The sequence below is a fragment of the Actinoplanes campanulatus genome, assembly GCF_014647795.1.
Classification (GTDB): Bacteria; Actinomycetota; Actinomycetes; order Mycobacteriales; family Micromonosporaceae; genus Actinoplanes; species Actinoplanes campanulatus.
Genome location: NZ_BMPW01000014.1, coordinates 55978 through 113648, shown reverse-complemented (window position 1 = coordinate 113648; position 57671 = coordinate 55978). Strand labels below are relative to the sequence as shown.

At 71.4% G+C, this 57671-nt stretch carries 51 protein-coding genes (2 of these 51 only partly in view); 25 read left to right on the top strand and 26 right to left on the bottom strand.

Going from position 1 to position 57671, the window contains the following annotated elements; all coding sequences use genetic code 11:
- Positions 1-188 carry the 5' portion of a galactose oxidase-like domain-containing protein gene (locus IEZ13_RS26110; protein ID WP_183223723.1) on the bottom strand. The gene continues 1885 nt to the left of window position 1, outside the view, so only the first 188 of its 2073 coding nucleotides appear in the window; it begins with the start codon at positions 186-188; the stop codon falls past the left edge of the window.
- Positions 189-451: 263 nt separating this feature from the next.
- Between IEZ13_RS26110 and IEZ13_RS26105 the strand changes: the two genes are divergently transcribed.
- Positions 452-1810 (top strand): hypothetical protein, encoded by a 1359-nt coding sequence (locus IEZ13_RS26105; protein WP_183223721.1) that lies wholly within the window; start codon positions 452-454, stop codon positions 1808-1810.
- A gap of 14 nt (positions 1811-1824) precedes the next feature.
- On the opposite strand, the gene IEZ13_RS26100 is transcribed toward IEZ13_RS26105, so the two are convergent.
- From IEZ13_RS26100 to IEZ13_RS26090, 3 genes are read right to left on the bottom strand one after another with little or no spacing between them, the layout of a single operon-like run.
- Positions 1825-3129, bottom strand: coding sequence for a dihydrolipoamide acetyltransferase family protein (locus IEZ13_RS26100; RefSeq protein ID WP_183223719.1), 1305 nt, complete (start codon positions 3127-3129; stop codon positions 1825-1827).
- Positions 3126-4112, bottom strand: coding sequence for an alpha-ketoacid dehydrogenase subunit beta (locus IEZ13_RS26095; protein ID WP_183223717.1), 987 nt, complete (start codon positions 4110-4112; stop codon positions 3126-3128). Before IEZ13_RS26095 ends, IEZ13_RS26100 begins: the two co-directional genes overlap by 4 nt.
- Positions 4112-5200, bottom strand: a complete 1089-nt coding sequence (locus tag IEZ13_RS26090) for a thiamine pyrophosphate-dependent dehydrogenase E1 component subunit alpha (RefSeq protein WP_183223715.1) — start codon at positions 5198-5200, stop codon at positions 4112-4114. The genes IEZ13_RS26095 and IEZ13_RS26090 overlap by 1 nt, the downstream gene beginning before the upstream one ends.
- A gap of 139 nt (positions 5201-5339) precedes the next feature.
- Here IEZ13_RS26090 and IEZ13_RS26085 point away from each other — a divergent pair, with 139 nt between their 5' ends.
- Together IEZ13_RS26085 and IEZ13_RS26080 are read left to right on the top strand one after the other, a co-directional pair.
- Complete coding sequence (locus tag IEZ13_RS26085; RefSeq protein WP_183223713.1) at positions 5340-5768, top strand: Lrp/AsnC family transcriptional regulator; 429 nt, start codon at positions 5340-5342, stop codon at positions 5766-5768.
- 10 nt (positions 5769-5778) lie between these two features.
- Entirely contained in the window at positions 5779-6984 is a 1206-nt protein-coding gene (locus tag IEZ13_RS26080) for a cysteine desulfurase-like protein (protein ID WP_183223711.1), read from the top strand.
- On the opposite strand, the gene IEZ13_RS26075 is transcribed toward IEZ13_RS26080, so the two are convergent.
- The 5 genes from IEZ13_RS26075 to IEZ13_RS26055 form a co-directional block, all read right to left on the bottom strand.
- Positions 6974-7450 carry a GNAT family N-acetyltransferase gene (locus IEZ13_RS26075; RefSeq protein ID WP_183223709.1) on the bottom strand — a complete coding sequence of 159 codons (477 nt, stop codon included), beginning with the start codon at positions 7448-7450 and terminating at the stop codon, positions 6974-6976. The genes IEZ13_RS26080 and IEZ13_RS26075 overlap by 11 nt on opposite strands.
- 106 nt (positions 7451-7556) lie before the next feature.
- Entirely contained in the window at positions 7557-8534 is a 978-nt protein-coding gene (locus tag IEZ13_RS46800; RefSeq protein ID WP_203834007.1) for an AraC family transcriptional regulator, read from the bottom strand.
- Between the two features lie 130 nt (positions 8535-8664).
- Positions 8665-8934, bottom strand: a complete 270-nt coding sequence (locus IEZ13_RS26065; RefSeq protein WP_183223707.1) for a DUF2277 domain-containing protein — start codon at positions 8932-8934, stop codon at positions 8665-8667.
- A gap of 48 nt (positions 8935-8982) precedes the next feature.
- Positions 8983-10368, bottom strand: coding sequence for a DUF6114 domain-containing protein (locus IEZ13_RS26060; protein ID WP_183223705.1), 1386 nt, complete (start codon positions 10366-10368; stop codon positions 8983-8985).
- 74 nt (positions 10369-10442) lie between these two features.
- Positions 10443-11072, bottom strand: coding sequence for a DUF6230 family protein (locus IEZ13_RS26055; RefSeq protein WP_183223703.1), 630 nt, complete (start codon positions 11070-11072; stop codon positions 10443-10445).
- A 362-nt stretch (positions 11073-11434) separates the two neighbouring features.
- Here IEZ13_RS26055 and IEZ13_RS26050 point away from each other — a divergent pair, with 362 nt between their 5' ends.
- The 7 genes from IEZ13_RS26050 to IEZ13_RS26020 all read left to right on the top strand — a co-directional run bounded on the left by IEZ13_RS26050 (position 11435) and on the right by IEZ13_RS26020 (position 22388).
- Positions 11435-12223, top strand: a complete 789-nt coding sequence (locus IEZ13_RS26050; RefSeq protein WP_183223701.1) for an FAD binding domain-containing protein — start codon at positions 11435-11437, stop codon at positions 12221-12223.
- Positions 12220-14847 (top strand): molybdopterin-dependent oxidoreductase, encoded by a 2628-nt coding sequence (locus tag IEZ13_RS26045; RefSeq protein ID WP_183223699.1) that lies wholly within the window; start codon positions 12220-12222, stop codon positions 14845-14847. Before IEZ13_RS26050 ends, IEZ13_RS26045 begins: the two co-directional genes overlap by 4 nt.
- A gap of 1025 nt (positions 14848-15872) precedes the next feature.
- Entirely contained in the window at positions 15873-18107 is a 2235-nt protein-coding gene (gene secA2, locus IEZ13_RS26040) for an accessory Sec system translocase SecA2 (RefSeq protein ID WP_183223697.1), read from the top strand.
- Between the two features lie 17 nt (positions 18108-18124).
- Positions 18125-18652 carry a flavoprotein gene (locus IEZ13_RS26035; protein ID WP_372441930.1) on the top strand — a complete coding sequence of 176 codons (528 nt, stop codon included), beginning with the start codon at positions 18125-18127 and terminating at the stop codon, positions 18650-18652.
- Between the two features lie 37 nt (positions 18653-18689).
- Positions 18690-19997: a tetratricopeptide repeat protein gene (locus IEZ13_RS26030; protein ID WP_183223693.1), complete on the top strand. Its 1308-nt coding sequence runs from the start codon at positions 18690-18692 to the stop codon at positions 19995-19997.
- A gap of 172 nt (positions 19998-20169) precedes the next feature.
- A complete protein-coding gene (locus IEZ13_RS26025; RefSeq protein ID WP_183223691.1) occupies positions 20170-22131 on the top strand; it encodes an L-lactate permease in 1962 nt (653 codons plus the stop codon).
- The gene (locus IEZ13_RS26020; RefSeq protein WP_183223689.1) at positions 22113-22388 is read left to right on the top strand and encodes a hypothetical protein; all 276 of its coding nucleotides are present in this window, start codon (positions 22113-22115) and stop codon (positions 22386-22388) included. The genes IEZ13_RS26025 and IEZ13_RS26020 overlap by 19 nt, the downstream gene beginning before the upstream one ends.
- A 1356-nt stretch (positions 22389-23744) precedes the next feature.
- Here IEZ13_RS26020 and IEZ13_RS26015 read toward each other — a convergent pair.
- Positions 23745-24599 carry an AraC family transcriptional regulator gene (locus IEZ13_RS26015; RefSeq protein ID WP_229795033.1) on the bottom strand — a complete coding sequence of 285 codons (855 nt, stop codon included), beginning with the start codon at positions 24597-24599 and terminating at the stop codon, positions 23745-23747.
- A 50-nt stretch (positions 24600-24649) separates the two neighbouring features.
- Between IEZ13_RS26015 and IEZ13_RS26010 the strand changes: the two genes are divergently transcribed.
- Positions 24650-25063: a DUF2000 domain-containing protein gene (locus IEZ13_RS26010; protein WP_183223684.1), complete on the top strand. Its 414-nt coding sequence runs from the start codon at positions 24650-24652 to the stop codon at positions 25061-25063.
- Here IEZ13_RS26010 and IEZ13_RS26005 read toward each other — a convergent pair.
- Complete coding sequence (locus IEZ13_RS26005; protein ID WP_183223683.1) at positions 25038-26060, bottom strand: Acg family FMN-binding oxidoreductase; 1023 nt, start codon at positions 26058-26060, stop codon at positions 25038-25040. The genes IEZ13_RS26010 and IEZ13_RS26005 overlap by 26 nt on opposite strands.
- Before the next feature lie 162 nt (positions 26061-26222).
- Here IEZ13_RS26005 and IEZ13_RS26000 point away from each other — a divergent pair, with 162 nt between their 5' ends.
- Positions 26223-26801, top strand: coding sequence for a VanZ family protein (locus IEZ13_RS26000; protein WP_183223681.1), 579 nt, complete (start codon positions 26223-26225; stop codon positions 26799-26801).
- On the opposite strand, the gene IEZ13_RS25995 is transcribed toward IEZ13_RS26000, so the two are convergent.
- The 3 genes from IEZ13_RS25995 to IEZ13_RS25985 all read right to left on the bottom strand — a co-directional run bounded on the left by IEZ13_RS25995 (position 26758) and on the right by IEZ13_RS25985 (position 29727).
- Complete coding sequence (locus IEZ13_RS25995) at positions 26758-27438, bottom strand: nucleotidyltransferase domain-containing protein (RefSeq protein ID WP_221245859.1); 681 nt, start codon at positions 27436-27438, stop codon at positions 26758-26760. The genes IEZ13_RS26000 and IEZ13_RS25995 overlap by 44 nt on opposite strands.
- Positions 27439-27459: 21 nt before the next feature.
- Positions 27460-28338 (bottom strand): metallophosphoesterase family protein, encoded by an 879-nt coding sequence (locus IEZ13_RS25990; protein ID WP_183223679.1) that lies wholly within the window; start codon positions 28336-28338, stop codon positions 27460-27462.
- 174 nt (positions 28339-28512) lie between these two features.
- Positions 28513-29727, bottom strand: a complete 1215-nt coding sequence (locus IEZ13_RS25985; RefSeq protein ID WP_229795031.1) for an ROK family transcriptional regulator — start codon at positions 29725-29727, stop codon at positions 28513-28515.
- Positions 29728-29997: 270 nt separating this feature from the next.
- Between IEZ13_RS25985 and chvE the strand changes: the two genes are divergently transcribed.
- The 3 genes from chvE to mmsB all read left to right on the top strand — a co-directional run bounded on the left by chvE (position 29998) and on the right by mmsB (position 33949).
- Positions 29998-31107, top strand: a complete 1110-nt coding sequence (gene chvE, locus IEZ13_RS25980; RefSeq protein WP_183223675.1) for a multiple monosaccharide ABC transporter substrate-binding protein — start codon at positions 29998-30000, stop codon at positions 31105-31107.
- 65 nt (positions 31108-31172) lie between these two features.
- Entirely contained in the window at positions 31173-32726 is a 1554-nt protein-coding gene (mmsA, locus tag IEZ13_RS25975; protein WP_183223673.1) for a multiple monosaccharide ABC transporter ATP-binding protein, read from the top strand.
- Positions 32723-33949 carry a multiple monosaccharide ABC transporter permease gene (gene mmsB, locus IEZ13_RS25970; protein ID WP_183223671.1) on the top strand — a complete coding sequence of 409 codons (1227 nt, stop codon included), beginning with the start codon at positions 32723-32725 and terminating at the stop codon, positions 33947-33949. The genes mmsA and mmsB overlap by 4 nt, the downstream gene beginning before the upstream one ends.
- A gap of 117 nt (positions 33950-34066) precedes the next feature.
- On the opposite strand, the gene IEZ13_RS46795 is transcribed toward mmsB, so the two are convergent.
- The 3 genes from IEZ13_RS46795 to IEZ13_RS25955 form a co-directional block, all read right to left on the bottom strand.
- On the bottom strand, positions 34067-34243 hold the full coding sequence (locus tag IEZ13_RS46795) for a cupin domain-containing protein (protein WP_203834099.1): 177 nt from the start codon (positions 34241-34243) through the stop codon (positions 34067-34069).
- Between the two features lie 162 nt (positions 34244-34405).
- Positions 34406-35335 carry an MBL fold metallo-hydrolase gene (locus tag IEZ13_RS25960; RefSeq protein ID WP_203834098.1) on the bottom strand — a complete coding sequence of 310 codons (930 nt, stop codon included), beginning with the start codon at positions 35333-35335 and terminating at the stop codon, positions 34406-34408.
- A 107-nt stretch (positions 35336-35442) separates the two neighbouring features.
- Positions 35443-36390, bottom strand: a complete 948-nt coding sequence (locus IEZ13_RS25955) for a LysR family transcriptional regulator (RefSeq protein WP_183223669.1) — start codon at positions 36388-36390, stop codon at positions 35443-35445.
- A gap of 142 nt (positions 36391-36532) precedes the next feature.
- On the opposite strand from IEZ13_RS25955, the gene IEZ13_RS25950 reads away from it, so the two are divergent.
- Complete coding sequence (locus IEZ13_RS25950; RefSeq protein WP_183223667.1) at positions 36533-37498, top strand: Acg family FMN-binding oxidoreductase; 966 nt, start codon at positions 36533-36535, stop codon at positions 37496-37498.
- A 9-nt stretch (positions 37499-37507) separates the two neighbouring features.
- Positions 37508-38437: a LysR family transcriptional regulator gene (locus tag IEZ13_RS25945; protein WP_183223665.1), complete on the top strand. Its 930-nt coding sequence runs from the start codon at positions 37508-37510 to the stop codon at positions 38435-38437.
- On the opposite strand, the gene IEZ13_RS25940 is transcribed toward IEZ13_RS25945, so the two are convergent.
- Complete coding sequence (locus IEZ13_RS25940; RefSeq protein WP_203834097.1) at positions 38418-39746, bottom strand: FAD-binding oxidoreductase; 1329 nt, start codon at positions 39744-39746, stop codon at positions 38418-38420. The two genes, IEZ13_RS25945 and IEZ13_RS25940, sit on opposite strands and share 20 nt — an antisense overlap.
- Positions 39731-40735, bottom strand: coding sequence for an FAD-dependent monooxygenase (locus IEZ13_RS25935; protein WP_203834096.1), 1005 nt, complete (start codon positions 40733-40735; stop codon positions 39731-39733). Before IEZ13_RS25935 ends, IEZ13_RS25940 begins: the two co-directional genes overlap by 16 nt.
- Here IEZ13_RS25935 and IEZ13_RS46790 point away from each other — a divergent pair.
- Complete coding sequence (locus IEZ13_RS46790; RefSeq protein ID WP_203834095.1) at positions 40725-40919, top strand: hypothetical protein; 195 nt, start codon at positions 40725-40727, stop codon at positions 40917-40919. The genes IEZ13_RS25935 and IEZ13_RS46790 overlap by 11 nt on opposite strands.
- On the opposite strand, the gene IEZ13_RS25930 is transcribed toward IEZ13_RS46790, so the two are convergent.
- Positions 40871-41644 (bottom strand): ATP-binding cassette domain-containing protein, encoded by a 774-nt coding sequence (locus IEZ13_RS25930; protein WP_183223663.1) that lies wholly within the window; start codon positions 41642-41644, stop codon positions 40871-40873. The two genes, IEZ13_RS46790 and IEZ13_RS25930, sit on opposite strands and share 49 nt — an antisense overlap.
- Here IEZ13_RS25930 and IEZ13_RS25925 point away from each other — a divergent pair.
- Both IEZ13_RS25925 and IEZ13_RS25920 read left to right on the top strand, forming a co-directional pair.
- Positions 41607-42824, top strand: a complete 1218-nt coding sequence (locus tag IEZ13_RS25925; RefSeq protein WP_306421543.1) for a family 1 glycosylhydrolase — start codon at positions 41607-41609, stop codon at positions 42822-42824. The two genes, IEZ13_RS25930 and IEZ13_RS25925, sit on opposite strands and share 38 nt — an antisense overlap.
- A gap of 29 nt (positions 42825-42853) precedes the next feature.
- Positions 42854-43474, top strand: coding sequence for a TetR/AcrR family transcriptional regulator (locus IEZ13_RS25920; RefSeq protein WP_183223661.1), 621 nt, complete (start codon positions 42854-42856; stop codon positions 43472-43474).
- On the opposite strand, the gene IEZ13_RS25915 is transcribed toward IEZ13_RS25920, so the two are convergent.
- Entirely contained in the window at positions 43455-45083 is a 1629-nt protein-coding gene (locus IEZ13_RS25915) for an ABC transporter ATP-binding protein (RefSeq protein ID WP_183223659.1), read from the bottom strand. The genes IEZ13_RS25920 and IEZ13_RS25915 overlap by 20 nt on opposite strands.
- On the bottom strand, positions 45080-46711 hold the full coding sequence (locus IEZ13_RS25910) for an ABC transporter ATP-binding protein (protein ID WP_183223657.1): 1632 nt from the start codon (positions 46709-46711) through the stop codon (positions 45080-45082). Before IEZ13_RS25910 ends, IEZ13_RS25915 begins: the two co-directional genes overlap by 4 nt.
- 48 nt (positions 46712-46759) lie before the next feature.
- Here IEZ13_RS25910 and IEZ13_RS25905 point away from each other — a divergent pair, with 48 nt between their 5' ends.
- The 3 genes from IEZ13_RS25905 to IEZ13_RS25895 all read left to right on the top strand — a co-directional run bounded on the left by IEZ13_RS25905 (position 46760) and on the right by IEZ13_RS25895 (position 48526).
- Positions 46760-47038, top strand: a complete 279-nt coding sequence (locus IEZ13_RS25905) for a M48 family metalloprotease (protein WP_183223655.1) — start codon at positions 46760-46762, stop codon at positions 47036-47038.
- Positions 47039-47048: 10 nt separating this feature from the next.
- Complete coding sequence (locus IEZ13_RS25900) at positions 47049-47417, top strand: DUF4259 domain-containing protein (protein WP_183223653.1); 369 nt, start codon at positions 47049-47051, stop codon at positions 47415-47417.
- A gap of 161 nt (positions 47418-47578) precedes the next feature.
- Positions 47579-48526, top strand: a complete 948-nt coding sequence (locus tag IEZ13_RS25895; RefSeq protein ID WP_183223651.1) for a hypothetical protein — start codon at positions 47579-47581, stop codon at positions 48524-48526.
- 1445 nt (positions 48527-49971) lie between these two features.
- On the opposite strand, the gene IEZ13_RS25890 is transcribed toward IEZ13_RS25895, so the two are convergent.
- A complete protein-coding gene (locus IEZ13_RS25890; protein ID WP_183223649.1) occupies positions 49972-50568 on the bottom strand; it encodes a hypothetical protein in 597 nt (198 codons plus the stop codon).
- A gap of 174 nt (positions 50569-50742) precedes the next feature.
- Here IEZ13_RS25890 and IEZ13_RS25885 point away from each other — a divergent pair, with 174 nt between their 5' ends.
- A complete protein-coding gene (locus IEZ13_RS25885; RefSeq protein WP_183223647.1) occupies positions 50743-51021 on the top strand; it encodes a hypothetical protein in 279 nt (92 codons plus the stop codon).
- Between the two features lie 257 nt (positions 51022-51278).
- Here the strand turns inward: IEZ13_RS25885 and IEZ13_RS25880 are convergent, their stop codons facing one another.
- Together IEZ13_RS25880 and IEZ13_RS25875 are read right to left on the bottom strand one after the other, a co-directional pair.
- Positions 51279-53075, bottom strand: coding sequence for a flavin-containing monooxygenase (locus IEZ13_RS25880; protein WP_183223645.1), 1797 nt, complete (start codon positions 53073-53075; stop codon positions 51279-51281).
- A 101-nt stretch (positions 53076-53176) separates the two neighbouring features.
- Positions 53177-53836, bottom strand: coding sequence for a TetR/AcrR family transcriptional regulator (locus IEZ13_RS25875; RefSeq protein ID WP_183223643.1), 660 nt, complete (start codon positions 53834-53836; stop codon positions 53177-53179).
- Positions 53837-53937: 101 nt separating this feature from the next.
- On the opposite strand from IEZ13_RS25875, the gene IEZ13_RS25870 reads away from it, so the two are divergent.
- Entirely contained in the window at positions 53938-56964 is a 3027-nt protein-coding gene (locus IEZ13_RS25870; protein WP_183223641.1) for an ATP-binding protein, read from the top strand.
- Here the strand turns inward: IEZ13_RS25870 and IEZ13_RS25865 are convergent.
- Positions 56940-57671 carry the 3' portion of an ABC transporter permease gene (locus tag IEZ13_RS25865; protein WP_183223639.1) on the bottom strand. The gene runs 36 nt beyond the window's last position, so 732 of the gene's 768 nt are visible here — the last part of the coding sequence; its start codon lies beyond the right edge, outside the window; its stop codon occupies positions 56940-56942. The two genes, IEZ13_RS25870 and IEZ13_RS25865, sit on opposite strands and share 25 nt — an antisense overlap.

The following is a 57671-nucleotide window of genomic DNA, read 5'->3' as shown; positions in this document are numbered from 1 at the left end:
GTCCGCTGCTCGATGACCCGCATCGGGGTGCCGACCAGGTCCTGCTCCCGGTGCTGCTGATCGTCCTCGGCGTGCCCGTGCGCCTGATGATCGTGCGCGGTCGCGCCGGACGCGGATGGGGATTCCAGGCTGACGGCGAATGTCGCGGCTAAAAGACAGAAGACGGTGACGACGCGGCGCGGATCCATGAGAACTGTCCTTTCGGCAGGTCTTCTCGACAGCGCGCCGGGAATCGTTATCGGTCGGCCACCGGTCCATTTAGATCATGCCGGTGCCGTGGTGTTTCCATGGGAACGGCAATTCCCCCGTGATCATTTCTATCGCGCCGTCCAGTTCGGTCACCATAACGCTGACTAAGGCGACCTTCAATATTTGTTACCGTCTCTCCATCGTCTGATCGTGGACGCCGTACCCTGTCCCGCGACGTCCGGAGCGGGAGGGGCCGAGGGAAATGAGCTGGGACGACGGCCTCGACGACGTGCCGTGGCGGGAACTGTTCGGCCCGGAGGGCGGGGCCGAGGTGGTCGCCGCGCTCCGGGAACTGGCCGAGGAGGGCGCCAACGGCGACCGGGTCTTCGAGGCCCTGGAGGATCACGACAACGACTACTGGTACGCGGAGTCCTACCACCACCCCATCGGTTTCCGGCCGGAGTCCCTGCACGCGATGCGGTTCCTGGCCGGGATCGCGGCCGACCCGGACGGGATCGGCTGCACCGCCGCGCTGGAGGTGATCGAGTCCATCATCGACCAGGCGATCGACCGGCCCACCATGACCGACGGCGAACTCGACGCGCTGGTCGACGCGCTGCGCGCCGAGGTGGAGGTGATCCGCCCTCGGCTCCTGGAGGCGCACCGGCTCGGCCGTCAGGGGCTCCTCCCGATACCCGCGCTGCTGGACGGCATCGACGACGGCACCTATTCGGGCGGCGCCTACGAGCCCCGCTGGCGCGGCGTCGCCCGGCCGCTCGCGCACAGCCCCACCGGCCGGCTCACCGTGGCCGGTGGCCTGCTGATCACCCGAGAGAAGACGGGACTCTGCTTCCGCGACCCGCGCGACGGCACGCCGGTCCACACGTTCACCTATTCCGGTCCGGCGGAGACCCGTCCGTACCCCACCAGCACCCACGACCCGAACTGGGACTTCCCGTCGAGGGTGTCGTCGGCGACGCCGTTCGTGGACGGTGACGGCCCGGGCGTGCTCACCATAGACGTGCGCGGCCGCAACCCACGCCTGTGGCGCTTGAACGGCGACGGCTGGCGTGGATTCGCCCTGCGCCGGCCCGGCCTGCGGCTGCGCCCGTCGGCGTGGCGGCCCCGGCAGGCCGCCGCGCGCGACGGCGAGGTCCTCATCGGATACGCCGACGGTGTGGTCGCGCGTTTCGATGCCCGCACCGGCGCGCCGTCCGGCGTCCCGGCCCTCGAACCGTTCCCCACCTCACCGGTCCGTTACGAGGTCGGCGGCCGGGTTCATGTCGTGCGGACCGCGGACCACGAACTGCACCGGCTGGACGAGCAGACCGGCGAAGCGGTCGGCCCGCCGATCAGCGCCGGTTACGCGTTCGGACACTGCGCCTACCGGGTCGGCGAACACCCCTACCTGGCCGTGACCGGCTTCCGCCAGCTGCACCGCTTCGACGCGGTGACCGGCGAAGAGGCCGGCCCGCCGCTCTCCGGCCACCGCCGCATGCTGTTCGACGTCACCTCCCTGATCATCGACGGCCGCCCCCAGCTCTACTCCGCGGACGGTGTGACCATCCGCCGCTGGGACGCCGAAACCGGCACCCCCTGGCCGGCGCTCCCACCCTCCTGAGCGGGAGCGCCGGGTCACAGACGGGCCAGCGCGGACGGCGGATCCTCGATGGCGTCGGCCACCGACCGGATGAAACCGGCGGCCGCGCCCCCGTCACACACCCGATGATCGAAGACGAAGGACAACTGCGCGATCTTTCGTACGGCCAGAGCGCCCGAAACCACCCACGGGCGATCGATGACGCGGCCCAGACCGAGCATGGCCACCTGCGGATGGTTGATGATCGCCGCGCTGCCGTCGACCCGGAAGGCGCCGTAGTTGTTCAGCGTGAAGGTGCCCGCCGTCAGCTCGGCCGGGGTGGACTCGCCGCGGCGGGCCCGGGCCGTCACGTCCCGGATCGCCGCGTCCAGCCCGGTGGTCGTCATCGTCTGCGCGCCCATCACGGCCGGGACCACCAGGCCACGGTCGGTCTGCACGGCCAGGCCCAGGTTGACGTCCGGCAGCTCGACGATCTCCTGGCGTTCGGTGTCGAGCCGGGCGTTGAACACCGGGTACTCGCGCAGCCCGGCCACCACGAACCGGGCCACGTAGGACATCAGCCCGGGGGAGCCGGCGTCGCCGCGGGTGCGTTCGCGCAGCTCCCAGAGGGCGGTGGCGTCGACGTCCACCCACACGGTCGCCTCGGGGATCTCGGCGCGGCTGCGGGTGAGGACCGCCGACACCGCCTTGCGGAATCCGCTCAGCGGAACCCGGCGCTCCCCGGCCGCCGGTGTCGCCGGTTCGGGCGTCCGGGTGGCCGATTCCACGTCCCGGCGGGTGATCACGCCACCCGGTCCGGTGCCGTGCAGCACGGACAGGTCGACGCCGTTCTCCCGGGCGAGGCGCCGGACCAGCGGTGACAGCACCAGAGGCGCGGCCGCCGGACGCTTCGGCGGTGCCGGCTGAACCGGCACGGCGGCCGGACGGCTCGGCGGCGCGGGAACGGTGGCCGGGCGGCTGGTCGGCGCGGGGGCGACAGCGGTGTCGCGGCCGCGGGGGCGACGCCGTCTGCCCGAGGCCGCGCTCGGTGAGGTTCCGTAGCCGATGAGGACGTTGCCGGAGCCGGCGCGCTCCTCCTCGCGGTAGGTGTCGGCGGCGTCCGGGGCGGCCACCGTGATCAGCGGCGCGCCCACGTCGAGGGTGGTCCCCTCGGCCGCGTGCCTGGTGGTCACCTTCCCGGCGTGCGGCGACGGCACCTCGATCACCGCCTTGGCGGTCTCCACCTCGGCCACCGGCTGGTCCACGGTGATCACGTCACCCTCGTCGACCAGCCAGCGCACGATCTCCGCCTCGGTGAGGCCCTCGCCGAGGTCGGGCAGAAGGAACGTCCGGGCGCTCACGCGTCCTCCCACTGGAGGTCGTCGACGGTGTCGAGGATGCGGTCGACCGACGGCAGGTGGACGTGTTCCAGCTTCGGCGGGGGATAGGGGATGTCGAAGCCGGTGACCCGCCGGATCGGGGCGTGCAGCGAGTGGAAGCAGCGTTCGGTCACCCGCGCCACCACCTCGGACGACACGCTGGCGAATCCGGCCGCCTCGGCGACCACGACGGCCCGGCCGGTGGACCGGACGGCCGCGCACACGGTCTCGTCGTCGAACGGCACGATCGAGCGCAGGTCGACGACCTGGAGGCTGCGGCCCTCCTGGGCGGCCGCCTCGGCGGCTTCGAGGGCGACCGGGACGGCCGGCCCGTACGCGATCAGGGTGGCGTCGGTGCCGGGCCGGCGCACCACGGCCTTACCGATCGGCGGCACCGGGAGCGTGAGGTCGGCCTCGGAGCGGGAGAAGTACAGCTTCTTCGGCTCCAGGAAGATCACCGGGTCGGGCGACTCGATGGCCCTGCGGAGCAGCCCGTAGGCGTCCGCCGGGTCGGAGGGGGCGACCACGTGCAGCCCCGGCGTGTGCGCGTAGTACGCCTCGGAGGAGTCACAGTGGTGTTCCACACCGCCGATGCCACCGGCATACGGCACCCGGATGACCAGCGGCACCCCGACCCGCCCCCGGGTCCGGTTGCGCATCTTCGCGGCGTGGCTCACGAGCTGCTCGAACGCCGGGTAGGCGAACGCGTCGAACTGCATCTCGACGACCGGCCGCATCCCGTTCATGGCCATCCCGATCGCCATGCCGAGGATCCCGGACTCGGCGAGCGGGGTGTCGAAGCAGCGCTGTTCCCCGAACTCGGCGGTCAGCCCGTCGGTGATCCGGAAGACGCCGCCGAGCGGGCCGACGTCCTCGCCGAACATGAGCACCGTGTCGTCGGCGCGCATGGCGTCGCGCAGCGCCCGGTTGAGCGCGTTCGCCATGGTGAGCTTCTCGGCGGCCATCAGCGGGCCTCCTCACGGGACAGTTCGTCGGCGACGAGGGCCTGCTGTTCGCGCAGCTGCGGGGTGGGTTCGGCGTAGACGTGGGCGAACAGGTCCCGGTAGTCGGCGACGGTGTCCTCACCGAGCCCGGCACGCATGTTCTCGGCCAGTTTCTCGGCGCTCACCCCGTACCCCGCGATCTTCTCGTCGTCGAGAAGGCCGCGGCCCCGCAGATAGGTCTCCACCCGGGTGATCGGGTCGCGGGCCAGCCAGGGGGTGACCTCGTCGGCGGAGCGGTAGCGGCCCGGGTCGTCGGCGTTGGTGTGCGGCTGCACCCGGTAGGTGTGCGCCTCCACCAGCTGCGGGCCCTCGCCGGCACGGGCCCGGTCCACGGCCGCGCCGAGCACGCTGAGCAGCGCGGCCACGTCGTTGCCGTCGACGCGGGCGCCGGGCACGCCGTACCCGATGCCCTTGTGCGCGAGGGAGGGCGCCGCGGTCTGCCGGGCCAGTGGCACGGAGATCGCGTATTCGTTGTTCTGGATGAAGAACACCACGGGGGTACGGAAGACGGCGGCGAAGTTGAGCGCCTCGTGGAAGTCGCCCTCGCTGGTGGCGCCGTCGCCGCAGACCGCCATCACGACGGTCGGCTCGCCGCGCAGCCGGGCCGCGTGCGCCACCCCGACCGCGTGCAGCAGATGGGTGGCCAGCGGTGTGGCCTGCGGCGCGACCCTCGTCGTGAGCGGGTCGTAGCCGCTGTGCCAGTCGCCGCGCAGCAGGGTGAGCGCCTGCACCGGGTCGACGCCGCGGGCCACGATGGCCGCCGAGTCGCGGTAGGTGGGAAACAGCCAGTCGCCCGGGTCGAGGACCTGTACGCAGGCGACCTGGCAGGCCTCCTGCCCGTGCGACGAGGGGTAGACCGCCAAGCGGCCCTGCCGGACCAGGGCGTTCGCCTGATCGTTGAAGCGCCGCGCGGAGATCAGTGCGGCGTACGCGTGGACCAGTGCCTGCGGGTCGGGCATGTCCTGGCCGACGTGAACGGGGTTGCCGTCCGGGTCGATGAGCGTCACCGGCTCCGTGGACGGCAGCAGGAGAGCTGCGTCACGTGTCATGGACGGATTCTGTGCAGGTTGCCAATCGAACACCATTGGTGGCGCGAATGCGAGATATTGTTTCGTCCGAGGCCGTCATCGGGGGCCGAACGTCCAGTGGTGAGGGCCGTCAGGCCCGTCCGGCGAGACAGGTGGCCAGATGCTCGACGACACCGACCGGCGGATCCTCACCGAGCTGGCGAAGGATGGCCGGATGTCGATGCGGACACTCGCCGAGGCACTGCACATCTCCCGGGCGAACGCGTACGCCCGGGTGGCCCGCCTGCGGCAGGACGGGGTGATCCGCGGCTTCCACGCCGACGTCGACCCGGTCGCGGCCGGGCTCACCACGGCCGCCTACGTGACGCTCAACCTGCGGCAGGCCAACTGGCGGGAGATCCTGGCCCGGCTGCGGGTGCTGCCCGGGGTGGTGCACATCGGGCTGGTCGGCGGCGACTTCGACGTGATCCTGCTGGTCCGGGTCGCCGACAACACCGAGCTGCGGCATCTGGTGCTCGACGAGATCCAGGGCATGCCCGGTGTCGTCAGTACCCGTACGCTGCTGCTCTTCGAGGAGACCACCCCGTGAGGACCCGCTGATGAGCATCGACGTGACCGCCCTGCGTGCCCATTTCCCGTCGCTGGCGGGCGGGCTCGCCTTCTTCGACGGGCCGGGCGGGACGCAGACGCCCCGGCCGGTCGCCGACGCTATCACCGCCACGCTGACCGGGCCGCTGTCCAACCGGGGCACGGTCAGCGTGTCCGAGCTGAACGCCGAGCGGGCGGTCGCCGAGTTCCGGGCCGCCTACGCCGACCTGCTCGGCGTGCCCGCGACCGGCGTGGTGCACGGGCGCAGCGCCACGCAGCTCACCTACGACTTCTCCCGGCACCTGGCCAAGACGTGGCGGCCGGGTGACGAGATCGTGGTCAGCCGCCTGGATCACGACAGCAACGTGCGCCCGTGGATCCAGGCGGCCGAGCGGTCCGGGGTGACGGTCCGCTGGATCGGCATCGACCCGGAGACCACCGAGCTGGATCTCGGTTCCTACGAGCGGGCGCTGTCCTCGCGGACCCGGCTGGTGGCGGTGACCGCCGCGTCGAACGTGCTGGGCACCGTGCCGCCACTGCGCCGGATCGCCGACCTCGCCCACGACGCGGGCGCGCTGGTCTACGCGGACGGGGTGCACTACGCGGCCCATCACCTGGTGGACGTGGCGGCGCTCGGGGCGGACATGTTCGTGTGCTCGCCGTACAAGTTCCTCGGCCCGCACTGCGGGGTGCTCGCCGCCGATCCGGCGCTGTTGGCGACGCTGCGGCCGGACAAGCTGGTGCCGTCGCCGGACACGGTGCCGGAGCGGTTCGAGTTCGGCACCCTGCCCTACGAGATGCTCGCCGGCGCCACCGCGGCCGTCGACTTCCTGGCCGCGATCGACCCGGGTCCGGCGGCCGGTCGCCGGGAGCGGCTCGCGCACTCGCTGCGCTCGGTGCACGAGCACGAGACGGCCCTGCGGGGGCGCGTGGAGGCGGGTCTGCGCGGGCTCGGCGACCTGGTCACCCTCCATTCCCGAGCCGGTGATCGTACGCCGACGCTGTTGATGGATTTCGGCGGGCGCGACGCCCGGGAGGCGCAGACCTTCCTCGCCGGGCGGGACGTGCTGGCGCCCGCCGGGTCGTTCTACGCGCACGAGCCGTTCGCGGCGCTGAAACTGACGGCGCCCGCGCTGCGGGTGGGGCTGGCGGCCTACAACACCGCCGGCGAGGTGGACCGGCTCCTCGACGGGCTGACCGCCTGGCTCAGTCGCTGACCGGCAGCGACAGCCAGTAGGCGGTGAACTCGTCCGGCACGAAGCCCTCGGCCCGGTAGAGCGCCTGCGCGGTGTGGTTGTCCGGCGCCGTCTGGAGCTGCACACCGATCGCCCCGGCCTTCCCGGCCTCGGCCACGCAGGCCCGCACCAGCGCCCGCCCGGCGCCGGTGCGCCGGGCGGTGGGGGCCACGAACAGGTCGTTGAGCGTCCACACCGGAGCCATCGACAGCGAGGAGAACGTCGGGTAGAGGTGCGTGAACCCGGCCGGCTCGCCGTTCCCGTCGCGGGCCAGCAGCAGCACCGACTCGCCGCGCTCGTGCCGCTCCCGCAGGAACGCCAGCACCTTCTCCGGGCCGGCGGGCCTGCCGTAGAACTCGAGGTAGTCGCCGAACAGGACCGCCGCCTCCGGAAGATCCTCCACCGTGGCCCGGCGCACCGTGATGCGGGCAGCGGCATTCGTGGTCATGTCGTGGTCCTCTCGTCCGCGCGAAACCTCGCCCGGATCATGCCGAGCGGCGCACCCGCCGCCGGCGGACGGCCCACCTCCGTACCGCTCACCGGGACGCGCCCGGTCAGGTGCGCAGCGTGTGGCTGGGGGAGCGGCCGAACAGCTTGCGGTACTCGACGGCGAACCGGCCCTGCGCGGCGAACCCCCACCGGCGGGCGATCGCGCCGACCGTGTCGCCGCGGGCCGGGTCGCCGTCGCGCAGGTCGCGGTGCGCGCCGTGCAGGCGGGCCAGGCGCAGATAGCCGGTCGGGGTGGTGTCGCCGTGCCGGGCGAAGGCGGCCTGGAGACCCCGTACGCCGAGGTTGGCGACCCCGGCGATGTCCTCGATGGTGATCGGCTCGCCGGCGTGCGCGTCGATGTACGCCATCGCCCGGCGGACCGCGGCCGGCGGCACCCGCCCCGGACCGGGGGTGTAGTCCGTCGTCATCGTGGTGTTCGGGAACACCGCCACCGCGGTGGCGCCCACCAGGTCGAGGAGCGCCGCGTGCACCAGCGGATGCGCCGCGGCGGGTTCCGGGCCGGCGAAGGTCCCGGTCACGTACTTGACCGTGGCGATCCAGTGCTGCCGCATCCGTGGCGACACCGGCGCCGGGGCGTCGAATCGAAAGTCCACCGTGTCCACTCCGAGTCGGCTCGCCGCCCGGGCCGCGGTCTCCAGGGGGAATCGGACGTTCTGCAGGTCGATGCCCTGCCAGGCGACCTGGAACGGTGTCCCGAGCGGTACCAGGAAGGCGTCCCCGGCCGCGAACGGGACGGCTCCGCCGCCGGTGTCGACGCGGTACCGGCCGTCGCAGACGACGACCGTGATGACCGAGTCGAACGGGTCGGAGGCCGACTCCACCGCGCCCCGGTAGCGCAACCGGTCGAGGGTGAGATCCCCGGCCGCCGCGGTCCGCGAGTGGAACAGGAAGTCGGCGCCGGGACGGCTCATGTGCGGGCGGTGGTCGACATACGTACGGCGGAGGATCTCATGGGTCTCGGCGATGTCGGTCGTCCGGAACTCCGCCCGCCGGATCGGCATGGTCGCCAGTGCCTCGCCCACGATTGCCCCCTGTCTGTCCTGGTCACGCACCGGATCACGTGTCCGCTGACGAGGCTATTCAGGGTGTTCGTCGGTTTTGCCCGAAATGGCCATTAATGAGCCGAACGGGCATGATCATCCGTACGGACGGTCAGGAGGCGTAGCGCTTCTCCGCCCGGGCCCGTGCCTTCACCGCCTCCTCCTCCCGGTTGCGCGGCGGCGCGTTCGTCACCAGGTTCGCCAGCAGTTCCGCGGTGGCCGCCGCCACCGCTGCCACGGCCTCGTCGAACACCGCCTGGTTGGCCTGCGAGGGCCGGGCCGTCCCGGCGATCTTCCGGACGTACTGGAGGGCGGCCGCCTGGATCTCGTCCGGCGTCGCGGGCGGCTCGAAATTGTGCAGCTGATGGATGCTCCGGCACACGATGCGATCTCCAATCGTGGGACAGTCGTGCACCGAATCTATGCCATGTCAGCCGATCTTCTCGTTGATGTCGAGCGGCTCCGCGGTGAGGGCGTTCGACTTCACGTACGCCAGGTCCAGCGTCACGTCGGTGAACCACAGCACCGGCAGGGTCAGCGGCGGCGGCTGCTCCGGGGTGAACGTGACCGGGATCAGCCCGAACAGCTTGCCCTTGAAGGTGGGGCTGTAGAACTCCACGTCACCGTCGAGGATCAGCTCGCCGCTCTCGATGACCGTGGTGGCGTCGCCCGGCTCGTCGATGGTGAGGCTGAACGGGGTGTTCACCACCCTGTCCATGGTGAACTTCAGCGACCGGACCGGGCCGTTGGCGGTGGGCACCTCGGCGACCCCGTCGTACGACGAGTTGTACATGGTCACCGAGGCGGCCTTGACCACGCCGGGTTTCGCGGCGGCGAGGGGAATGTCGCCGTCCTCGGCGAGCAGGCCGACCTGCCGGGCGCCGAGGCACGGGATCTCCTCCGGCTTGGCGGTGGCCTCCCTGGTGGGCGTCGCCGTCGTGGGCGCCCTCGTGGGTGTCTTCTCCGGGGCCGGCGCGGCGGTGGTGGAGGCCGTGGGTGTGGCCGACGGGGTGGGCTCCGCCTCCTGCTCGTCGTCGTTGCCGCCGATGCCGATCAGGTCGCCGACGCCCTCCCAGAAGTCGTTGATGCCGTCCAGGATCGGGTGATCGCTGGTCTCCGTCGGGGTCGGGGTCGGGGTGGGCGTCGGGCCGGCGCTCGTGCCGGTGCTCGTCGACGGCGCGACGGTCGGCGAGGCCGTCGGTTTCGTGGCGCTCCGGCTCGGGCTCACGCTGGGGGAGGCGCTCGCCTTACGGGACGGCAGGCCCGCCGGGCACTCCGCCGCCTCGGCCGGCCGGTTCCCGGCGACCGCCACGGTGGCGGCCACCAGCAGCGGCGCCATGATGAGCAGAGCCTTGCGGTGCAGCGAGTGGTGCCCCGGTTCCGGGTCGATGCCGGGAACGATGGTCGGGTCCACCGGCACCGGCGGCATCTTCTGGGTGGGCCGCTTGTCGCTCCCGGCGCGGGGCGGTCCCCACGCCACCACCAGGGCGCCGCCCACGATCCCGAGCATCATGCCGAGGATCCAGCCGCCCAGGTTCAGCCCGATGAACGAGTACAGCGCCGTGATGATCCCGACGATCCCGTAGAACAGCCGCTGCGCCGGGCTGAACCAGGCCAGCGCCCCGCAGGTCAGCATGATCACCGGCAGCAGGTACGAGTAGAACCCCTGAGGCCCGATGTGGATCTTGATGTTGTCCAGCTCCAGGTTGGCGCTGACGAACATCGCCAGCCCGGACAGCAGCATCACGAGCCCGCCCCAGAACGGCCGGGCACGCCGCCACCGGCGGAACCGGTCCCAGAAGCTCTCCGTCGGCACGGCGGTCCTTTCCTCGGGTTCGCGGCAGCGGGCGGGCTCGCGGAGATGCGCTCCGCGAGCCCGGTGAGACCGGGTCAGTCCTGGTAGCACTCGTGCGAGCCGCCGATGTGCAGCTTGAGGCTCATGCCGTTGAGGACGAACGTGGAGGCGGAGGTGTAGTACGCCTTCTGCCGCAGGTTCTCGATCGTGACGGTCCGGGACTGCTGCCCGAAGGAGCCCGGAGCGCCGTGGCTCTCCGCGCCGTCGCGGGTCATGGTGGAGGCGTCCAGGCCGATCTGGATGTCCTCGAAGGTGGCGTTCCCGCCGAGCTCGGACATGCCGATCAGCAGGTTCTCCGCCTTCACCGGGTTGTTCTCATCGTTACCGGCCTCGATACGCAGGGTCACCGGCCCGACCGCGACGGACTGGCAGAGACCGACCAGCGTGGCCGACTTGATGCCGGACATGGCCGCCGGGATCTTGCCGCCCGGGTAGTCCGGGTCCTGGGTGTCCAACTCGCCGCTGTACTGGGTGAAGCCGGTGCCGACCAGCGTGTCGGCGGTGAGCTTGAACTGCTTGCCGGACACGGTGAAGTTCGCTGCCAGGGCTCCCTCGGCGAGGGCGAGCACCAGGCCACCGGCGACAACGGTCGGCACGCCCACCGCTACGGCGAACCGGCGCCAGTTGGTGCGCCCGTACGCCGGCGCGTCTTGCGCCTCCTCCACGCGGACCTCCTCTTCGATGGTGGACCGGCGACTCGTAGCGAGACACGTCGATGGTCGCGGTCGTAATGTGCCCGAAATGCTGCCGCTCGCGGGCCGCGACTACAAGAGGCCTTCTTTACTCGTCAGTAACCCGGATCACTTGATCAACATGACTGACGGTGACCTCCGCCACCGAGCTATCCGAAATTTCGGACATTAGGATCGGGGCCGAGCAATTACCCGTTACCCCGGGTACGCAAGTCCAGATTTGTCACGGCTCCATAACGAAGGGTTCGTCCGGTGGCCGGCCGAGTGACCGGGACGTAACAACGGCCCCTCGGCGACGGCTGTGATCGGAAACACCGCGGGCGTAGCGTGCGTCTGTGGATCTGCACACCGTCACCGAAGTGATCAGCCCCGCGTCACCCGGTCAGTGGCGGCCCGGCGACGCCTGGCTGGGCGGGGGGACCGCGCTGTTCGGCGAGCCCCGGCCGCACGTCAGCCGCCTTCTTGATCTCACGGCCGCCGGATGGCCACCGCTGACGGTCCACGACGACGGTGTCGAGATCGCCGCCACCTGCACCATCGCCGAGCTGGCCGAGGGCCTGCGGGGGTACGGCATCGTCCGGCAGTGCTGCCACGCGTTCCTCGCCTCGTTCAAGATCTGGAACGTGGCCACGGTCGGCGGCAACCTCTGCGCCGCCCTCCCGGCCGGGCCGATGATCTCGCTGGTCGCGGCGCTCGACGGCATCTGTGTGCTGATCGGCCCGGACGGTGGCGAACGCCGGGTGCCGGCCGCCGATTTCGTCACCGGCGAGGGCACGACCGTGCTGCGCGACGGCGAGCTGCTGCGGGCGATCCACCTTTCCGCATCGATGTTGAGCACGCGTACTGCGTACCGCCGAGGGTCTCTGCATCGTCATGGCCGATCGGCCGTGCTCCTGATCGGCCGGGCCGACCCCGCCGGAGGAATCTCACTCACCGTGACCGCCGCGACCCGGCGCCCGCACGTTCTCCGCTTCCCTGATCCGCCCTCGGCGGACGAGGTGGAGGCCGCGCTCGACACCATCCCGGCCGACCAGTACGTCGACGACGTGCACGGCCGGCCGATCTGGCGCCGCCACCTGACCCGGCACTACGCTGCGCAGATCCGCACGGAGCTGGCCGCATGAGCATCGAGATCAACGGAACCCCGCACGACCGCGCACCCCGGCCCGGGCAGTGCCTGCGCACCTACCTGCGGGAGGAGGGCTGCTTCGGCGTCAAGAAGGGCTGCGACGCCGGCGACTGCGGAGCGTGCACGGTCCACGTCGACGGGACGCCGGTGCACAGTTGCGTCTATCCGGCCTTCCGCGCCCAGGGCCACCGTGTCACCACGATCGAGGGCCTGGCCGGGCACCCGGTGCAGCAGTGCTTCCTCGACGCGCAGGGCTTCCAGTGCGGCTTCTGCACCGCCGGCATGATCATGACGGCGGTGGCGCTCACCGACGAACAGCGCGAGGACCTGCCACGCAGCCTCAAAGGCAACCTCTGCCGGTGTACGGGCTATCGCGCGATCACCGACGCCATCGAAGGGCGCGCCGCCGCCGTCACACCGCGGGCCGGCTCGGCGGTCGGGTCGAACCTCGGCGCCCCGGCCGGGCCACAGGTGGTCGACGGGACCGCCCGGTACACGTTCGACCTGGACGTGCCCGGGTTGCTGCACCTCAAGGCGCTGCGGTCGCCGCACGCGCACGCCCGGATCCTGTCGATCGACACCACCGCCGCGCTGGCCGTGCCGGGGGTGGAGGCCGTGCTCACCCACAAGGACGCCCCCGAGCGGCTGTTCTCCACGGGACAGCACGAGAACGAGGCGGAGGATCCGTACGACACCCGGGTCCTCGACGAGGTGGTCCGGTTCGTGGGGCAGCGGGTGGCGGCGGTGGTCGCCAGCTCCGAGGCGGCGGCCGAGGAGGGGGTGCGCCGGCTGCACGTGGAGTACGAGGTGCTGCCCGCGGTGATCGATCCCGCTCTGGCCATGCTGCCCGGGGCGCCGCTGGTGCACGGGGACAAGGGGATCGCGCAGGGGATCGTGCGGGCCGACGCCAACGTGGTGGGGGAGTTGCACGCCGGCATCGGTGACGTGGCCACGGGGTTCGCGGCGGCCGACGCGGTCTACGAGGCGACATTCAGAACACCGCGTGTGCAGCATGCGAGCTTGGAGACGCACGGTGCGGTGGGTTGGCTGGATGACGACGACCGACTGGTGATCCGCTCCAGCACGCAGACGCCGTTCCTGACCCGGCGCGCCTTGTCGCGACTTTTCTCCATAAATCCGGACAAAGTGCGCGTGGTGGCCGGGCGTGTGGGCGGTGGCTTCGGTGGCAAGCAGGAGATGTTGGTGGAGGATCTCGTCACGCTGGCGGTCCTGCGCACCGGGCGGCCGGTCAAGTGGGAGTTCACTCGCTCCGAACAGTTCACCGCGGCGACCACCCGGCATCCGTTCACCATCACGGTCAAGGCGGGGGCCACGCGGGACGGGGCCATCACGGCCCTCCAGTTGAACGTCCTGGTGGACACCGGCGCCTACGGCAACCACGGCCCGTCCGTCATGCACCACGGCTGCCACGAGACGGTAGCGGTCTACAAGTGCGGAAATATCCGGACAGACGCCTACACCGTCTACACGAACACCGTCCCCGCCGGAGCGTTCCGCGGCTACGGCCTCGGCCAGGTCACCTTCGCCGTCGAACAGGTCCTCGACGAGCTGGCCCGCATGATCGACATGGACCCGGTGACGTTCCGCGAGCTCAACGTGGTCCGCCCCGGCGACGACCTCACCGCCCCCGGCGCCCACGTCCCCGACCTCGGCATCGCCAGCTACGGCCTGGACCAGTGCCTCGCCAGGATGCGGGAGGCCGCCGCCACCGTCGACGAGGCCCCGCCCGGCTGGCTGACCGGCCAGGGCATGGCCATCGCGATGATCGCCGCCGGCCCGCCCGGCGGCCACTTCGCCGACGCCACCGTCACCCTGCTCCCCGACGGCCGCTACGAGCTGTCGGTCGGCACCGCCGAGTTCGGCAACGGCAGCACCACGGTCCACGCCCAGATCGCCGCCGACGAACTGCACACCACCCCCGACCGCATCCTCATCAGACAGTCCGACACCGACGTGGTCCGCCACGACACCGGCGCCTTCGCCTCCACCGGCGTGGTGGTCGCCGGGCAGGCCGTGCTCCGCGCCTGCCGCTCGCTGCGCGCCCAGCTCCTCGCCCTCACCGGCCACACCCCCTCCGAGACCCACGCGCTGCGCACCCTGGACCTCTCCTCACTCGGTACCGTCTCCGCGAGCGGCCACTTCGACGGCACCCCACGCTCGGTGGCCTTCAACGCCCAGTTCTTCCGCATCGCCGTCGACCCCGGCACCGGCGAACTGCGCATCCTCCGCAGCGTCCACAGCGCCGACGCCGGAACCGTCATGAACCCGCTCCAGCTCCGCGGCCAGATCGAGGGCGGCGTCGCCCAGGCCCTGGGCGCCACCCTCGCCGAACACGTCGACATCTCCCCGTCCGGCGAGGTCACCACGACCACGTTCCGTCAGTACCACCTCCCCACCGTCGCTGACATCCCGCCCACCGAGGTCCATTTCGCCACCACGACGGACACGATCGGGCCGCTGGGCGCCAAATCGATGAGCGAGTCCCCGTACAACCCGGTCTCCCCGGCCCTCGGCAACGCCCTCCGCGACGCCCTCGGCATCCGCCTGACCGACCTCCCCTACACCGCCGACCGCATCTGGCAGGCTTTGAACCCTTGAACCCCATTTCCGGTACGCCCAACGCCGCCCCCGCCGAATCCACCCCGTCCCGCCGCACCCCGCGAGCCGGGTGCGACGTCCCGGCCGTGCCGCGCCCGCCGGGCGTGAGCGCGACCCCACCCTCACCCCGGCCCGCCGCCTTCAGCCGGTCGGGGATCGTTTTCGGGCGGGTTGAGGCAGCTCCCACGGCTAGAGAGCTTTCGTGGTTAGGGTCCAGGAATCCTCCGGTACGCGAGACGTCGCCCTGTTCCGTGTGGACCGTCCCGTCGGTGCGGCGCGGGTTCGCTGCCGGGTCCGGCCTGTGCCGCGCCCGCCGGGCTGAGTCCCTGCCGCTCCGCTGCGCGAAGCGGCCCTAGTCGGGAGGAAGTAGGTCTACTTTCGAGTTGGACCGGTGCTCCCGCGGAGTTCCGTCGTCCACCTGCCGCCCGCTTGCGCTCGGCCGTTCGTCGCCGTCTTGCTTCCCGGCACCGGGCCTGCCAGCTCACGCTTTCTGTCGCCGCTTCCGCTCGGCCGCCGGTCGCCCTTCTGCTTCCCAGCACCGGGGCTGCCCACTTACCGCCGTCGCGCCGGTCGCGGCGGGTGGCCGGGAGTGGGCACTTCCGGTGGCCGGCGATCACCACCGCAACCACCCACCCGCCGTGACCGGCGGCAGATCAGGGAGTAGGCGCCACGGGGTGGCTGGCGAGCATCACCCGCAACCGGTCGCCCAGCGCGACCGGCGGCACATCAGGGGGTGGCCCACCGATCTAACTCGAAAGTAGACCTACTTCCTCCCGATTAGGGCCGCTTCGCGCAGCGGAGCGGCAGGGACTCAGCCCGGCGGGGGCGGCACAGGCCGGACCCGGCAGCAAGCCGGGCCGAACAGACGGAACGACCCGAACAAGGCAGAACGACCTCACGCGTACCAAAGATGAACCGAAACGCGGACCTCAACCACAAAGGTCTCCAGCCGGGGTGATCGATTTTGGGGCGGGGTGCGCGGGTCGGGCAGAGTGGGCGTCGACACGGGCGGGTGAGGGGACACGATGGCGCTTCCGGGATGGTTGGAGTCCGCACGTCGATGGGTGGTCCGGCCACCGGGCAGCACCGTTGATCTCGGCTCGCTGTGGGCCGAGGTGGCGCGTGCCGGAGAGTTGGAGGCCGAGGTCGCCCGGCTCGACGACGACGCCCTGGTGAGCCGGGGCCGGGGCGGGCGGGCGGAGTTCTGCGCCGTCGCCCGGGAGGCGGCGCGCCGGGAGCTGGGGCTGCGGGCGTACGACGAACAGCTCGTCGGCGCCCTGGCGCTGATCGACGGCCGGGTGGCGCAGATGGCCACCGGCGAGGGCAAGACGCTGACCGCCGCGATCGCCGCCGCCGCGCTCAGCGCCGACGGGCCGGTGCACGTGCTGACCGTCAACGACTACCTGGCCCGGCGCGACACCGAATGGATGTGGCCGTTCTACCAGCGGCTCGGCGTCTCGGTCGGCTGGGTCACCGAGAAGTCCACGGCCGTCCAGCGGCGGGCCGCCTACGCGCGGGACGTCACCTACGTGTCGGTGAACGAGGCCGGCTTCGACCTCCTGCGTGACGGGTTGTGCACCGACGTCGCCGACCGGGTGCAGCGCCCGCTCGGCGCGGTGATCGTCGACGAGGCCGACGCGGTGCTGGTGGACGAGGCCCGCGTACCCCTCGTTCTGGCCGGATCGACGCTCGCCGGACCGGATCTCGCGCTCGGGATGGCCGGGGTGGTCCGTGACCTCAGGCCCGGTGAGCATTATCAGCTCGCCGAACAGGACCGGACCGTGCACCTGACCGCCGACGGCATCGCCGCGGTCGAGCGGGCGCTCGGCGCCGAGCTGTACGCCGTGCAGAACCTGGATCTGCTCACCGCCGCCAACCTGGCCCTGCACGCCGAGGCGCTGCTCACCCGGGACGTCGACTACATCGTCCGGGACGGCCGGGTGGAACTGGTCGACGGCTTCCGCGGCCGGGTCGCCCAGCGGCGCCGCTGGCCGGACGGCCTCCAGTCGGCGGTCGAGGCGAAGGAGGGCCTGACCGGCAGCGGCGGCGGCAGCATCCTGGCGACGATCACCCTCCAGGCGTTCCTCAACCGGTACTCGCGGGTCGCCGGCATGACCGGCACCGCCCTCGGCGTCGGCGAACAGCTGCGGGAGCACTACCGGCTGGAGATCGCCGTCCTGCCGCCGCACCGCCCGTGCATCCGCCGTGACGAACCGGACCGGACGTACCGCACCGCCGGCCGGCGCGACGAGGCCGTGATCGCCGAGGTCACCGCCGTCCACGCGACCGGCCGGCCGATCCTGCTGGCCACCCCGGCGGTCGCCGACTCGGAGGCCCTCGGCGAGCGGCTGCGGGAGGCCGGGATCGCGTGCACCGTACTGAACGCGAAGAACGACGCCGAGGAGGCCGCGATCGTCGCGGAGGCCGGCGCGATCGGGGCCGTCACCGTCTCCACCCAGATGACCGGGCGTGGCGTCGACATTCGGCTCGGCGGCAGTGACCAGCGCGATCACGACCGGGTGGCGGCGCTCGGCGGCCTCTACGTGATCGGGGTGGGCCGCCACGACAGCGCCCGGATCGACGACCAGATCCGCGGCCGCGCCGGACGGCAGGGCGACCCCGGCGGCTCGGTCTTCCTCGTCAGCCTCGACGACGACCTGATCACCAGGTACGCGCCGGCCGAGTCACCGTCGGTCGCCGACGCCCAGCGGATCGCCGAACAGGTCAACCTGGAGATCCACCGCAACACGTGGCGCTACCACTACCTGCTGGAACAGCACCGGGTGGCGATGGCCGACCGGCGCGAACAGGTCCTCACCACCGGCCGGGGCAGCGAGATCCTGGCCGGGCTGCGATCCGCCGAACACGCGGCGCTGGTCCGCCTGCACGGCGCCGACCGGGTCGCGGCGGTCGCCCGTACCATCGTGCTGCACCATCTGGACACGGCCTGGGCCGACTACCTGGGCTTCATCGGCGAGCTGCGCGAGGGCATCCACCTGCGGGCCGTCGCCAACCTGGATCCGCTCGACGAGTTCCACCGCGCCGCCGTACCGGAGTTCCGCCGCCTGATCCCCGACGCCGAAGAACGGGCGGCCGCCGTGTTCGCGGCCCTCGACCCGTCCGGCGCCGACTGGACCGCCGCCGGCCTGGGCCTCGACCGCCCCAGCGCCACCTGGACCTACGTGGTCGACGACGACGCCCTCGGCACCGACATGAGCCACTTCCTCGCCGGGCTGATCGACCTGTTTCGTACCAGGTGATAGATCTTTGAATCGTGATTGACGACGGCCGAACCCTGTACGTGATCGTCTCCGCGGCCGGCGTCGCCGCCGACGTCGGCCGCCTCGTCACGCTCGCCCAGGCCGACGGGTGGACGGTGCAGGTGATCGCCACCCCGTCGGCGCTGGCGTTCATCGACACCGAGGCGCTGGAGACGCGGACCGGCCGCCCGGTCCGCAGCCGCTACCGGGCGCCCGGCGACCCGCGCCCACCCCGGGCGAACGCCATCGTCGTGGCCCCGGGCACCTACAACACGATCAACAAGTTCGCCCAGGGTCACGCCGACAACTACGCCCTCGGCCTGCTCGCCGAAGCGCCCGGCCTGGGCATCCCGGTGGTGGTCCTGCCGTGCGTGCAGACCGCCCTGGCCTCCCGGATCCCGTTCCGCGCCAGCGTGGACCAACTCCGCGCCGAGGGCGTCCGCGTCCTGTTCGGCCCCGGCGAGTTCGAACCCCACGAACCCGGCGCCCTCACCGACTTCCCCTGGCACCTGGCCGTCCAGGCGCTGCGCGAGGAGACGACATGAGCCTTCCGCCCCGGTCGGCGCTGCGGCAGGAGACGGCATGGACGCTTCCAGCCTGAGCGTTCCGCCCAGGCTGGCGTCCACTCTCGCCGACCACGGATTCCTCGGCGAGCTGCGCCGCGAGGCGGCGGCCGGTGACTTCCACTGCGCCGACGCGCTGGCCGCCCGCGTGGACGTCGGCGAGGCGCTGGAGCTGTACCGGCCGTTCGCGGAGACCGGCCGGTGGGAGCCGAACGCCCGGATCGCCGACCGCCTCGCCGGCAGTGGGGACATCGACGCGGCGATCGCCGTCATCCGGCCCTTCGTCGAGACGGGCGAACCCGCGGCGATGGACCGGTTGGTGACGCTTCTCGCCGACAACGGCCGCGTCGATGAAGCGATCGCTGTCGTGCGCCGGAGCCCGGAGAGCGCACCGGTCGCGCGGGTCGCCACGTCGCTGGCCGGGCTGGGCCGGATCGGCGAGGCGATCGAGCTGCTGCTGCCGCGGGTCGCCGAGGGCAAGCACGTCCGCACGCTGGTCGAGATCACCGCCGACGGCGGGTGGGACGAGCGCGTCATCGCGGCCCTGTCGCCCCTCGGCGTGCCTGGCCCGCTGGCCGGGGTACTTCACCGGCAGGGGCGTACCGATGAGGCGATCGCCGTGCTGCGGGCCGCGTATTCCGACGGGCAGGTCTACCACGCCGGTCTCATCGAGATGCTCGCCGACCTGCTGTTCGAGCACGACCCGGACGGTCTGCGCGAGTTCATCGCCGGGGACGGCGACGTCTTCGCCGCTCGCCGGCTGGCAGTCCACCTGGAGGAACAGGGCCGCGTCGACGAGGCCGCCGAGATCCTCCGGCAGCAGGACGAGGTCTGGCTGCTGAGTGAGGTCCTCGTTCGGAACGGTCGCGTCGACGAGGCGATCGAGGTGCTCTACCCGGGCGGGGCCCGCGGCGCCGATCACCTGCCGGTGCTGTGCGGGCTGCTCGCCGACCGGGGCCGTTTCGACGAGGCTCTCTCCATCGTCGACGCGCTGCTCGAAAGCACCGGCGGAACCGGCCACGACCTCATCGGGCAGCGGCTGGCGATGCTCTCGGCGCACGGGCGGCGGGCGCAGGCCATCGCGGAGGCGCCCCTCGACGACTGGTTCGCGCGTGGGTGGGTCGCCGAGCTGATGGTGGAGGAGGGGCGGCTCGACGATGCGGTCGAGTTGCTGTGGCCGTACCGGAAAGATGAGGGTGAGGGTCTCGCGCTGGCCTGCCTGATGGTTCGGCAGGGCCGCGCCGAGGAGGCGATCGCCGTGGCCCGCGCCCGCGAATGCCCGGAACCGCCCCGGTACGACCCGCGCTTCTCCGAACCGCCGTTCTGACGCCCGGCCGCGGCGCGGTTCATCGCTTCGTTGCTTTCCCGCGCCGATCGGCCCGGCAATAGGGCTAGCCTCCTAGGATGCTGTAGAGGTTGTGGGTTGGGTTGCGATCCGGCACGTGTTGCGGTTTGCCGGGAAGGGACTAGATTGCGGCCAAGGTGATCGATGACCCTGGATGGCTGTCATGTTCGAACAGTTCCAGATCGTGACCGACCCGGTGGCCGGCTCCGTCGCGCTCTCCGCGATCTTCGCCGCGCTGCCACTGCTGACGCTGTTCGTGCTGCTCGGCGTGGTACGGATGCGGGCCTGGCTGGCCGGGATCGTCTCGCTCGGCGTGGCCCTCGTGGTGGCGGTCGCCGTCTACTCGATGCCGGCCGGGCAGGCGCTGCTGTCGGCCAGTGAAGGGGCGGCGTTCGGCTTCTTCCCGATCCTGTGGATCGTCATCAACGCGATCTGGGTGTACAACCTGACCGTCGTGAGCGGGCACTTCGACGTGCTGCGCCGGTCGATGGAACGGGTCAGCCCGGACATGCGGATCCAGGCGATCATCGTGGCGTTCTGCTTCGGGGCGCTTCTGGAAGCCCTTGCCGGATTCGGTACGCCGGTGGCGGTGACCGTGGTGATGCTGATGGCGCTCGGGTTCCGGCCGTTGCGGGCCGCCGCCGTGGCGCTGATCGCCAACACGGCGCCGGTCGCGTACGGGGCGCTGGCCACTCCGATCGTCACGCTCGGCACGGTGACGTCCGGGGCGGTGGCCGATCCGCGGCTGAACACCGACACGCTCGGGGCGATGGTCGGCCGGCAGACCCCGATCCTGGCGGTCGTCGTACCCCTGGTGCTGGTGGCCGTGGTCGACGGGCGCCGCGGCGTGCGGCAGACCTGGCCGGTCGCCCTGGTCGCGGGCCTGACGTTCGGTGTCGGGCAGTTCGTGGCGTCGAACTACGTCTCGGTGCCGCTCACCGACATCATCGCCGCCCTGGTGTCGGCCGCGGCGGTGGTCCTGCTGCTGCGCGTCTGGCGGCCGTCCGAGTCGCCCGACCTGCACGCCACCCCGGATGCCGATCCGGCCCGGCAGGCCGGCGCGGCCCGGTCCAGTGGGCCACCCGCCGGCGGCGAGCCGTCCGGTGTCGGCGGCCGTCCGTCCGCCGGCCCCGGCCCGTCAGGCGATCCGGGCGCGGGCGGTTCGCCGGGCGTGGCCGGGTCGGCCGGCGTTCCCGCAGATGGGGGCGGCTCCACGGGAGTTCCGGCGAGTGCGAGTAGTCCGGCAGGAGTTTCCGCGAGCGTGGGCGCCGCATCCGGTGGGTCCGCTACCGGGGGCGACCCTGCGGAGGTGGGCGGCGAGCGGGTGCCGGCCGGGGCCGTGACGGCTACGGAGGTGCGGCGGGATCCGCCGGTGGAGGTGTTCCGCGCGTACGCCCCGTACCTGATCATCATCGTGATCTTCTCGATCGCGAATCTGGGGCCGGTCAAGGAGGCGCTGGCGCAGGAGCCGTGGACGGTGGTGTTCCCGTGGCCGGGGCTGGACGTGCTGGGCGCCAACGGCAAGCCGCTGTCCTCGACGAACTTCACGTTCGGGTGGCTGCCCGCGGCCGGCACACTGATGATCCTGGCGGGCATCCTCACGGCGCTGGTGCTGCGGATTCGGCCGGGTGCGGCGGTCCGGGCCTACGGTCGTACCTATGTGGAGTTGCGCCATGCGATCGTGACCGTGATGGCGGTGCTGGCTCTCGCGTACGTTCTGAATCAGTCTGGCCAGACCGCGACGTTGGGTGAGCTTTTCGCCCAGGCCGGCGTGGTGTTCGTGTTCCTGTCGTCGATTCTGGGGTGGATCGGTGTGGCGGTGACCGGTTCGGACACGTCGTCGAACGCGCTGTTCGGCGCGTTGCAGGTGCAGGCGGCGGCGAAGGCGGGCCTGGATCCGGTGCTGCTGGCGGCGGCGAACTCGTCCGGTGGCGTGCTCGGCAAGATGATCAGTCCGCAGAACCTGGCGATCGCCGCGTCGGCGGTCGGCATGGCCGGTAAGGAGGGTGACATCTTCCGCCGGGTGGTCGGCTGGAGTCTGGTGCTGCTGTTGTTCATGTGCGTTCTGGTGACGTTGCAGGGCACGCCGGTGCTCGATTGGATGGTGCCGCGATAGAGGGGGAGTGGCGGCGTGCCGGGCTGGAGCGGTTTCAGCAGGTCCGGTGCCGGGTGGTGGAGCATCGGGGCCGTTTCGGTGTGGACGTGGAGATCATCGAGCCGGTGGCGGGCTACCCGGCGTTCATCGACTTCGTGCTGCTCGGCCCGGCGGGCGCGGAGGTGACACCGGCCGATTTCCCGCCGGTGGGCACGATTCTGGACGCGGTGACGATCGACTTCATGCCGTGGGGTGAGCTGCGTCTGAGTGCCCGCTGAGTGCCCGCTGAGTGCCCACTGAGCGCCCACTGAGCGCGCGCCCTGACCGGTGCGCGTGACCCGCCCGGTCGATGTGGCTGTCCCGGACGGCCGGGCGAAGTGCACGGCCCACCGGTGGCACCGGCGGGTGCTGCGGAATCAGGACCTGTCCGTCGTGGCCGCTGGGCCGAAACCGGTGGGTGCGGCATGCCCGGGCAGCCGCGGTCACCGTCCCTGCCCCCGGCCGTGGTCAAGCACCGTTGACTTCCGCCTCTACCCCGCTCGTGCTCACCGTGACCGGACTGCCGGCGCATCGGAGTATCTTTCTCGGTTGTCGCTTGGTCGATGTCGAGTCGCGTGTGCGCATGCTTCCCCGCCTTCGCCGCAAGTTTCCCGCCTTCGCCGCGAGATTCGGCCGGTCAACGCCAGCCGCTTGAGCTATCCGCAAACATCGATGTAAACCTTGGGTAATCGTCGCCGAGCGGCGCGATCTTGCGCGATCGCGGCCATCCGGGAGCCTCTTTCTTGGCTGTCCGCGCCCATTTCCGCGATCCCTCAACCGAGGGAAGGGCGGCGGGGGCGATCTTGGTGAGTTGCCCACCTTGGGAGGTGGTCAACTCATCAAGATCGCGAAAAGCTGCCGGGTAAAGCACGCAAAACAGACTCGATGAGGTGCTGACGTGACGACAAAGGAGCTTTCGGCGCAATATGCCCCCGTATTACCTCGGCGTCGGTTCACCCGATGGGGTGCTTGACGGCAGACCGCGGCCAACCAAGCAAAAGACTCCCGGATGACCGTGATCGCTCAAGATCGCGCTGCCCGGCCACGACTGCTCAAGATCTACATCGATGTTGCGGATGGCTCGAGCGGTCGGCGGTGACCGGCCGGATCTCGCGGCGAAGGCAGGGAAACACGCGAACAAGCAACTTGACATCGACGCCAGGCAAGAACCGAGAACGAGACTCCCGGATGTGTCCGATCGTCCAAGGTCTTCTGGGGGAGGTGGATCATGGGCGACGGTCTACCGCCGGGCGGCAACCAGGAACCAAGATCGGCCCGAAGCTGCCATCGATCAAGATTGTCGGCGGGTCGGGGCGACGCCGCAGCCATCCGAATACGTGACTTGACATCGCGGCCACCCACAACCGAAAAGCACGCTCACGGCCGGAGGGGTTCTTGCGCGGAGGGTGCCGCGTGTGCGGTTGCCGGGCCTGTTGCCCACGGGGGCGGCCACGGGAGAGTGATCGTGTGCGCGCTCGTCCCTGTTGGGCTGGGGCGGTCGGCGTTCGTGACCGAGGCGGCGGAGGTCCGGGTGCCGGGTGGATGACGAGATCATCTGCTGGCGTCGGGCCCGTAGGCGGGTATCCGCTCGGTGGTCAGGCCTCGTCTGTGCTGATCTTGGACGTTGGGTCACCGGATTCGGTAGGGAGACGTCCAAGATCGGTGGGGGTGTGGGTGGAGGAGGCGAAGCCTCCGGGGGTGACGCCCAGGATGCGTTTGAAGTGGCGGTTCAGGTGCGGCTGGTCGTGGAAGCCGCTGTCGGCGGCGACGGCCCGTAGCGGCCGCCCGGTGAGGATGAGGCGGCGGGCCAGGTCGACGCGGCGGGAGATCAGGTACCGGTGCGGTGACATGCCGAACTCGGCGTGGAACGAGCGGACCAGGTGCGCCGGGTCGAAGTGCAGGGTGTCGGCCGCGGTGCGCAGCGGCAACCCGTCGACGATGTGGTCCTCCAGCAGGTCGCGCAGGGCGTGTGCGGCGGCGCGGCTGTTCGGCCGGCCTTCGGCCGGATCCCCGAGGTGGGTGCGCAGCCGGGCCAGCGCGAGGGCGAGCAGGCCGTCGGCGGCGGGCTCGTCCCCGGGGGTACGGAGGAGGCGGTGCACCTCTGACACCGCCCGGTGCAGGTGGTGGTCCCGGATGGCGGGGGTGTCGACGGTGGCGCCGATGAGCCGGGCGGGCAGCTGGTCGGCGTCCAGGTAGAGGACGCGTTTGCGGAAGCCGCCGGGCCGGGCGGAGGTGCCGTTGTGCGGGACGCGGGGCGGTAGGACGGTGACCAGGTCGCCGAAGGCGCCGCGTTCGTGGCGGTCCAGGTCGTAGCGGACGGCGCCGTCGTCGACGAGCAGGACGGTCCATGTGTCGTGGGCGTGCATGGGGTAGGAGTGTTCGTCGAACCGTGCGTGCAGGACCTCGGTGACGCCGTCGAGGGGTGGCCGCCAGGCGCGCAGGTGGGGCACGTCAAAAGCGTACAAGACCTGGCGGGCCGGCCGGTTCGACGATGGGCGGCATGAGTTTCCCTACCAAGATCGCTGTGTTGTTGCGGGACGACCTGGTGACGTGGCAGCGGTTGAACGTGACCGCGTTCCTGGTGTCCGGGCTGGGTTCGGCGGTGCCGGAGCTGGTCGGTGAGCCGTACGAGGATGCCGGCGGGGTGGCCTATCTGCCGATGTTCCGGCAGCCGGTGCTGGTGTTCCAAGGCGGTAAGGAGGTGCTGTCGGCGGCGCATTCCCGGGCCCTGGGCCGGGACGGGATGCGGATGTCGGTGTTCACCTCGGATCTGTTCGCGACCGGCCACGACGCGGCGAACCGGGCGGCGGTCCGCGCGGTGCGGACCGCCGATCTGGACCTGGTGGGCCTGGCCGTGTACGGGCCGCGCAACGGGGTGGACCGGGTCGTCAAGGGCGCGGTGATGCATCCATGAGACGAGGGTGCGGGGATGCGTTCGTGAGGCCGGGGTGCGGGGATGCGTTTGTGAAGCCGTAGTGGGTGGTTTCGGTTTCCGGTCGTCGTGGGGCGGCCGGGGGTGGTCCGTCGTCGACCGGGTAGCCGAGGCGGACGACCAGGTAGGGGTGGCCGGTGGTGCCGATCAGGGTGGTGAGGATGGAGCGGGGCCAGGGGGCTTCGACGAGTTCGCTCATCGGGGAGCAGGCGACGCCGCGGACGGTGGCGGTGAGCAGCAGGGCGGAGAGGGCGGCGCCGGCGCGTAGCCAGTCGTCGGGGTGGTCGCTGTGCAGGACGACGTAGCGGGCGCCGATGTCGGAGGCGGCGGCGGAGATGGCGAAGCCGCCGTCTGAGCCGGGTGCGAAGTCGCGCATCGGGACGCGGCGCAGGGTGGCGGTGGCGGTGGTGGCGGTGGGGATGCCGTCGCCGTGCTCGGTGGGGCGGTCGGTCCAGGTGGCGACTTCGGCGCGCAGTCCGGGGCGGTGGGCGGCGTCGGAGGCGGCGCGGGAGGTGGCGGCGGCCAGCAGGGGGAGCTCGTCACGGCGTACCGGGCGCAGGTGGAGGCCTTGGGCGGCGACGGCTTTGCGCAGGTCGGCGATGATCTCGTCGCCGGGGGTCTGTGAGCCGAAGGCTCGCCGGTCGGTGCGCCGGTGGGTGATGGCGGCGGCGAGGTCGGTGTGGCGGGGTGTGTCCGGCGGCCCGAGGGTGAGGCGGGCGAGGGGGTCGGTGCCGCGTTCGACGGTGACCTGCCGGCCCTGTGCCTGGATGGCGACGGTCGCGTGGTGCAGTGCGGCGCCGCAGCTGAGCAGCATCAGGTGGTGGTCGGGGTCGAGGTACGGCAGTGACCTGGTGGTGTCCGGGCGCAGTTCGGCGGTGTGCCGGCCGATGTGCCACTGCCAGGGCTGGGTGTTGAGGATCGACGGCGCGTGCCGGGCGAGGCGGGCGGCGTGTGCGAGGACTGCCGTGCGGGACGTCATGGTCTCAAGGGTGGGCCGTCCGGTGCGGTGCGGGCAGGGCCGGAGGTCCCGGGAGGCGAGGTGATCGCTCACATCGGGCGTTTCGGTGGGGTCGGTGAGGGTTTGGTGAAGGTTTCGTGTGCCGGGTCGCGGCGGGTTCGGGGGCTTGCCTAGGTTGCGGTCATGAGTGCGGGGGACTGGTTCGGGTCGATCACCGGGGTGGTGGCGATCACGGTGATGGCGCTGCCGGTGGTGGTGCTGGGGGTGTGGTTGCTGGCGCGCCGGCGGCGGGCCGCGGGTGTGGTGCGGCCGTGGTGGCGGTCGCTGGCGGAGGTGGGGATCGTCTACGGGACGGTGCCGTGGGTGTGGATGATCCTGACGCCGGGTGGCCGGGCCGGTGAGGTCGCCGGGCGGGTGAGCCTGGTGCCGCTGCGGGATCTGGTCACCGTCTTCGCGGGCGGGTGGCTCACCATCGTGGTGCAGGTGGTGGCGAATCTGCTGGTGTTCGCGGCGGTGGGCCTGTTCGGGCCGTTGCTGTTCCCGGCGTTGCGGTCGGTGCCGCGGGTGCTGGTGGTCGCGGCGGCCGCGTCGTTCCTGCTGGAGGCCGCCCAGTTCGTGTTGCGGCTGGACCGGGTGTCGTCGGTGGACGACGTGCTGCTGAATGCGGCGGGCGCCGGGCTGGCGGCGCTGGTGTCGCGGCGGTGGTGGCCGGTTCCGGCTACAGCGATGCCAGCCAGGTGTGTCCCGGGTGCACCCGGTTGAGCAGGCGGGTCAGGGTTGCGCGGCGGGCCGGTGACAGCAGCGGCAGGGTGCCGTCGAAGTCGGTCTGGTCCTTGGGGCGGTGGTGTTCGGCCTTGAAGAGCAGGACGAGTTCGGGCCGTAGGTAGGGGATCCGGTCCGGGGTGTGTTCGATGATGTCGGCGTAGGGCAGCCGGATCGTCTCGTCGCGGCGGCAGATCCAGGTCGGGCCGTCGTGCGGTTCGCGGAAGACGTCGACCAGGTAGTCGCCGGTGGCGGGGTCGCGCAGCCACGTCTGGTGGGTGGCGTTCAGGGCTTCCGGTGACGGCGACTCCCAGATCCGGGCGTCGCCGACGGCGTCGAAGGTGTGGCCGGGGAACCGGTCGCGGATCTGCGGGAAGTGGGCGGCCGGTACGGCGATGTCGAGGTCGGAGTGTGGGCGGGTCTGTTCGCCGCGGAACAGGTCGAGGGCCCATCCGGCCGCGACGCACCAGGGCGCGGTGACGCCGGTCAGGCGGTTCGCGATCTCGGCGGGTGTCCAGCAGCGGGACCAGCGGGCCTCGAGGGTGCCGAGGTCGCCGGGGATGCCGCCGCCGGTCGCGCCACGCGGCGCGGTCGATCTTGGGCAATGAGCCACCGGCTGCGGTGGCGAATCGTCCAAGATTGCGGCGTCGGAGGGGGGTTACGCCAGGTCGGCGATGATGCGGGAGAGGGTGGCGGTGTCGGCCTCGTAGGCGGTCTCGCCCTGGTGGGGGTCGCGCGCGTGCAGGGTGTGCAGGATCGGGGCGGTGGGGACGGACAGGTCGGCCAGGGTGGCGGAGGCGCCGCGGACGGCTCGTTCGGTGCCGGGGGTGGCGGTCAGGTCGATGCGGTTGACGACGCCGGGGGTGACCCAGGTGGGTACGCCGCCGAGCAGGCCGAAGATCTGCAGGTGGAAGTGGCCGCAGAGGATCAGGCGGACGTCGGTGCCGGTGATCACGGTGGCCAGTGCGGCCGGGTCGCGCAGGCCGAGGTGGTGCTGGACGGCGACGCCGGGGACGGCGATCGGCGGGTGGTGGAAGGCCAGGACGGTGCCGTTGGGGGCGGGGGTGGCCAGCAGGTCGGCGAGCCAGTCGAGTTGGGTGGCGCTGATCTGGCCGGAGCCCTTGCCGGGGATGAGCGAGTCGAGGGTGACGATGCGGTGGCCGGCGATGGTGGTGGCGGCGGCGCGTTCGCCGGTGGGGGAGTCGAGGTGGTCGGCGGGCAGCGGGTGGCCGTCGGGGCCGAGGTGGCCGGTGCCGAGGATCTTGGTGAAGGCGGCGCGTTCGTCGTGGTTGCCGGTGGTGAACAGGGCCGGGATGCCGCGGGGGCCGGTGAACTCGGCGACGATGGCGCGGGCGTCGGTGTAGGCCTCGGGGGTGCCGTCGTCGGCGATGTCGCCGGTGAGCACGACGGCGTCGAGGCCGGGGATCTGGCGGCAGTCGTGCAGGATGCGGCGCAGCGATTCGCGGGGGTCGACGCCGGTGCGGTTGGGGCCGGGCTCGCGGGTGAGGTGGGTGTCCGACAGGTGAAGGATGCGCACGTTCACACGCTAGGCAGAGGTGTGAACGAGGCTCAACGGGGTTTCCGGGGGCTGGACCACCGATCTGCGCCCGGCGGGCGCGGCACGGGCGTGCGTGGGCAGGCGCTCGCGTGGCGCGGGCGGGACGGCCGGGGTGCGGTCGGGGGCGGCGAACGCCGTACAGGAAATGGGTCTTCAGTGGTTGAGCCAGCGCAGTGGGTCGCCGATGACGTCGTGGATGACCGAGCGGGCGGCGCCGATGGCGGGGGCTTCGGGGCCGTAGGTGGCGACTTCGACGGTGGGGCGGGCCCAGGGTGCGCCGAGGAACTGGGTGGCGACCTCGCGTTCGACTTCGGGGGCGATCCAGGGGGCCAGGTCGCGGTAGATGCCGCCGAGGACGACGTGGCCGAGGTCGAGCAGGTTGAGGCAGCCGGCGAGGGTGGCGCCGAGGACCTGGCCGGCGCGGGTGAGGGCGGCGAGGGTGGCCGGGTCGTTGGCGCGGGCGCGGTCGGCGATGAGGGCGACGGTGGGGCGGACGCCGAGGGCGGTGCCGGGGTCGGAGGGGACGCCGGCGGCGCGCAGGATGGCTTCCTGGCCGGCATAGCGTTCGAGGCAGCCGCGGCGTCCGCAGGGGCATGGCGGGCCGTCGCGGTCGACGGTGAGGTGGCCGATCTCGCCGGACCATCCGTGGGTGCCGCGGTAGAGGCGGCCGTCCAGGACGATGCCGGCGCCGACGCCGATCTGGCCGCTGACGTAGAGGTAGCTGGCGCGGGCGTGCAGCAGGCCGGGTTCGGAGAGGGCGGCGAAGTTGGCCTCGTTGTCGAGCAGGCCGTGGACGTCGGCGGGGAGTACCTCGGTGACGGCGAGGTCGCGCCAGCCGAGGTTGGGGGCGAGGGTGACGGTGGCCCGGTCGCGGTCGACGATGCCGGGGACCGCGATGGCGCTGCCGCAGAGGGTGAGTTCGTCGGCGCGGGCGGCGGCGTGGGCGGCGCGGGAGAGCGTGTTGATGCGGTCGAGGATCTCGGTCATGGTGTGGCCGCGCTGGTCCACGGCGACGACGTGCTTGTAGCGGACGGCGCCGGTGAGGTCGACGACGCAGACGGCGGTGTAGTCGACGTTGACGTCGACGCCGAGGCCGGCGGGGCCGTCGTCGCGCAGGGCGAGGGCGGTGGCGGGGCGGCCGGCGCGGGCGCGTGGGGTGGCGCCGGTCTCTTTCACGAGACCACCCGTGATCAGCTCGTCGATCAGGCTGGAAGCTGTGGACCGGTTGAGGCCGGTGCGGGCGGCGATGTCGGCGCGGGAGATCTGCCCGGAGGCCTCGGCGACGTGCCGCAGGGCCAGTGACAGGTGGGTGGCGCGCGGGTTGACCGCGGTCGTGTCGTGACGCCGTCGGACGGTTCCGGCATGCATCGCGGCTCCTCTCACGCGTCGTGCAGACACCATAGCGGTCCGTGCAACTCGAGACCCGCGCGGTTATGTCACCAGGGCCAACAAATACGATGGTCACTCTGGGTTAGCTCTAACGGCACTTAAGCCCGTTTTCATCACGGTGAGTGTTACGCAGCCGTTACGAACCCCCGCGTGAAAGATGATCGCGATACCCGTATGTTGTGCCCAGCAACAAATCGAAGCCTCAGTGGCCCGCCGTTGTCGCGGGCCCGATAGAAAGGAGACGTCGAGGTGTCCAAGAACTTCCGGGTCCTCGCGTCCGTCGCGATCGCCGCTTCGCTGGCCGCGACCTCCGCTTGCAGCAACACCCGCGACGAGGAGGCCTCGTCCGCCTCCACCTCGAACCTGATCGGCATCGCGATGCCGCAGAAGAGCCTCGAGCGCTGGAACAAGGACGGCTCGCACCTCGACGAGATCCTCAAGAAGGCGGGCTACGAGACCTCGCTGCAGCACGCCGACAGCGTCGAGCAGCAGATCACGCAGATCCAGAACATGATCAACCAGAACCCGAAGGTTCTGGTCGTCGCCTCCATCGACGGCACCGCGCTGGCCCCGGCGCTGGAGAAGGCCGCCGAGAAGAAGGTCAAGGTCATCGCCTACGACCGTCTGATCAACTCGACCCCGAACGTCGACTTCTACGCGACCTTCGACAACTACCTGGTCGGCAAGCTCCAGGGTCAGTTCATCGAGGAGAAGCTGGGCCTCAAGGACGGCAAGGGCCCGTTCAACCTCGAGGCGTTCGCCGGCTCCGCCGACGACAACAACGCCAAGTTCTTCTTCTCCGGCGCGTGGGACGTGCTCAAGCCGTACATCGACAGCGGCAAGCTGGTCGTCCCGTCGGGCAAGAAGCCGGCCACCAACGAGGAGTGGACCACCGTGTCCGTCCAGGGTTGGAAGACCGAGACCGCGCAGTCCGAGATGGACAACCGCCTGAACTCGTTCTACACCGGCGGCAAGAAGGTCAACGTCGTCCTGTCCCCGAACGACTCGCTGGCGCTGGGCATCGCGCAGTCGCTGGAGAGCAAGGGCTACAAGCCGGGCGCCGACTACCCGATCATCACCGGTCAGGACGCCGACCTGGCGAACACCAAGAACGTTCTCGCCGACAAGCAGGCGATGACCGTCTGGAAGGACACCCGCTCCCTGGGTGACCAGGTCGCCAAGATGATCGACGCGATCGTCAAGGGCGGCACCGTCGAGGTCAACGACGAGAAGACCTACAACAACGGTGTCAAGGTCGTCCCGTCCTACCTGCTCCCGCCGGTCGTCGTCACCAAGGACGACGTCAAGACCAAGCTGGTCGACTCCGGCTTCTACACCGCCGACAAGCTCGGCCTGTAAGTCTCCCGTAGCCGGGCCCCTCGCGGGGCCCGGCTTTTGGAACTCGAGAGCAAGCGAGTTGAGCGATGGCCAACGGCACCACCCCGATCCTGGAGATGCGGGGGATCACCAAGACCTTCCCGGGCGTCAAGGCGCTCTCGGACGTCACCCTCGGCGTCGCGCGGGGTGAGGTCCACGCCATTTGCGGTGAGAACGGCGCGGGCAAGTCCACCCTCATGAAGGTGCTGTCGGGTGTCTACCCGCACGGCAGCTACGACGGCGACATCGTCTTCGAGGGCGAGACCTGCCGGTTCAAGACGACCCGCGACTCCGAGGAGCGCGGCATCGTCATCATCCACCAGGAGCTGGCGCTCAGCCCGTACCTGTCGATCGCCGAGAACATCTTCCTCGGCAACGAGCGGGCACGCGGCGGCGTCATCAACTGGGCCCAGACCAACAAGCAGGCCGCCGACCTGCTCGCCCGGGTCGGACTGGACGAATCCCCGGACACCAGGATCCAGGACATCGGCGTCGGCAAGCAGCAGCTCGTGGAGATCGCCAAGGCGCTCTCCAAGAAGGTCAAGCTGCTCATCCTCGACGAGCCCACCGCGGCGCTCAACGACGAGGACTCCGCGCACCTGCTCGACCTGATCCGCCACCTCAAGGGCCAGGGGATCACGTCGATCATCATCTCGCACAAGCTCAACGAGATCGCCGCGATCGCCGACAGCACGACGATCATCCGCGACGGCCAGAGCATCGAGACCATGGACATGCACGGCGCGGTGCCGGTCTCCGAGGACCGCATCATCCGCGCCATGGTCGGCCGTGACCTGGAGAACCGCTACCCGGCGCACACCCCGACCATCGGCGAGGAGGTGCTGCGGATCGAGAACTGGACCGTGCACCACCCGGCCGACCACAGCCGGGTCGTCGTCGACAGCGCCGACCTGAACGTGCGCGGCGGCGAGATCGTCGGCATCGCCGGGCTGATGGGCGCCGGCCGCACCGAGCTGGCCATGAGCATCTTCGGCCGCAGCTGGGGCGCCGACATCTCCGGCAAGCTGTTCCTGCACGGCAAGCCGGTCTCGATCAAGACCGTCGACGCGGCCATCGAGCACGGCATCGCGTACGCCACCGAGGACCGCAAGCACTACGGCCTCAACCTGATCGACGACATCAAGCGCAACACCTCGGCCGCCAAGCTCCAGCGCATCACCTCCGGCGGCGTGGTCGACTCCGGCCGCGAGGTCGTCATGGCCGAGCAGTTCCGCAAGGACATGAAGACCAAGGCCAACAGCGTGGACGTGGTCGTCGGCAAGCTGTCCGGCGGCAACCAGCAGAAGGTCGTCCTCGCCAAGTGGCTCTTCGCCGAGCCCGAGGTGCTGATCCTCGACGAGCCCACCCGCGGCATCGACGTCGGCGCCAAGTACGAGATCTACGAGATCATCAACAAGCTCGCGGACTCCGGTAAAGCCGTCATCGTGATCTCCTCGGAGCTGCCCGAGCTGCTCGGCATCTGCGACCGGATCTACGCGATGAGCCAGGGCCGGATCACCGGGCAACTTCCCCGCGCCGAGGCCAGCCAGGAGAGCCTCATGCGCTACATGACCATGGAGAAGAGCGGAGCAACGCGGTGAGCGCCACCACCACGCTCGAGCAGCCGAAGGCACAGCCCGAGCCCTCCAAGTCCAACGACGGTGGGTCGCTCAAGGCCTACCTCGGTCAGAACATCCAGCAGTACGGCATGATCGCGGTCCTGCTGCTGATCATCGCGGCCTTCCAGTGGTCGACCGACGGCCTGATGCTCAACCCGGACAACATCGCCGCGCTGATCCAGCAGAACGCGTACGTGTTCGTCCTGACCATCGGCATGGTCATGGTCATCGTGGCCGGGCACATCGACCTGTCGGTCGGATCCGTGGTCGCGTTCGTCGGCGGCATCTGCGCCGTGATGATCACCGACTTCGAGCTGTCGTGGCCGGTCGCCGTCGCCATCTCGATCGTGATCGGCGGCCTCGTCGGCTGCTGGCAGGGCTTCTGGGTCGCCTACGCGGGCATCCCGGCGTTCATCGTCACCCTCGGCGGCATGCTGCTGTTCCGCGGCCTGGCCATCGTCGTGCTCGAGCAGACCATCGCCGGCCTGCCCAGCGGCTTCAACGACATCAGCAACGGCTCGCTGCCGGCGGCCGGCTACGTCGGCAACCTCGACGCCGTCACCCTGTTCATCGGCGTGTTCGCCTTCGCCGGGCTGACCATCGCCCAGATCCGGGCCCGCCGTGAGCTGACCAAGCTGGACCTGCGCACCGAGCCGTTCGCCGCGTTCGCCGGCAAGCTCGTGCTGTCCGCCCTGGCCATCGGCGCGATCACCTACCTGCTCGCGTCCAGCGCCGGCGGCACCCCGATCGTGCTGGTCATCGTCGGCGTTCTGGTGCTGATCTACACGTTCCTGATGAACAACACGATCTTCGGGCGGCACATCTACGCGATGGGCGGCAACCTGCCCGCCGCGATGCTCTCCGGTGTGAAGACCAAGCGGGTCAACTTCCTGATCTTCGTGAACATGGGCCTGCTCGCCGGCGTCGCCGCGGTCATCACCACCTCCCGGGCCGGTGCCGGCATCGCCGCCGCCGGTACCAACTACGAGCTGGACGCGATCGCCGCGGCCTTCATCGGCGGAACCTCCGTCAACGGTGGCATCGGCAAGATCACCGGCGCGATCACCGGTGCCCTGATCATGGGCGTGCTCAACATGGGCCTGTCCATCATGGGCACCGACCCCGCCTACCAGCAGGTGATCAAGGGCCTCGTCCTGATCGCCGCCGTCGCGCTCGACATCCTCAACAAGCGGCGCGGCAAGTAAGACCTTTCAGGGGGTAGCGGCGCCGCACGGTGGACAGACCGGGCGGCGCCGCTCTTTGCCCTCAGGGGGACAGCTGTCTCAGGGCTGCTGATCAAAGCGCTGGGAGCCGGCCGGGACTCAGCGGGGACCGCCGTGCATCAGACCGCTCAGGCCGCCCGGCAGGGTTTTCGTGAGAGAGGCGTCGAATTCGCCGTCCACCAGGACGAACACGACACGCGCCGGGACGTCGCCGCGGTTGGCCCAGGCGTGGTCGGTGCCGCGTTGCACGACCACGTCCCCGGCCCGCAGCGTCACCTCGGACCGCGACGATCCGGGCCGGGGCGCCCTCGGTGTTCCAGACCTCGTGGAAGAACACGCCGTCGGCGGGCAGTTCCCGGCTGACCGGAACCGGCCCGTCCGACACGACCACCGACACGCCGTCCGGCGTGTGGCCGGTGACGACCCGGCGTGGAGCGTTCAGGCGTGGCATGCGATCGGCCCGCCGTGGAAGGCCACCATGTCCGGCCACACCGACGGGACGGTCAGGCGGGTGTCGACCGGGTTGCCCTTGAGCTCCGAGTAGGCCCGGTGCAGGTTGCCGACGAACCGTTCGGTCTCGGCCCAGTCCCTGAACCGGTTGTCGCGGTGCTTGACCGCGGCTTCGAGGGGGGTGAGGCCCTGCTTGAAGGAGGCCTCGGCGACCTCGGCGATGTAGGAGACGTAGGCGTCCAGGTCGTCCAGCAGCACCCCGACCTCGTCGCCGCAGCACACCGGACCGTGCCCCGGCGCCAGCACCTCGGGCGCCAGCGCCCGCATGTGCGCGATGGCCTTCGTGAACCCGGCGACCGAGCCCTCCAGCAGGAACGGCTGACCGCCGGCGAACGCCAGGTCCCCGGCGAACAGCACCCGCTGCTCCGGCAACCACACCACCACGTCGTTGCTGGTGTGGGCGCGGCCGACGTGCTGCAACTCGACGCCGAACGAGTCCAGATGCAGGGTCATCCGGTCGCTGAAGGTGACGTTCGGCGGGCGCAGCACCAGGTTGCCGTAGTCCGGAGAGGTGATCACCCGGGTGGCCTCGAGACCGGCGGCGAGGACCTCGTCGCGGCACTTGTCGTGGCCGATGACCAGGGTCTCCGCCGGCAGGAAGCCGTTGCCGTACGTGTGGTCCGGGTGGTGGTGGGTGTTCACCACGGCCCGCGGCGCACCGGACGACACCTTCGCGACCTCGGCCAGCACGGCCCGGTTGCGGCGCTCGGTCGAGGTGGTGTCGACCAGGACCGCGGTCCCCGCGCCGTCGGCGATCACACCGCAGTTGTTCACCATCCACCCGCCGGCCGGCTGGATGTAGGCGTAGACGCCGTCGGCCAGCTTGTCGACGTACGGGTTGCCGTCGTCCCAGGTCACATGTCCTCCTCTAAGGTGCGGTCACCTCATTGGGGCATCCCGGGGGCCGGCTCACAACAGATCGGGCCATCGCCAGCAGCGATCCCTGCCATACCGGAAACGGGGCGTCACTCCTCGCCCGGCTGGTCCGCCGGTTCGGTCTCGACCGCGACCGCGACGTCGTAGAGCAGCCGGCGCAGCCAGGCCACACCGGGATCCTTCTCCCGGCCGGCGTGCCAGTGCGCGGCCTCGGTGATCCGGACCGTGTCCAGCGGCGTCGACGCGATCGCCAGCTCCAGGAAGCCGAGACAGCGGTGGGCCAGCCGGGACGGCACGAACGCGCACATCTCGGTGCCGGCCACCGCGTACGGCAGCGTCAGCAGACTCGTGACCCGCACCAGCACGGTCCGGTCGGCGAGCCCGGACCGCTCCAGAATGATCTCCAGTGGCCGTTTGAGCTCGCCCGCGGCGGAGAACTCGGCCACCGCGTGCGCCATCACGCTCAGGTCGGCGGCGCTCAGCCCACCGTCGGAGAGCCGCGGGTTGTCGCGGGACACGATGCACACCAGGTGATCGGTGAAGACCGGCTGGGTCTGGCCGGGGAACGCGAACCCGAGCGGCCCGATGATCAGATCCCGGCGCATCAGCTGCGTCCCCAGGTGCGGGCCCTCCAGCGTGTCCAGCGCGACCGAGCAGCCCGGCGCCTGCTCGGCCATCAGGCGGATCAGCGGCTCGGCGAGGACGGTCATCGCGTACTCCGACATGCTGACGGTGAACCGGCGGGTGCTGGACGCCTCGTCGAACTCCCGCTGCGTGCCGAGCAGCGCCTCGGCGGCCTCCACCGCCTCGGCCACGGCCGGCCGCAGCCGCTCGGCCAGCGGGCTCAGGTCGAAGCCGCGGCCGGACCGGACCAGCAGCTCGTCGCCGAAGTGCCGGCGCAGCCGGGTCAGCGCGCTGCTCATCGCCGACTGGCTCATCGTCATCCGCTCACCGGCGTGGGTGAGGTTGCGCTCCTCGATCAGGGCGTGCAGCGACAGCAGCAGGTTCGCGTCGACCGCACGCAACCGCTCCTTCACCGGACATCCCTCCAGAGCGCACTGTACCGGCCGGCCGGGCCGGTACCGGGACCTCCGGCCCTGGTGGGCGGGACCAGGTTCGCGGTCTCGTGGAGGGGACGCGGCCCGGCCGGCCGCACACCTCGCCAAAGGGGGTTGCCCGATGACCACGCCGTTCGCCCCACCGTCGCACCGGGTTCTCACCGATTGCGTGCGGTCGGCCACCACCGCGCCGTCGCTGCACAACAGCCAGCCCTGGCGGTTCCGGATCGAGCCGCCGGCCGTCGAGGTGTACGCCGACCCGGACCGCCGCCTGCCGGTCACCGACCCGGACGGGCGCGAACAGCTGATCAGCGTCGGTGCCGCGGTGTTCACGCTGCGCCTGGCGATCCGGCGGGCCGGCTACCAGGTGCGCTGTGAACTGCTGCCCGATTCGGACGAGCCGTCGTTGGCCGCCCGGGTCACCGCGGGCCGGCCGGCGGCCGTCGACGCGACGACCGAGGCGCTGGCCGCGGCGATCCCGTACCGGCACACCAACCGGTGGCCGTTCGCGCGGGTCGCGGTGCCGGCCGGCGCGATCGAGAAGCTGCGCGACGCCGCCGAGCGGGAGGGCGCGGTGCTGACCGTCGCCGACCCGGCCGGCCGGGACGCGATCCTGGGCCTGGCCCGCGCCGCCGACCAGCGGCTGCGTGAACGCGACGACTACGCCGCCGAGATCAGCCGGTGGACCGGCCGGGCGGCCCGCCACGACGGGGTGCCGGCGTGGGCGTACGGGCCGGGCGACGCCCTCGGGGTGATGCCGGTCCGCGACGGCGCCGGAACCCTCGCGGTGGCCCGGGCGCCGGTGGCGTTCGAGCCGCACCCGACCGTGCTGGTGCTGGCCACCGACGGCGACACCGCCGCGGACCGGCTGTGCGCCGGGCAGGCGCTGCAACGGGTGCTGCTGACCGCCACCTGGCTGGGCCTGGCCGCCACCCCGATCAGCCAGCCGGTCGAGGTGCCCGAGATCCGCGCGCTGCTCACTCGCAGGCCGGCGCAGATGGTGCTGCGCATCGGCTACGGCGGCGTCGCCGGGCACACCCCGCGCCGGCCGGTGAACCGGGTGCTGCTGGACGAGCCGCCGGGGTAACCTCCGGCCATGACGCTGGGCGGCACCGATCTGAACCTGCTGCTGTTCCTGCGTGTCCTGCTGGAGGAGGGCAACGTGACCCGGGCCGGGGCACGCCTCGAGGTGGGCCAGCCCGCGATGAGCGCCGCCCTGGCCAAGCTGCGCCGCCGCTTCGACGACGAGCTGCTGGTCCGGGCCGGCCGGGACTACGAGCTGACGCCGTTCGCCCGTGACCTGCTGCCGGAGGTGCAGCGGGCGGTCCGGCTGATCGCCCGCGCCCTGGAGTTGGAGGACCACTTCGACGCCGCCACCAGCGAGCGGACGTTCCGGCTGGCAATGAGCGACTACGCGATCGCCGTGCTGCACGAGCCGCTGGTCCGGCTGCTGCGGGCCACCGCTCCCGGGGTGCGGCTGTCGATCGAGCGGATCGGGCCGAAGGCGCGTACGTCGTCGCGGACCCTGCTGGAGTACGACGCCCTGGTCGCGCCGCTCGGCTTCGGGTTCCCCGGGCAGCGGCGGATGCTGTGGCGCGACCGGATGGTGCTGATCGCCGACCGCAAGCATCCGCGGCTGGCCGCCGGCGGCCTGACCCTGGCCGATCTGGCCGAGCTGCCGCATGCCGTGGCGACGTTCGGGCCGGGCATCCTCACCCCGGTCGACCGGGTGTTCGGCGAGCACGGCATCGACCGGCGGATCGTCCTGCAGGTGCCCGGGTTCCTGCCGCTGGCGTTCGTCATCGAGGGCACCGAGATGGTGGCCGTGGTGCCGGAACGGCTGGCCCGGCTGCACCTGGCGCCGGGCGGCCCGATCACGGTGATCGAGCCGCCGTTCGGTGAGGTGCTGCTGGCCGAGGGCTACTGGTACGGCCGCGACCGGCTGGCCGACCCGGCGCACCGCTGGCTGTTCGCCCGGTTCGACGCGCTGGCCGCCGAGTTGAAGGTCACGTCAGGTAGCCGGTGAACAGCCGGCCCGGGTCCCGGACGTCGAGGATCTCCCGGTAGCGGCCCTCGGCCTGCTCGGAGAGCACCCGCATCGGCCGCCGCCGCAGGTCGCTGTCGCCCAGGTAGGCGCCCACGGCGACGGGCGAAAGGTCGGCCATGGCGCCGGCCAGCCACTCCTGGCAGCGCTCGTCGTCGGCCGGGTCCTCCCACAGCACGTACGACGCCAGATAGATCTCCGACTGCACCGAGAACGCCATGTCCGGCAGCTCCCGCAGCGGCGCCATGCTGAACCAGATGGTGAACGCCTTCGCGTTCGGCAGTGTCGTGTAGGCGCGCCGCATCGCCGGCACCACCTTCTCCGCCGGCCCGGACAGCCACGCGTTGTCGACCGCCCACCGGTGGCCTTCCGGGTTGTCGGCGAGCTGCCGCTCCCGCTGGCTGGTGAGCGTGGTGGGGACGGCGTCGATCGACAGCAGGGCCCGGTCGAGCGCCGGGTTGTCCCGGAACGGGGCGAGCGCCGCATCCGCCTCCGAGGCGCAGGAGACCAGGGCGACCGCGGTCACCAGCAGCACCGGCGCCGGTGACAGGACCGGGTCGGTCTTGGTGAGCGCGACGATCTCCACGCTGCTCGCGACCGTGTGGTGCATGCCGTGCAGCCACGTCATGACCTCGTCGAAGTCGTCCAGCCGGTACGCCTGCACGGTGTGCGCGACGTGCCCGGGCATCGGCAGGGTCCGCAGGTGGAACCGGACGACCACGCCGGGGAACCCGGGTCCGGTGCCGCGCGCCGCCCAGTACAGGTCCTCGTTCTCGGTCGCCGACGCCCGCACCAGGTCGCCGTCGGCGGTGACCACGTCGACCGCCTCCACGTATTCGGCGGCCCAGCCCCAGCCGCGGGCGTTCCAGCCCTGCCCGCCCTGCAACAGGAACCCGCCGAGGCCGACGGTCGGGCAGTGGCCGCCCACGAAGAACCGGCCCTGTTCCTCCAGGAACGGCGCCAGCTCGAGACCGCCCTTGATCGCCGGGGACACGGAAACCACCGAAGACAACGGGTCGTAGCTCATCTCCCGGAGCCCGCCGAGGTCGATGACCAGGGCGTCGTCACGGATCGACCACTGCGCCCAACTGTGCCCGCCGGACCGGACCGCGACCTGCCAGCCACGGTCGCGCGCCAGGCGTACCCCCGCTTGAACGTCTTCTATGTTCGTGGCCTTGAGGATCGCCGCCGGCTGCCGCCCGGGCAGCCGGCGGTTGAAGATCCGGTCGACGCGGGCCGGCTCGAACCCGGCGTCGCCGGGATAGAGGATCCCGGTCATGCCGGGGCGCACAGGGCGCCGAGGGTCTGGCCCATGATCCGGCCCGGGTCGGCGCCCGGCGTGTCCGGGTGGATCTCCCACTGGGCGAGGGTGAGGCTGTTGTCCAGGACCATCCTGACCCGGGGGAAGCGGCGGGCGTGGAAGGCCGGCAGCACCTCGTCGATCGGGTTCCCGGCGGTCAGCATCTCGGCGAGCACCACGGCGTCCTCGGCGCACATGGCCGCGCCCTGGGCGATCAGCGGCGGGCAGGCGTGCGCCGCGTCGCCGATCACGATCACCCGGCCGCGGTGCCACGGGCCGTCGATCAGGATCGCCTCGATGTGCTGGTAGTTGACGATCGCGTCGTCGGCGAGGCTGTCGCGTACCTGGCCCCAGACGCCGCCGTACCCCTGCCCGTGCTCTTTCATGATCTTGCCGTTGGGGTGTTCGCCGACGAACGAGCGGTCCAGGTTCTCCTCGAGCAGGAACGCGTAGCAGAGGCTCTCCGAGATCGGCGTGTAGCCGGCCTTGTACTTGGGGCCGCCGTAGTAGAGGCCGGAGCAGTCCATGGCGTCGGGCCGCTTGGCGACCACCCGCCAGATGCCCATGCCGACCGGCTTCGGCCGCGCGTCGATGCCGATCATCGAACGGATCTGCGAGCGGATGCCGTCGGCGCCGACGACCAGGTCGACGGTCTCTTCCGTGCCGTCGGAGAGGGTGGCCACGACGTGGTCGCCGCGGTCGTCCAGCGCGGTGACCGTGCAGCCCAGCCGCACGTCGACGCCGGCGCCGACGACCCGCCGGGCCAGGATGTCGGCCAGGTCGGCGCGCAACGCGCCCATCGTCGGCGGGACCGCGTCGCCGCCCATCGGGGGCGCGGGCATCTCCATCATCGGTACGCCGTCCGCGCGGAACATGCGCAGCCTGTCGAAGGCGAAGCCGTGCTCGGCGAGCTCGTCGTGGATGCCGACGGTGTGGAACGCCTTGAGCGTTGCCCTGCAGCGTGATGCCGTGGCCGACACCGCCGAGGGCACCGCGCAACTCGGCCAGGATGACCCGCACACCGCGCTGGGCCAGGCCGAGCGCGAGCACACCGCCGGTGATGCCGCCGCCGACGACGAGGACTCGGGAGGTCGTCATCTTCTTCTCCTCGAAACTCAGGCGAACTGGGAGGGGCGGGCGCCGGTGATCCAGCCGACGACGTGATCGGGTTCGGTTCCGGCCATCGGCACGTCGGCGACCTTGCTGCCACGATTCAGCACGACCACCCGGTCGGCCACCTCGTAGCAGAGCGGAAGGTTGTGGGTGACCAGCACGATCGCCACACCCTGCCCGGCCAGCCGGCGGATCAGGGCCTCGACCTGCCTGGTCTGCTCGTAGCCGAGCGCCGCGGTGGGTTCGTCGAGCAGCAGGACGCCGTCGGCCTCGCCGGTGACCCGGATGGCGCTGCGGGCCAGGGCGACGACCTGCCGCTGGCCGCCGGAGAGCATCTCCACCGGCCGGGTCATCGGGGCGGTCCGTACGCCGAGCCGGTCGAGTTCGGCCTCGGAGCGTTTGCGCATCGCCCTGCGGTCGACGAACCCGAGCCAGCCGAGCGGGCCCTTGTAGCGGATCTCCCGGCCGATGTTGAGGTTGGTGGAGATGTCCTGCGCGTCGACGAGCGCCAGATCCTGGTAGACCATCTGGATGCCGGCCGCCGACGAGTCGCTGGGGGAGTGGAACTCCACCTCCTTCCCGTGCACGGCGATGGTGCCGCCGCTCGGCCGGTGCGCGCCGGACATCACCTTGAGCAGGGTGGACTTGCCGGCGCCGTTGTCGCCGAGCAGGCCGACCACCTCGCCCGGGTCGACGTGGAAGTCGATGCCGGCCAGGGCGCGGACGTAGCCGTAGTGCATGTCGATGCCGCTGAGTTTCAGCGCGGGGGTCGTCATCAGAGTCCTTTCGTGGATGCTGCGGCCAGAACGTCACCCCGACCGTCTTCCGCGAGCCGTCCGGGCCGGCCACCGACAGCTGGGTGCGGTGGCGCGAGGACATCGGCCTCGCCTCCGGCCTCGGCCTGAACGCCTACCGCTTCTCGGTGAATGGGCACGCATCGAGCCTTCCGAGGGTACGTACGACGAAGCGGCCCTGGACCACTACGAGGCGATCGTCGACCACTGCCTCGCGGTGGGGCTCGCGCCGGTGGTCACGTTCAACCACTTCACCTCGCCGCACTGGTTCGCGGCCGCCGGCGGGTGGCTGAACCCGGAGGCTCCACGGCTGTTCGCCCGCTACTGCGACGCGGTGACGGCCCGGTTCGGGGACCGGATCGCCGTCGCGGTCACCATGAACGAGCCCAACCTCGCCCGGCTGCTCAGCTGGATGGAGCTGCCGTCGTTCGTACGCGAGCTGGAACGTCAGACGCTCGAAGCCGCGACCGCGGCAGCCGGGGTGACCAGATACCGGGTCGCGAACGTGATGCTGCCGGAGGAGATGGACGCCCTCGCCGACGGCATGGAGGCCGGCCACCGGGCCGCGCGGGCCGCCATCAAGGCCCGCCGCCCGGATCTGCCGGTGGGCCTGTCGCTGGCGGTGGCCGACGACGTCGTCGACGGCGACGACCCGTCGGTGCGTGACCGCAAAAGATCAGAGGTGTACGAACGCTGGCTGCACCTGGCGCGCGACGACGACTTCGTCGGCGTGCAGAACTACGAACGACTGCACTACGACGGCAGTGGCGCCGTCGCGATCCCGGCGGACGCCCCGCGCAACCAGATGGGCAGCGCCGTCGACCCCGAGTCGCTCGGCGGCGCGGTCCGCTACGTGCACGCCGAGACCGGTGTCCCGGTGCTGGTCACCGAGCACGGCATGGCCACCGCCGACGACACGCTGCGGGCCGGCTTCCTCGAACCGTCGCTGGCCGGGCTGTACGCGGCCGTCGACGACGGGGTGCCGGTGCTCGGCTACCTGCACTGGACACTGCTCGACAACTTCGAGTGGATCTTCGGGTACGGGCACCGGCTGGGCCTGTTCGAGGTGGACCGGGACACGTTCGCCCGTACCCCGAAGATCAGTGCCGGGGTCTACGCCGACCTGGTCGCCGCCTACCGCAAGCGGGCCCTGAACGGCTGACGCGTCGCCCCATCCGCGAGGATGGGGCGATGCCAGCGAATGTCGGCCGGCCGGCGCGCCTGTCCCTGGACGCGATCGTCGCCGCGGCCACCCGCATCCTCGAGACCGAGGGCCTGGAGAAGCTGTCGATGCGGCGGCTCGCCACCGACCTGGGCAGCGCGCCGATGGCCGTCTACCACCACGTGCGCGACAAGGACGACCTGCTCGTGCACGTGATGGAGTCGCAGGCGCGGGCCATGCCGCGGCCGTCGTTCCCGGACGATCCGCGGGAGCGGCTGATCGAGGCGTCGGTGCTGCTCTACGAGCTGCTGGCGGAACGGCCGTGGATCGTCGAGGTGCTGACCGGCAAGGACCTGATCGGCCCGTCCGCGTTGTGGATCGTGGAGGCGATGATCGGCGCGGCCGCCGACCACGGGTGCTCCGGCGACGACGCCGTCTACGTCTACCGGACGATCTGGTTCTACATCGTCGGCGACCTGGTGATCCGGGTCGCCCGCCACGGCCGGGTCGGCGAGAACGAGACGGTCGCCGCCCTGACCGCGGACACGCATCCCCGGCTCGCGGCGGTCGCCGGGCGCTGGGCCGAGCTCAACGCCCGCGACACCCACCGGCGGGGCATCACCGCGATCGTCAACGGGTTGCTGGGGTAGTTGCACAGAATTCGGCGTAGCGGCCGCCGAGCGCCGACAACTCCTCGTGTGTGCCGTCCTCGACGATCCGGCCCTCGTCGAGGAAGACGATCCGGTCGGCGCGGCGGACCGTGCCCATCCGGTGCGCGACCATCACCACGGTCCGGCCGGCCATCAGCCGTTCGATGCCGTCGTGCACGGCCGCCTCGTTCTCCGGATCCAGCGCCGAGGTCACCTCGTCGAGCAGCACGATCGGGGCGTCCTTGAGCAGCGCGCGGGCGATCGACACCCGCTGGCGCTCACCACCGGACAGCCGGGCGCCGCCCTCGCCGACGGTCGTGTCCCAGCCGCTCGGCAGCCGGGCGGCGGTCGATACGGCCCGCACCTCGGCGTCGGTGGCTTCCGGGCGGCCCAGCCGTACGTTCTCCTCGATCGTCCCGTCGAACAGGTAGGTGTCCTGGAAGACGATCGCGATCCGGGACATCAGCTCGTCCGGCGCGATGTCGCGGACGTCCACGCCGCCGAGGCGTACCGTGCCTTCCCCGACGTCGTGGAACCGGGCGATGAGCTGCAACAACGTGGTCTTCCCGGCGCCGGACGGACCGACCACGGCCAGGCGCTGACCCTGCGGCACCGACAGCGACAGCCCGGTGAGGCCGCGGAAGGAGACGCCGTCGAACTCCAGGTCGTCGCGGTCCGGCCGGACCGGATGCCCGGTCTCCGGCAGCAGCGGAGTGTCGAGCAGCCGGTCGAGCCGCTCCAGTTCGGTCCGCGCGGCCCGTAGTCTGCCGCCGATGTCGGTCAGCGACAGCAGCGGGTCGGCGGCGCGGGCCGCCAGCACCAGGATCGCCAGCAGTTCGGCCACGCCGAGGTGGCCGCCGAGCGCCAGGTACGCGCCGAGGGCCAGGACGGCGGTGAAGGCCGTCTGCACGGTGAAGGCCATGCCGACCGCCCCCGGCAGCACCGACAGCGCCCGGCGGCGTGACGCCCGTTCGAGATCCCGGAGCGCGTCGTCGAGCAGCGCGAACCGCTCGCCGGTCCGCCCGCCCGCGCGCAGCACCGGCTGGGCCTGGAGGAACTCGACGACCCGGGCGGCGGCCTCGTCACCGACCTCGGCGTGCCCGTCGCCGGCCGGCCGCTTCCGGACGGCCAGCAGCACCAGCGGGGCGGCGGCGAGCGCGGCCAGGCCGAGCCGCCAGTCGTAGGCGGTGATCACCACGACGATCGTCAGCGGGGTCACGCATGCCGCGATGAACGGGCCCAGCAGGTGCGCCGACACGCCCAGTGCGGCGAGCAGGCCCCGGCCGGCCAGGCCGGACACCTCGCCGACGCGGGCCCTGTCGTACCAGCCCAGCGGCAGCCGGGCCAGGTGGTCGCCGAGCCGGTGGTACATGCCGCGCAGCAGGGTGGTGCCGACCCGCATGCCGGACAGGTCGGCCGCGTAGCGCAGCACGCCGAGCGCCGCCACGGCCGCCGCGAAACCGAGCAGCCACGGCCATGCGGCCGCCGGGTCTTTCAGGATCGGCACGATCAGGGCGTAGAGCAGACCCTCCAGGAAGGCGGCGGCGGTCATCAAGGCGATGGGTACGGCGTACGCGGCGCCGCCCGCCCGCAGCAGTGTGCGGATCACCGGATCACCCCGTTCTCCAGGCGTACGACGGCGTCGGCGGCCGCGATCGTCTCCGGCCGGTGGGCGATCACCAGAACCGTCCGCCCCCGCAGCCCCGCGAGGGTGTCCCGGATCGCCCGGTCGGTCAGCGGATCGGCGAAGGCGGTCGCCTCGTCCAGCACCAGCACCGGGGTGTCCGCGATCAGTGCCCGGGCCAGGGCGATCCGCTGCGCCTCCCCGCCGGAGAGGGTGGCCTGCTCACCGAGCACCGTGTCGTACCCGTGCGGAAGCCGCAGAATCCGGTCATGGATGTGCGCGAGCCGCGCCGCCCGCACCACGTCGTCGAAGCTCGCGTGCGGAACGGCGAGCGCGATGTTGTCGGCCACCGAGGCGCGCAGCAACCGCACGTCCTGGAAGACGAACGCGATCCGCCGGTACAGCTCCCGGGACCCGATGTCGCGCAGGTCGGCCCCGCCGAGCAGCACCGCCCCGCCGGCCGGATCGAAGAACCGCGGCAACAACCGCACCAGCGTCGACTTGCCGCCACCGGACGGCCCGGTCAGCGCCGTGACGGTCCCCGGTTCGAGCACCAGGTCGACGCCGCGCAGCACCTCCGGCCCGTCGTCGTAGGCGAACCGCACCCCACGCAACTCCACCCGGTCGCCGTCCGGCAGCACCGGCCGTTCCGGTTCGGGCAACGGCGGCGTCGCCAGCACGGCCCGGATCCGGCCGACCGCCCGCCCGGCCGCCTGCAGATCGTCGAACCCGTGCCCGAGCGCCGCCACCGGGGCGGTCAACCCCAGCCCCAGCAGCAGGAACGGCAGCAGATCGGCCGGCGCCAGCCCACCCGAGGTGATCCGGATCGTGCCGCCGGTCAGCACGGCCAGCAGCACCACCGGCGGCGACAGCGCCAGCTGCATCCCGGCCGCGACCGCCGACACCCCGCGCACCCAGCGGGTGAACACCTCGGTGAACTCGTCGGCCGCCGCCACGAACCGGCGGTGCGCCCGCCCGGCCCCACCGAACGCCTTCACCACCGCGATGCCTTGCACGAACTCGACCACGGCGGCCGCGATCCGCCCCATCGCCGCGTCGTAGGCGTGCTGCTCGCGCACCCGGGCCGGCAGCATCAGCAGCGGCACGAGCGCCACCGCCACCAGCACCGGAACCAGGGTGATCAGGGTGAGCCGCCAGTCGACGCCCAGCAGATAGACCAGCGACACGAGCGGCACGACGAACGCGGCGGTCAGCTCACCGGGCGCGTGCGCGATGAACGGGTGCACCGCGTCCACGTCCTCGCCGGCGACCCGGGCCAGCTCCCCGCTGCGGCGCCGCCCGAACCAGCCGATCGGCGCCCGCCCCAGCGTGGCGGCCAGCTCCCGCCGCAGCCCGAGCTGCACCTCACCGTCGAGAACGTGCCCGAGCCCGGCCGACGCCCCGGTGAATACGAGCCGCACCAGCAGTCCCGCGGCGCCGGCCAGCACGACGGTCCAGACGTGGGCGCGGTCGGGCGGGCCGGGCGACAGCAGGACGCGACCCAGCTCGGCGACGGCGAGCAGCGGCGCGAGCCCGGCCACGGCCCCCATCACCTGAAGAGCCGCGACCAGGGCGAATTTCGGCCCATGGGGGCGCAAGACGTCGGCGACCATCACTCTCCCTCCTTTTCTGTACGCGTACGAAAATAGCGTAACGCGCTGGTGAGGAGTGTCGCCACCACGGTCGGGGCGCCGATGCCGCAGAAGGTGATGCTCGGATACGACCTGAACGCGTTCACCACCGCCGTCGGCGTGCGCCGCACCCGCGTGCTCTGCATCGGACTGCCGTTGTGGGCGACGCTCGAACCGCAGGAGTGGGTGCTCGAGCGACACCCCAGGCAGACCGCCACTGTCAGGCTGACCGCCAGCGACGCCGCCCGCATCGACGAGGAACTCGCCGTGCACCAGAAGCGCGTCCAGCGCGAACTCACCTACGGATAGGGTGCCGGGCATGGGTACCTGGGGAGCCGGCAACTTCGACAGCGACACGGCCGCCGACCATCTGTCGATTCTCACCGAGCGGCTGGTGAGCGAGGTCGAGGAGGCGATGTCCGGCGATCCGGTCGAGCTGGAGCCCGACGAGTACTGGGGTGTCGCCGTGCCCTGCAATCTCGAGATCCTGCACGTCCTGGCGAGCCGGCGCTGGGTCGGCGTCGTGCTGCCCGAGGCCGCGACGGTCGAGGCGTGGAAGGCGACCTACCTGGCCGTCTGGGACGCCAACATCGACGGATTGTCGCCGGCCCCGGAGCACCGGGCGCAGCGGCGAGCGGCACTGGAGCGCACGTTCGACCAGCTCGTCGAGGCGATCCGGATCAGCTGACTCCGCGGCCGGCCATCTCCCCGACGGACTCGATCAGGCCGTCGACCGCGTCGTCGTCGATGCCTTCCAACTCGATGATGAGCCGGTCCACGCCCACGTCGGCGTACCGGCAGACGGTGTCGAGGTCCGCCCCCCGGATGCCGTCCGACTAGGCTGCGGCGGTGATCATCGACGCGGCGCAGTGGTTCGGCCTGGATACCGTTGCGGCCGAGAAGGTGGCGACGTCGATCGCCGTACGATCCGGGGCCGAACTGGCGGAGTTCCGAGCCCACGAATACGCCGGCCGGCGCGTACCGGTCGCGGGTTTCGTGGTGGGCGGCGAGCGGTTCGCGTTCGTGCCCGGCGGTGAGGTGACGGTGGGCTTCGACGGCGACCGTTTCGAGCCGACGCCGCAGCAGGAGGCCTGCTTCGCGGACAGCGCGGCCGAGTACGGCATCGAGCGGGACATCCGGCAGTTCACCGACTCGGTCACCTCACCCCGGCGGACCGTTGTGGTGCCTCCGTTGCTGGTGGCCGTCGAAGCCGTCGAGGCGGGCGCGGTCGCGGTGCCGCCAGACCACCCCGACATCGTACGGCGTGTCGACCGGCTCCAGCGTCAGCCCAGACCGGCGGCGGAACCCGCGCCGGGGCAGGCCGAGTGGGCGGGCGCCGCCCGGGTGACCCTGCGACCGGACTGGACCGTCGAGGCCGCCTGGCTGCTCGATGCTCCCTCGTACGATGGCGAGGTCGCCCGGCTCGCCGGGCTCGGACAGCGACTGCTGACGCCGGACGAGTGGGAGCACGCGTGCGGTGCCGGCGCGACCACCCTGTTCCGATGGGGAGACGCGAATCCGGAGAGTGACCCGTGGTCGGCGAGAACCGGTCCGCACCGTGGACCCAACCTGTTCGGCCTGAACATCGGGCAGGATCCCTATCGCGAGGAGCGCACGGCCATCCGTGACGTGCTGTGCGGTGGTGACGGCGGGACCGCCGTCTGCGGTGGTTCCGGCAGCTTCCTCCCCTGGCTGACGATCGCCACCGCATTCCGCGACGACGATCACGCGGCCGAGGTCGCGAGCGATGACGATTACGGCACGATGCGGCTCCGCCCGGCGATCCCCTTGACGTGACGGCGCCCTCACCCGGGACCACCAGCACAAGCTCGCCGAGGTGCTGGCGCGGTGGCGTCACCGGTGGGACGCCCGTCTGGTCGCCTCATGGGGCACCATGCTCCAGTTCCAGGTGGGCGTCGCCCGGCCCCCGGCGACGAGGCGTGGACCGTGGCCGGCCAGCTCGAGGCGCTCGCCCCGAACCTCGAACTGAGCCGATGGGAGGTCGCCGTGGTTCGTGCACAACCGTCCCTGACCATGACGCGCCGATCCCTTTGGGAATCGTACGCCGTCAGCCTGATTGCAAATCCGCGCCGCTTTCCGGTGCATTGTCAATCTGTCACCGCGGTTGATCGGCTCCGAGCTGTCGGTGGAAAACAGGATGGCATGATCATCCGCTTACACTTCGGGATCGGATCGCGGAAGAATTCAGTCATGGGGCAGGGGTCGCTTTTCAGCAGGGCACAGACCGCGGAGATGCGCGACCCGTCGAAGGCGCGCAACCATTCTCCCGAGCGCGAGGAGTTTCGTCGCATGCAACAGCGGCGTCGCGCTTTCGGCCTTGAACGCCGCCACGCCGAAAAGCTTCGCCGCCTCCACCCCGACCCGGCCACCTTACCGGCCCCGCCTGGTGGGTCCGGTCCCGCCGCCCGGCCGGTCGATCTCGCTGAACGGCCGCAGCCTCCCGCGCGGTGCGCACCGGACAGTCGCAGACCATCCACCGCAACTGACTCTCTCCACCCTCCCGCAACCGCACCGCCCACGCCCGAAGCGCCCCATAGGCCGCACGCCGCGATCTCACCGCTACACCCCATGGCCCGACCGTCGACAGTCGGCCGAGACGGTCCAGCCAGCTGTCAGGGTTGCTTCGGCCGTGTCGGAGCAGTGGTCGGGGTCAGTCGAAGGGTTTCGGCTGGTTGTCAGGGTTGTCTCGGCCGAGTTGAAACAGCACCTACGGCCAGCCGGGAGACTTCGGCTGGCCCGCCATGCCCCGCGGCTCGGCGCCCGGTGACGGCTTCGATCGCGAACCGGCGATCGGGTTTCGGGTGTGCCCGCCGAAGTCGTTCGGTAGCCCTTTGCCCGGGGCGGCGCCTTTACCAAGGAATCCGGCCAGGACTCTCCGATGGCCGGAGAGGAATTCGGCGAGACCCGCCGCTGTCGCATCCACCTGAGCCAGCGCGCGGAACCCGCCAAGAATAACGCCCGAGCATCGCCTATTTGCGATCAGCTCATGAGTCGCACCTTACAATCCTGGGAAATGTTGTGACCCCCAGAGGTGACGGGTGAATTGCGCGCTGGGACTCGGTCCGTGACATTCTCATCGGTAGCGGGCGCCTCGGCCGTTTCGCTTGGTGGAAAGTCGTGACTGCGCTGAGGACTTGCTGGGGAAATCGGTGACGAAAGATGTCGCGCCCAGCCTCGAGGACCTCTGTGCGTCACCCCGTCCAGCGATGGTGGCGGGTGGGCTACAGGGTGGTTGATGTGGCCCAGTCGGCGTTTGCGGTGTGGCCCAGGGTGGCGTACCAGTTGTTGGGAGCGGGGTGCAGCTGGAGGTAGGGCAGGTCCGGGACCCCGTAGGCGTGCAGCACGTCCCACACGTTGTCGGCGCAGTTGTTGCCGATGACGTCGTAGCCCCGGCCGGCCGAGGCTGCCGCGACCACATCGGCGGGGCCGGTGTCGAGAGTCGACCGGGAACCCGTGATCCTCTTGTAGGCGTTGTAGCCGTGGGACCTCATTGCGGTCAGCATCTCCTGCTCGGTGCCGCTTCCGCGCCAGAAGCCGTTGTCGAAGCCTTTGTCGATGTGTGCCTTGCCGGTGGGGTTCTCCACGGAGCCGAAGGCGTAGCTGCCGTCGCAGGTGAGCCGGTAGCCCCAGCCCACGTGCCCGAGACCGTTCGCCCCGGCGGTCCGGACGAACACGTAGGCGCCGTTGGCGGGGTCGCATTGCAGGGTGGCCGCGCTCGCGAATGCCGTCAGCGGCCCGATCGACGCCGCGAGGAGTGCCACCGTCAGTACGCAGAAGACGAGAAACCGGGGGCGTCGGACGGCGCTTGCCATGGACATGGATGACTCCCTGCATTCCGCTGCGCGTGCATGCCTCACCGGGCCCCGAAGCGGCAGGAGAACGGTGTGTGAACGTGCACACATTATGATCACCGTTGATCTCCGTCAAGAGCGGCGGCGTCTGACAGGGGCCTGATGACTTTTCTGTCGAACCCCATGGCCGATACTGCAGACGTGACCTCGATCAACGACGACTCGTCCAAGCCGCGGGACGCCGGTGCCGATGCCGTGCCGGAGCCGCCCGCCCGCAAGCCGCTGAACAACAGTTGGGTCTTCACCCTGGCTGGACTGATCGCCGGCACCTACTTCATGGTCAACGGAGCCATGATGCTCCGGGAGAAGCAGGGTGACGGCGTGTTCGCCCTGATCATCGCGGGGACCGTGGTGGTGGTCGCGGTGATCGGCGGTGTGCTGCTCAAGTCGTACCTGGCGGAACGAGCGGCCCGAAAGTAGCCGGTCCATCCTTGCTCGGCCTGCGGGAGCATCGATCTGAGCCCGGCGGGGGCGGCACAGGCTTGACCGGGCAGATGGTCGCGTGGACTCACGGGAACTGCCGTATGTGCGGTTGAGGGCGACGACACGCGTACCGGAAATGGGTTCAAGGGTTGCGGCCCAGGGCGGCCAGAAGCTGGTCGAACGGGGCGGGGAGGAAGTGCTCGGGCGGTTGACGCCGCCCGAGCGTGAGACGTTCCTCGCGGTGCTGCGCAGACTCAGTTCGTGACCAGGACGTCGTCCATGCCCTCGGCGCGCCAGGTGCGCAGCAACTCGTGGAAGACGACCGGGCCGGGACCGTAGGAGAAGTTCACCGGCCGCGGGTTGCCCTCGCCGTTGTAGTAGCCGGGCGTGCACTCGGCCTGGAAGTTGAAGTTGTTCGGGGCGGTCTCGAAGATGGTCCGCACCCAGCCCTCCTCGGCCTCCGCGGTCGGCTCCACCCGGATCGCGCCGCGCTTGGTGGCCTCGGCGACCACGGCGCCGATGTGGGTGGCCTGCTCCTGGAGCACGTGGACGAAGTTGACCGCGGCCGCGTTCTGCAGCGCCCCCAGGTGGAACAGGTTCGGGAAGCCGTGGCTGTAGAAGCCGTGCAGCGTACGCGGACCGTTGCGCCAGTGGCCGAGCAGCGGCATCCCGCCCCGGCCGGTGACCGGCAGCGTCCCGGACACCACGCCGGAGATGCCGACCTCGAACCCGGTGGCGAAGATGACGCAGTCCACCTCGTACTCCTGGTCGCCGACGACGATGGCGTTCGGGGTCATCCGGGTGATGCCGCCGTGGTCGGCCGTGTCGACCAGGGTCACGTTGGGCCGGTTGAACGCCGGCAGGTAGAAGTCGCTGAACGTGGGCCGCTTGCACATGTACCGGTACCAGGGCTTGAGGATCTCGGCGACGGCCGGGTCCTCGACCACCTCGTCGACCCGGGCGCGGATCTCGTCCATCGTCCGGAAGTCGGCGATCTCGTCGAGGTACTCGCGTTCCTCCGCCGAGATGGTCGGGTCCAGCGTGCCGGTCAGCATCTGCCGTTGGAGCTTGGCGGTCGCCGTCCAGCGGTCGCCGATCAGGTCCTGGTCGACGTGGCCGCCGGTGACGATGGTCAGGAAGTTGTCCATCCGCTCCTGCTGCCAGCCCGGCTGGAGCGACGCCGCCCATGCCGGGTCGGTGGGCCGGTTGCCGCGGACGTCCACGGTGGACGGCGTGCGCTGGAAGACGTACAGCTGCTGGGCCGACTCGGCCAGGTGCGGGACGACCTGGATGGCGGTGGCGCCGGTGCCGACCACGGCGACGCGAAGTCCGGCCAGCTTCGACAGGTCGTCGCCGGTGTAGTCGTAGTCCCACCGGCTGGTGTGGAACGTGTGACCCTGGAAGTCCTGGATGCCGGGGATGCCGGGCAGCTTCGGCTGGGTCATGGTGCCCGACGAGATCGCCACGTAACGGGACCGGAAATCGTCACCGCGGTCGGTGGTGACCTGCCACTCGTTGGCGGCGTCGTCCCAGGTCAGCGACGTGACGCGGGTGTGGAACATGGTGTCGTCGTACAGGTCGAACCGCTTGGCGATGGCGACGCAGTGCCGGCGGATCTCGTCGCCGGGGGCGTAGCGCCACTCCGGGACGTGGCCGACCTCCTCCAGCAGCGGCATGTAGACGGTCGCCTCGATATCGCAGTGGACGCCCGGGTAGCGGTTCCAGTACCAGGTGCCGCCGAAGTCGCCGCCCTCGTCGATCATCCGGAGCTGCTGGACGCCGGCCTGCCGCAGCCGCGCGCCGGTGAGCAGGCCGCCGAACCCGCCGCCGATCACCACCGCCTCGACCCGGTCGGTCTTCGGCTCCCGTTCCGCGAACGGCGTGTACGGATCCTTGGCGTAGTCGCCGAACTCGCCGGCCGCCCGCTGGTACTGGGTGGCCCCGTCCGGCCGTATGCGGCGGTCCCGCTCGGCGCGATATCTGGCGCGCAGAGCGGTGAGTTCCTCGGGGGTGAACCGGTGGGGCGTAGCGGGGATGCCGGAGGGGGACATGCGTGGGACCTTTCGCGGGGGAGCTTCCGGTGCGGCACAGCCAGGCGATCAATTTAAAGCAACTGACTGATGTAGATGGTGAAGCGGGGCCGCCTGTCGCGTTAATTGCGGTCCTGAATGCTCTGACACGGGGCCCCGTAGAGCCCTTCGAGGGCGTCGATCAGACTAGTCGCGGTCGCCGCCCATACGGAACGTGAGTCCACACCGGCCGGCATGGCCCGTTCCCGCCGCGCGCAGAAGTGCATGATCAGGGTGTGCGCCATGTCGTCGCGCTCCTGCCACACCTCGGGGGTCAGATGCGGCAGCCGCCGGTGCAGACCGTCCAGGACCGCGAGCAGGGTCGGCGCGGAACCCGCCTCGGCGACCGCCAGCTGCCGGAGATTCGGCTCGGTCATCAGCTGGGCCGCGAACCGGGCGTACCAGCTCGGATTGCCCAGCGTGGCGAGATGGTCGGTGATCGGCCGGACCACGCAGGTCACCCAGTCCCGCAACTGCTCGCTGCCGCCGTGCTCGGCCAGCAGTCGCTCCCGGATCCGCTCCGTCGGCGTCGCGTGCCGCCGCACGATCGCCCGGACCAGCTCGTTCTTGCCACCGAAGTGGTAGCCGACGGCCGCGTTGTTGCCCTGCCCGGCCGCCTCGCTGATCTGCCGGCTGGACACGGTGAAGACACCGTGCTCGGCGAAGAGCCGCTCCGCCGTCTCCAGGATCCGCGCGCGGGTCGTCTCCACCTGCTCGGCGCGCGCCCTCCTGGCGTTACTCATGCTCGTGCTCCGGTGCGACGTGCGAGAGTGGTCGGCGATCAGGATAAAACCCGGTGATCGTACGCCGGAGGCGGCTCAGCGGGCGGCGATACGCTGACCCGGTGACACCCGACCTCGTCCTGCTGACCCGGGTGGCCCACCGGGACCGGGAGATCACCGGCGCCCGGCTGCGGGACCTGCTCGCACTGCTCGCCGGGGACCCGCGGACCGGCTGCGGCACCGGCCGGCTGATCGAGGCACTGTGGCCGGACGAGCAGCCGGAGAATCCCCCGAAGGCGTTGCAGATCCTGGTGTCCCGGGCACGGTCGCAGCTCGGTGGGGACGTCGTCGTGCGTACCCCGACGGGTTATCGCCTGGCGCTGGCCGACGATCAGCTGGACAGCTCCGCCGTGCTGATCCGTGCCGCCGCGGCGGCCCGGTGTGCCCGCGACGGTGACCATTCCGCCGCGCTCGCCCACGCCGACGCCGGACTGGCGCTGTGGCAGGGGACCGTGCCGGGCGAGCCGGAGGACGACAGCCGGCTCGCCGCGCTGCGGGCCGAACGACGGACCGCGCACCGCGCCCTGACCCGGGCCCGCGCGCTCGCCCTGGCGCGGCTGGACCGGCACGCCGAGGCCGCCGGACCGCTCGCCGAACTGGCCGCGGATCGGCCCCGCGACGAGGAGATCCTGGTCGAGCTGCTGCGCTGTGAGGCGGCGACGGCCGGGCCGGCGACCGCGCTGGCCCGCTACGACGACTACCGGCGGGCGCTGCGTGACGAGCTCGGCGCCGATCCGGGGGCGGCTGTGCGGGCCGAGTATCGGCGGCTGCTGCACGGGCTCACCCCGACCGTGCGGCACGGGGTCGCCTACGAGCCGAATCCGCTGCTCGGCCGGGACGAGGACGTCGCCGCGGTGGAGGCGCTGCTGCGTGCTTCCCGGGTCGTCTCGATCGTCGGGCCGGGCGGGCTCGGCAAGACGCGTCTGGCCAACGCGGTCGCCCGCCGCGCCGAGATGCCCACCGTCACCGTGGTCCCGCTCGCCGCCATCGGTCCCGGCCAGGTCGCCACCGAGGTGGCCGCCGCCGCCGGAGCACACCTGCTGGTGCTGGACAACTGCGAGCACGTGGTCGCCGACGTCGCCGCCGTGGTCGGTGACCTGGTGGCGTCGAACGCCGACGTGCGGGTGCTCACCACCGGGCGTACCCCGCTCGGGCTGTCGTCGGAGGCGGTCTACCGGCTGCCGGAGCTCAGCCTGCCGGCCAGCGTGGCCCTGTTCGAGCAGCGTGCGCGGGCGCAGCGGCCCGGCGTCGACCTGCCGGCCGGCGAGGTGGAGCGGGTGTGCCGGCATCTGGACGGGCTGCCGCTCGCCGTCGAACTCGCCGCCGCCCGGGTGCGGATCATGTCGGTGAGCGACCTGGCCGGGCGGCTCGGCGACCGGTTCGGGCTGCTGCGCGGCGGCGCCCGGGACGCCCCGGCCCGCCACCACACGCTGCACGCCGTCGTCGACTGGAGCTGGAATCTGCTCGACCCGGCGGGGCGGGAGGCGATGCGGGCGCTGTCGGTGTTCCCCGGCGGGTTCACCGTCGCGGCCGCCGAACGGGTGCTCGGCGGCGACCCGCTCATGCTGCTCGAACACCTCGTCGACCATTCGCTGCTCACCGTGGACGACACGCCGTCCGGCACCCGGCTGCGGATGCTGGAGACGATCCGCGAGTTCAGCGCCGCCCGGCCGGGGGCCGATCCGACCGGGGCCCTTCTGGACTGGGCGCGGGAGTTCGGGCTCGCCCATCACGCGCATCTGTTCGGGCCGGAGCCGTACGCCTCGGCCGTCGCGATCAAGGCGGAGCAGGAGAATCTCCAGCACGCGCTGCGTCTCGCCGTCGACCGGGACGACCGGCCCACCATCGCGGCGGTCACCGCGGTCCTCGGCGGCCGCTGGCTGGTCGACTCCGACTACCCGCGGCTCACCGTCCTGACCCGGCAGACCTCCTGGGCACTGTCGCACTACCGGCCGGAACCGGAGTTCGCCGAGGTCACCCGGGGCGCCCTGGTGCTGGCGCTGGCCGCCACCTTCGGCACCGAGGGCGCCCGGCCGGTCCGCGCCGTCGTCGCGTTGCGCCGGCTCGGGCCGGCCGCCCCGGACACCGTGCTCGCGGCGGTCGACCGGGTGATCGCGGCGGTCCGCGACCCGGCCGAGCTCCAGCGGCTGTGCGAGAGCCCCGAGCCGCTGCTCGCCGGCGCCGCGAGCATCCTGATCAGCTACCACCGGGAGGCCGCCGGCGACCTCGACGGGGCGCTGGCGGCCGCCCGGCAGGCGCTCGGCCATTTCTCCGGGCCGGACCTGCCGTGGCTGCGGTCGGTCAACCACTGCCGGGTCGCCGAACTCTGCCTGCATCTCGAACAGGGCGCCGCCGCCCGGGACCATCTGCTCGCGGCGCTGCCGGTGATGGAACGGCTCGGGGCGCAGTCCACGGTGGCCGGCGCCCGTACCTGGCTGGTGCTCGCCAACCTCCAGATCGGGGACGCCGACGAGGCCGAGCGCTGGCTGGAGGGGGTGGCCGCGGTCGCGTACGCCGAGGAACTGGAGTCTTCCTCGATCGGCTACGACCTGGGCGTCCGTGCCGAGCTGGCGTTCGCCCGCGGTGACTCCGACGGCGGGTTGCGGCTGTGGCGGCGGGTCGCCGACCAACTGCGCGACGCCGGCGAGGCCTACGGCGTCATCGACCCGTGGGTGATGGAGGCGCGGTCGGTGGCGGTCATCGCACACGCCCGGCACGGACGGCTGGACCTGGTCGCCGACATCGCGGCGGCCCTGCCCGCCCGGCTGCACGACCTGCTCACCCACCCGCTGGACAATCCGCCGCCGTACCTGGTCGAGCAGACGATCTGCGGGACTCTGCTGCTGGCCGTGGCCACCGCCGACCTCACCCACCCGGATCGGGCCACCGGCGCGGCCCGGATGATCGCGCTGGCCGAACGGTTCCGGACCCTGCACAACTTCCAGCCGACCATGTCCACGGCCGCCGCCCGGGCCGACGCGGGGAAGGCCGACCGGCGGGCGTACGAGGAGGCCGTCTCCTCCTACGCCCACCTGGGCGGCCCACTCCTGCGGGCGGCCGCGGTTCAGGCGCTGCGCTCGCGACCGTAGTTGCGCCTCGCCCACACGTAACCGGCCACCGCGATCGCCCCGCACCAGCCGGCCGCGACCGCGCCGCTGTTCCCGATCGGCGTGCCGAGCAACAGCCCGCGCAGCGTCTCCATGATCGGCGTGAACGGCTGATGTTCGGCGAACCAGCTCAGCCCGGCCGGCATCGACTCGGTCGGCACGAACCCGCTGCCGAAGAGCGGCAGCAGCGTCAACGGCATCGGCAGGTTGCTCGCCCCGTTCACCGACTTCGCCGACAGCCCCATCCCGACGGCCAGCCACACCAGCGCGAACGCCGTGGCGGTGAGCAGGGCCGCCGTGGCCAGCCACTCGGTCACGGTCGCGTCCGGCCGGAAACCGACGAGCACCGCCACCGCGAGGATGATCAGGAGCTGGCACAGGATCTGGAGCACACTGCCCAGGACATGGCCGGTCAGCACCGAGGTCCGGGCGATCGCCATGGTCCGGAAACGGTCCATGATGCCGCTGGTCATGTCGATCGCCACCGCGATCGAGGTGCCCTGGACAGCGCTGGCCACGGTGATCAGCAGGATGCCGGGGACGACGTAGTTGACGTACGCCTGCCGGCCACCCTGGCCGCCCAGCCCGTCGCCGAGCGTCCCGCCGAGCACATAGACGAACAACAACAGGAAGATGATCGGCACGGCGAGCAGCAGCAGCGTCGTCGACAGGTCCCGGGCCATGTGCCG

Excerpts from the sequence above, each read along its gene's own strand:
- IEZ13_RS26105 (WP_183223721.1), top strand. The coding sequence starts at position 452 with ATGAGCTGGGACGACGGCCTCGACGACGTGCCGTGGCGGGAACTGTTC.
- IEZ13_RS26095 (WP_183223717.1), bottom strand. The coding sequence starts at position 4,112 with ATGGCCGCCGAGAAGCTCACCATGGCGAACGCGCTCAACCGGGCGCTG.
- IEZ13_RS26090 (WP_183223715.1), bottom strand. The coding sequence starts at position 5,200 with ATGACACGTGACGCAGCTCTCCTGCTGCCGTCCACGGAGCCGGTGACG.
- IEZ13_RS26085 (WP_183223713.1), top strand. The coding sequence starts at position 5,340 with ATGCTCGACGACACCGACCGGCGGATCCTCACCGAGCTGGCGAAGGAT.
- IEZ13_RS26080 (WP_183223711.1), top strand. The coding sequence starts at position 5,779 with ATGAGCATCGACGTGACCGCCCTGCGTGCCCATTTCCCGTCGCTGGCG.
- IEZ13_RS26075 (WP_183223709.1), bottom strand. The coding sequence starts at position 7,450 with ATGACCACGAATGCCGCTGCCCGCATCACGGTGCGCCGGGCCACGGTG.
- IEZ13_RS26045 (WP_183223699.1), top strand. The coding sequence starts at position 12,220 with ATGAGCATCGAGATCAACGGAACCCCGCACGACCGCGCACCCCGGCCC.
- secA2 (WP_183223697.1), top strand. The coding sequence starts at position 15,873 with ATGGCGCTTCCGGGATGGTTGGAGTCCGCACGTCGATGGGTGGTCCGG.
- IEZ13_RS26030 (WP_183223693.1), top strand. The coding sequence starts at position 18,690 with ATGGACGCTTCCAGCCTGAGCGTTCCGCCCAGGCTGGCGTCCACTCTC.
- IEZ13_RS26025 (WP_183223691.1), top strand. The coding sequence starts at position 20,170 with ATGGCTGTCATGTTCGAACAGTTCCAGATCGTGACCGACCCGGTGGCC.
- IEZ13_RS26010 (WP_183223684.1), top strand. The coding sequence starts at position 24,650 with ATGAGTTTCCCTACCAAGATCGCTGTGTTGTTGCGGGACGACCTGGTG.
- IEZ13_RS26005 (WP_183223683.1), bottom strand. The coding sequence starts at position 26,060 with ATGACGTCCCGCACGGCAGTCCTCGCACACGCCGCCCGCCTCGCCCGG.
- IEZ13_RS26000 (WP_183223681.1), top strand. The coding sequence starts at position 26,223 with ATGAGTGCGGGGGACTGGTTCGGGTCGATCACCGGGGTGGTGGCGATC.
- IEZ13_RS25985 (WP_229795031.1), bottom strand. The coding sequence starts at position 29,727 with ATGCATGCCGGAACCGTCCGACGGCGTCACGACACGACCGCGGTCAAC.
- mmsA (WP_183223673.1), top strand. The coding sequence starts at position 31,173 with ATGGCCAACGGCACCACCCCGATCCTGGAGATGCGGGGGATCACCAAG.
- IEZ13_RS25950 (WP_183223667.1), top strand. The coding sequence starts at position 36,533 with ATGACCACGCCGTTCGCCCCACCGTCGCACCGGGTTCTCACCGATTGC.
- IEZ13_RS25945 (WP_183223665.1), top strand. The coding sequence starts at position 37,508 with ATGACGCTGGGCGGCACCGATCTGAACCTGCTGCTGTTCCTGCGTGTC.
- IEZ13_RS25925 (WP_306421543.1), top strand. The coding sequence starts at position 41,607 with ATGTCGATGCCGCTGAGTTTCAGCGCGGGGGTCGTCATCAGAGTCCTT.
- IEZ13_RS25930 (WP_183223663.1), bottom strand. The coding sequence starts at position 41,644 with ATGACGACCCCCGCGCTGAAACTCAGCGGCATCGACATGCACTACGGC.
- IEZ13_RS25920 (WP_183223661.1), top strand. The coding sequence starts at position 42,854 with ATGCCAGCGAATGTCGGCCGGCCGGCGCGCCTGTCCCTGGACGCGATC.
- IEZ13_RS25910 (WP_183223657.1), bottom strand. The coding sequence starts at position 46,711 with ATGGTCGCCGACGTCTTGCGCCCCCATGGGCCGAAATTCGCCCTGGTC.
- IEZ13_RS25900 (WP_183223653.1), top strand. The coding sequence starts at position 47,049 with ATGGGTACCTGGGGAGCCGGCAACTTCGACAGCGACACGGCCGCCGAC.
- IEZ13_RS25890 (WP_183223649.1), bottom strand. The coding sequence starts at position 50,568 with ATGTCCATGGCAAGCGCCGTCCGACGCCCCCGGTTTCTCGTCTTCTGC.
- IEZ13_RS25880 (WP_183223645.1), bottom strand. The coding sequence starts at position 53,075 with ATGTCCCCCTCCGGCATCCCCGCTACGCCCCACCGGTTCACCCCCGAG.
- IEZ13_RS25875 (WP_183223643.1), bottom strand. The coding sequence starts at position 53,836 with ATGAGTAACGCCAGGAGGGCGCGCGCCGAGCAGGTGGAGACGACCCGC.